Genomic DNA, 54395 nt, shown 5'->3' with positions numbered 1-54395 from the left:
TCACGGACAAGATCTACATCAAGAACCACCGCCAGCTCGTCAGCCAGTTGGACGCGAACTTCCCGAAGGGCGCGTTCAGCGGCGCGACCCTCGACGTGCTCTTCGGCGGCGGGAACTTCGACCAACTCAACGACGCGACCGCCGAGCGCGTCCTCGAGTTCTCGAAGGACTTCCTCGATTGCGACTGCCAGGCGAACCCCTACTGCGGGCACCCCGAGCGCAAGTTCATCGCGTACCTCCTCGACCTGCGCGCGCAGGGCCTCGACCCGGAGGCGATGGTGGACGTGATGACGGACGACTACATGGTCTACGCGTACCCGGGCGACCTCTACGGCTTCCTCGACAACGCCGTCCGCACGCTGGAGGCGACGGAGGACCTCGCGAACGTGGACGGCCGCGAGGAGCAGGCGCGGCGCGCCGCGAACGCCCGCGCGGAACTCGAGGGCCACTAGGCGAACGCGGCGGAAAGACGGACGCTTTTGAGCCTGCGGCCCCGACTAGGGGCCAATGGAGTACGTGGAGGCACGGCGGGACGCCATCGAGGAACACCTGCGAGAGGTGCTTGGGCGGGTGGAGCCGCCGGCGCTCCGCGAGAAGCTCGAGCAGTCGACGCTCGCGGGCGGGAAGCGCGTTCGCCCGACGCTCGCGGTGCTCTGCTGTGAGGCCGCGGGCGGCGAGGGCGAGGCCGCCCTCGATTACGCGGTCGGCGTCGAGCTCGTGCACAACGCGTCGCTCGTCGTCGACGACATCATCGACCGCTCGGAGCTGCGTCGCGGCGAGCCGTCGGCGTGGGCGGCGCACGGCTACGGGCCCGCCATCGTCGCCTCGGACGGGTTGCTCGGCGAGGCGTTCGCGCTCTTCAGCGACGACGCGCGCGCCCTCGAGACGGCGGCGGACTCGCTCGTGGAACTCGGGCAGGGCGAGGCCACCGAGCTCGTCGACCGGCCCTCCAACGAGGCCGAGTACATGGAGCTCGCGCGACGTAAGACGGGCGCGCTCTTCCGCGCGTCCGCCGAACTCGGCGCGATCGCGGCGGACGCCGACCCCGACACCGTCGATGCCTTCGGCGAGTACGCCGAGCGCGTCGGCGTCGCGTTCCAACTCCGCGACGACGTCCTCGACGTCACGGCGGAGACGGACGCGCTCGGGAAGCCCGCGGGGACGGACGAGGAGATGGACCGCCCCTCGGTCCTGCGCGTCACCGACCGCTCCGTCGAGGAGGTGAACGCGCTCGCGGACGCGGAGTCGGACGCGGCGCTCGCGGCGCTCGACGACGCGGCCCTCGAGGACGGGCAGGCCCGCGAGTACATGGCGCAACTCGCGACGTTCGTGGTCGAACGCGAGCGGTAGCCTCGGTCTCGGGTCGCGCGAACGCGAGCGATAGCGTCGTGGCCGCTGGCGCGGTCGTCCGCTCAGGCGGCTCGCACGTCGCCGTCCTCGCTCTCCTCGCGCCCCTCGATGATGGCGAACGCGAGCGTACTGAGGACGCTCATGAGCGTGCCGCCGGTGAGGACGGCGGCGAGCGTCGGGAGCGACACCGTCTGGAGGAAGAACCCGCTGAGCGCGTAGAGCACGGCGGCGATGGCGAGCACGTAGAAGGGGGCGTTGAGATACTGCCACTCGAACTGGTCGTGGAGGTACTCGTCGGTGATCTGGCCGACGCTGGAGGTGAGGCCGGCGGCGGCGAACCAGGTGGCGGCGCCGTTGACGAGGGCGGCGACGACGGACGTGACGGGGAGCGACCCGCCGGCGGTCTGGCGGTACTCGGCGAGTCGGTTGACGCCCTCGACGCCGCCGATGAGGAGGAGGGCGGCGGCGACGACGTACGTGATGAGCGTCACGCGACCCGTGTAGAGGCTGTCGCGAGCGCGCTCCACGAGGTCGTCGACGACGTCGGCGAGCCCCAACCCACGAAAGAGCGCGTAGAGGCCGAGCGCGGCCGACGAGAGCCCCAGTACCGCCCCGGGGAGCCCGAGGAAGGACGCGAGGACCGCCAGCGGATAGATGAGCAGGAGGACGCCGAGCGGAACGAGGATGGTCCCTCGGGTCTCCGGGTCGTTCAGCACCTGCTTGATCGTGTAGTACATCGACTCGAGGTCCTGCGCTTGGCGGACGACGACGCGCCGGACGCTGTCGATGCGGACGCGCGAGCGGATGACGGGGAGGACGGACTCGTCCTGCGCGCCGTCGGTGACGACGACGGCGCGCACCTCCTCGCCGGTCTGGAGGCCGGCGAGCACCTCGTCGACCTCCTCGCCGACCGCGCGGTTCGCCTGCACGTCGCTCCCTTCGAGGCCGGTGACGGCGGCGACTTCGACGGTCTCCTCGGGTGCGAGATCGTCGTAGAGGTGGACGCCCTCGAAGAGGACGTTGACGTCGCTGTCCTCGGGGTCGGCGGTGGCGAGCGCGACGGCGCCGGCCTCGACGGCGTCCCGGCCGACGGCGGGCGTTTCGAGGCCCGTCTTCCGGCCGAGGTCGTCGTCGAGATCGACGCAGAGGACCAACAGCATCACCGCCCCGTACGCCGTCGACGGTTATTGAGGTTTGGGAGCGCTCGCGACCTTTGGCCGATGCCGCCCGGCGCGTGTGGTCGTCGCGCACGGGCGAGCGAACCCGTGCGGTTTTTGAGTCCTGACGCGCTACAACGGTGATACCGAATGATTTCGAAGGGCTGCGAGCAGTGCGCGCAAGGGGGCAAGATGGTCCTCTTCGTCTATGGGTATTGCGACCAGCGCGACTGTTTCTACTGCCCGCTGGGTGAGAACCGGAAGAACGTCACGCAGGTCTACGCCAACGAGCGCCCGGTCGAGAGCGACGAGGACGTCGTCGCGGAGGCGAAGAAGATGGACGCCCTCGGCACCTCCATCACGGGCGGCGAACCGCAGGAGGCGATGGAGCGCACGACCCGCTACCTCCGCCTCCTCAAGGAGGAGTTCGGCGAGGACCACCACACCCACCTCTACACCGGGATCACGGGTGGCCGCGAGAACATGCGCCGCCTCAGCGAGGCGGGCCTCGACGAGATCCGGTTCCACCCGCCCTACGAACTCTGGGGCGACCTCCACGGAACCGAGTGGGAAGAAATCCTCTACATCGCCCGCGAGGAAGGCCTCACGCCGGCCTTCGAGATCCCGGGTATCCGCGCCGAACCGGAGTTCCTCGAGTTCCTCGACGAGGGCGCCGCCGACTTCTGCAACGTCAACGAGTTCGAGATGAGCGACGGGAACTACGAGCGGATGCAGGAGGCCGGCTACGAGCTTCAGGACGGCCACATGAGCGCCGTCGAGGGCTCGAAGGACGCCATCCTCGAGGAGATGGCCCACCACGAGAAGGTCTACTTCTGCACGAGCGTCTTCAAGGACGCCGCCCAGCACCGCAGTCGTCTGAAGCGCATGGCGAAGAACGTCCGCCGCGAGTTCGACGAAGTCACCGAGGACGGCACGCTCGTCTACGGGAAGACGTGGATATCGCCGGCGGAACTCGACGCCCTCGGCGTCCCCGAGGAGTTCTACACAGTCAAGTCCGAGCACGTCGAGGTCGCGTGGTGGCTCCTCGAGGAGATGGTCGAGGAGGGCGACATCACCGAGGGCGAAATCGTCGAGCAGTACCCGACGTACGACGGCCAGGTCGTCGAGCGAACGCCCCTCGCGTAGGTGCTTGCCGCGCCCTGCGGCGCCTCTTTTCGATGCAGATTGTTACGACGAGCACCACCGGCGCTCCGCGTCGGGGACCGGTGCACGCGTCGGTCGCCGAGCGAACGTCCGAGTTCACTCGGGTGCTCCGCACGCCGCTCAGGCGCGCGGACAGTCCGCTCGGACCGCCTCGCAGGCGGCGTCGGCGTCGACCTCGTATATCGTGACGGCGTCGTTCTCGAACGCCACCTCGACGCCAGGGTGGTCGAACGAGCGGACGTCGTAGCGCTCGCGCTCGTTCGGACCGACGTAGACGTAGGTGACGTCGTACTTGTCGAGGAGGAGGGCGGCGCTCGCCCAGCGCGCACTGTATATCGCACCGACGTCGCGGGTGCGCGTCTGCCACGCCTCGGGGCCGCGATAGCCCTGCTCGTGGTGCCAACCGACGACGCTCGGGAGGCCGCTGAGGCTGCTGGCCTCGCTGCGGAACTGGTACATCGGCGTCCCCGGGGCCTCGACGAGGTGCGGGGAGCCCTCGCGGGCGTCGAGCCAGTCGATGGCGGCGGCCTCCCCGGAGTGGCGCTCCTCGACGTACTCGGTGGCGTCGAGCGTCGGGTCGGCGCCGTGGGTGGCGACGTAGCCGACGCGGTCGCTGACGGCGAGCGCGGGGAAGGCGAGGCCGGCGCCGAGCACGAGCACGACGGTGGCGACGCGGGCGATCTGCCCGGCCGAGACGTCGATTTCGCGGGGGCGAGCGAGCGCGCGGAGGCGCGGGCGGACGTTCGGGAGCACACCCGCGAGCGCGGCGCCGGCACCGGCGCCCCAGAGCACCCACGCCTGCATCGAGACCTTGTAGACGGTGTTCCAGCGGGGCGCGTTCGGGTCGTGGGGCCAGACTTTCGCGTAGGTGAACTCCACGGCGAGGAGGAGGCCGGCGCCGGCGACGAGGAGCAGGAGGTCGAAGCCGGCGTCGCGGCGTCGACGGAGGTACCAGCCGGCGGCGATGCACGCGAGCAGGAGGGCGGCGGTGCCGAGCGACGCGAGCGTGGCGAGCGCGATGCCGGTGGTGAGGAGGCCGAACGCGGTGAGCGTCTGCCGTGTGACGGTCGCGTCGCCTGCGACGCGGAGGCCGAACGCGGCGAGCGGGACGCCGGCGGCGAGCAGGAAGGGGACGACGGGCGTGCGCGGCGGGAGGACGCCGACGCCGCCGTTGACGGGCGTGTGGAAGAGGAGGAACGGGCTCGCGAGCGCGGCGCCGCCGAGCGCGACGGCGAGCGCGCCCGCGACGGCGACGACGAGACGGCCGAGTTCGTCGCGGAGCGCGTCGTCGGAACGCAGGCGCGCGCCGTGGCGTCCGAGCAGCCGCGCGGGATGCCGGTCGGCGAGCGCGAGCGCGAGGCCGGTGAGGCCGACGGCGCTCGGGTAGCTCCACGTGGAGACGAGCGCGAGGAGGCCGGCGACGCCCCCCATCCCGCAGAGGAGCGCGAGCGCGCGACGCGCTTCGTCGACCCGCGAGAGCGCGAACGCGAGGGCGGCGGCGACGAGGAGGAAGGGCGTAGCGAGCATGTGCGCGTGGAGGTCGCCGTTCGTGTACTCCCACGCGGGCGTGACGTGGAGGGTGCCGGGGGCGACGTAGCGCCCGAGCCACGGCGTCCACTCGCCGAGGCTGTGGTAGTGCGCGTAGGCGTCCGCCGCATCCATGCGGATGCCGGCGAAGGCGACGTCGAACGCGGGGAGCGCGACGTCCTCGGGGAGCAGGCCGACGACGACGCGGACGGGGGTCGCGAGGTGGCCGGTGACGGCGACGAGGCACGCGCCGAACGCGCCACCCGCCACGGGGCTGTCGCCGTTCGCATCCGCGACGGCGGCGGCGACGGCGTACGCCGCGCTCGCGAGCGTCGCGTAGAACGTCGCGAGCCCGAGGTTGTAGGCGTAGCGGACGGGAACGCCCGACAGCTCGGTGATGCTCGCGACGGCGAGGAGGCCGCCGTAGTAGTAGCGCACGGGGCGGCCGGCGAACCAGACGTCCTGTGGCGGGAGGGCGCTCGCACGCGACAGTGATTTCAGGAGCCCGTAGTCGAGGAACTTCTCGCCGCCTGCGGGATAGACGCCCGGGAACACCGACCGATAGGCGAGGAGGCCGCAGAACGCGAGGGCGAACGCGAGGACCGGTCCGAGGGGTACCGGCGGGAGGCCGTCGCGGCGCGCGACGAAGAGGGCGAGGCCGAGCGCGACGAGCGCCGCGACGGCGGCGGTCGCGCGGCCCCACGCGAGGTGGCCGAGCCAGTACGCGGGGAGCGTGACGGCGGCGAGCCCGATGGCCGGCGCGAGGCCGGCGGCGTGGTCGTCGGGGAGGACGCGGGCGGCGAGCGGGAGGCCGGCCGCCGCGACGACGAGGAGGGCGGCGAGCCAGCCGAGGGCGTGGAGGGCGCTCACGACCTATCGGTGTCGTTCTGTCCGGTATGTGTCTTGTGCTCTGTCCGGCGACCGAATCCAAAGCGTGAAGTATTCCGTAGCTGTCACGGTGTAGACGTCCGCATGCCCTCCATCAGACGTGTCGCCGCCGCCCTCCTCCAACCCGCGCGCGCCGGCCAGTTCCTCGCCGTCGGCGCGCTCGGCGCGCTTCTCGATAACGCCGCGCTCGTCGTCCTCCACGACGTCCTCGCGTTCGGGCTCCTCCCCGCGAAACTCGTCGCTGCGGAAGCCAGCATCATCCTGATGTTCGCCGTGAACGAGCGCTGGACGTTCGACTCGTGGGGCGCGCGTGGCGTCCGCGCGCTCGCGAGACGCCTCCTCACGTCGAACGCCGTCCGCGCCGTCGGCCTCGCCACCGGCATCGCCGTCCTCTTCGCGCTCACTCGCGCTGGCGTCTGGTATCTCGCCGCGAACGTCGTCGGCCTCGGCGTCGGCTTCGTCGTGAACTACTGCTTCGAGAACGTCCTCACGTGGCGCGTCCTCGCCGGTTAGCCGAGCCGGAAGGACTCCTCGTCCTCGCCCTCGAGGTCGTCGAGGTGGATGACGTCCTCGACGTCCTCCGCGTCGTCGAGTTCGTCGCGGAGGGCGTTGATGTACGCCTTGTGCTCCTCCAGTTGCTCGCGGAGGTGCTCGGCCTCGAGTTCGAGGCGTTCGTGCTCGCGGACGAAGCTCTTGGGCACCTCGACCTTCGGCGGGAACTCCGCGTCCTCGACGTCCTCGCCGACGTCGTCCGTCGGGACGACGCGCACGCGGCCGTCGTTCGCGACGAGCGCGTCGACGTAGTCCCGGAAGACGGCGGACAACGAGAGGTCGCGCTCCTCCGCGATGTCGCGGAGGGCGTCGAAGGTGTCCTCGTTCACGCGGAACGAGACGGTCTTGTTCTTGTTGCCCATGCTCGAAAAAACGGGGTCTCGGGCCTTAGTTCTTCGTCAGACGCCGCGTCTCAGGCGGCTTCGGCGACTTCCTCGTCGTCGGTCTCGTCGAGCGACTCGAGGGCGTCGATGGCGGCCTGCTTGTAGCGCCGCAGCGGGAGGTCGTACTCCTCCTCGGCGCGCCGGGCGTACTCGTTGCCCTCGTCGTCGAAGGCGTCGATGCGCTCGAGGGTGCGCTCGGCCGTCTCGACGACCCAGCGGTCGCGCGTCGCCGTCTCGACTTCGGTGATGGACTCGGGGCGCACGGAGACGTTGACGGTCCCGTCTTCGGTCTCGTAGGCGCGGGGCTTCCCGACGATGGCGACGTACGTCGGCGTCTCGAGGTCGCGCAGCGCGCTCGCGGCGTCCGGCTGGTACTGGCCGGCGTAGACGAAGAACGTCCCGGTCGGGTCGACGACGCGGCCGCGCCAGTACTCGGAGTCCTCGCCGACGTCCTCCGTCTCGGTGAGGGTGCCGACGAGGAAGACGCGGTTCGCCTTCTCCCCGGTGGGGAGGAGGCTGTAGAGCGGCGCGCGCTCGTCGTCGGATTCCTTGAAGGTGAACGTGGCGTCGTTGAACTCGTCGGCGAAGACGCGTCGGGCGACCTCGCGCGTGGGGGTGGACTGGTTGCTGGACATCTACATCGACCTCGCTTTGATGAGGACGGATTCGGCGTCGGTGGGTTCGGAGAGCGCTTCGACGTCGTTCGCGAGCACGTAGCGCCCGAGCGTCGGGCCCGTGACGCGGTAGTACTGGCCGAGGAGCATCTCGCGCATCTCGTCGGCGACGACGGTCGTGTCGAGGGCGTCCATCGCCTGCTGTTTCGCCTCCTCGAGACCGATCCCGGTGAGGTCGGTCGTCGCTTCCTCGTTCAGGATGATCTCGTGGACGTCCTCACCGTCGTCGAGGACGCCCTTGATGCGGAGGTCGAACTCGCCCTCGACCTCGCCGTGCTCGGAGCAGCGGCCGTTCTGGAGGACGCGCGTGCAGTCCTCCTCGGGGCAGCGCTTGATGAGGCCGGAGCCGGACTGGATGTCGACGAGCGCCCCCTCGACGCTCGTCTCGTCGTCGCCGACCTCGATGTCCTCGTCCACCTCGGTGATGGTGGTCGTGCGGTTGAGCTTCACCGAGTAGCGGCCCTGGTACTCGTCGGTGACGACGTTCCCGAGGCGGTAGACCTGCCCTTCGTCGAGTTCGTCGAGGTCGGAGGCCGCCCACTTGGTGAACTTGATGGTGCCGGACTCGTCGCCGAGCAGGCCGACCTGCGCGACGCTGTCGCTCCGGGGCTCCCAGAGGTCGACGACCTTCGCGGTGATGTCCACCCATTCGTCGGGCGCGTCGACGTCGGCGGCCTGCACGGTCGGGTTGCCGCCGCGGCCGAGTTCGTCGCGCTCGATGCCCGCCTCGTCGAGGTAGTGGCTCTCGACGGAGCGCCGGGCCTCGTCGAGCGGTATCTTGTACTCCTCGACGTACTGTTCGAGGCGCTCCTCGATCTCCTCGACGTCCACGTCGAGGTGCTCCGAGAACTGGTCGTGTAGCTGCTGCGCGGTCTGCTGTATGTCGCTCATAGTCGGGGTTTCCGTCTCCGCGTGTGTTTCGGGTGGGAGACGGGAACGGATACGGCCTACTGGTCTATAAACTCTCCCTCACCGAAGCGAAAGTGGTGCCGTGCGAGCCACAGGCCTATGTCGACGCGGGCGCTACGCCGACGTATGACCGAGGACGACTCCGGGGTCGTCGACCGCCTCGCCCGGGGCGCGGGCCGCCGATACGCGGAGGCCGTCGCCGCCTATCGCGAGGGCCGAACGAGCGGCGAACTGCCGCGCGACGACGCCGGCCGCGTCCGTATCGTCTGCCGCCGCCACGCCGAGAAGCGCGCCGTCGCGCTCGACGACGGCACGCCCGCGTGCTTCGACGCCGACCACCCCGCCTGCGAGGGCTGTCTCGAGGACGTTCGGGACGGACAGGTGGAGACGTGGTGAGGACCGTCGCTGTCCTCCTCGCCGGCGGGACCGGGACGCGGCTCTACCCGGCGAGTCGCTCGGACCGACCGAAGCAGTTCCAGTCCTTCGGCGCCGATTCGCGCTCGCTCCTCCGGCGCGCGGCCGACCGCGCGGCGTTCGCCGACGACGTGTGCGTTCTCACCCGCGAGGCGTACGCCGACGCCGTCCGCGAGCACGTCCCCGAGGCCGACGTCCTCGTCGAACCCGTCGCGAAGGACACGGGGCCGGCGCTCGCCTACGCGAGCCATCGCGTGCGCGAGGAACACGCCGACGCCGTGCTCTGCGCGCTCCCCGCCGACCACGTCGTCGGCGACGGCTTCGGCGAGGTCGCTCGGCGCGGCTGTCGGGTCGCCGCCGAGCGCGAGAAACTCGTGACGTTCGGCGTCGAACCCGACCGGCCCGCGACCGAGTACGGCTACATCGAGCCCGGCGCCGCTCACGACGGCTACGCCGACGTCGCGTCCTTCCGGGAGAAACCCGACGCCGAGACCGCCGCGCGCCTCCGGGAGGCGGGGTGTCTCTGGAACGCCGGGCTGTTCGCGTGGCGCCCCGAGGTCTTCCTCGCGGAGGCGCGCGACGGCCCGCTCGCGCCGCTCATCGACGCGCTCGATGCCGGCGACCCCGAGCGCGGGTTCGACCGCGTCGACCCCGTGAGCGTCGACTACGCCGTCATGGAGCGGACCGACCGCGCCGCCGTCGTCCCCGCCGACTTCGACTGGGACGACCTCGGGTCGTGGGACGCGCTCGAACGCGTCCTCGACGGTGACGGCGACGGGAACACGCTCGCGAGCGACGCCCTCGCCCTCGACGCGTCCGGGAACGTCATCGCGAGCGACGACAAACACGTCTCCGTCGTCGGCGTGGACGACCTCGTCGTCGCCGCCTACGACGACCGCGTGCTCGTCGTCCCGAAGGCGGACGGTCAGCGGGTCCGCGACGTCGTCGCCGAACTCCGCGGCGACGACCTGTTCTGACTACCCCTGCTGGAGGCGGCCGCCGTCGATGGGGAGCGAGACGCCGTTCACGTACGACGCGCGCTCGCTCGCGAGGAAGGCGACGACGTCACCGAGCTCCTGCGGGGCCCCGACGCGCTCCATCGGGATGTCGACGCCCCAGTCCGCGATGCCGGTCTCGTAGTCGGGATATTCGCCGCGCTCGACGGCCTGCTCGACGAGCTCCTCGATGCGCGGCGTCTCGAACGGCCCCGGGAGGACGGCGTTCGCGCGGACGTCCGGCGCGAGCTCGACCGCGAGCGTCTCCACGAGGCCGATGACGCCGCGTCGCACCGCGTTCGAGAGGACGAGACCGCCGACCGGCGTCTCGACGCTCGTCGAGGTGATGGCGGTGACGGTGCCCGCGTCGCTCTCCGAGAGGTACGGATGGGCCGCCTTCACGGTGCGGACGGCGCTCATCACGAGCAGGTCGTACGCCTCGTACCAGTCGCGCTCCGCCGTGTCGAGGAACGGCCCCGACGGTGGGCCGCCGGCGGAGAGCACGAGGTGGTCGAGACTCCCGAAAGCCTCCACGGTCGCCTCGACGAGCGCCTCCACGTCGTCGGGGTCCGTGATGTCCGCGCTGACGCCCGTGACGTCGCCCGTAGCCGTCTCGCGAACGTCCTCGATCGCGTCGTCGAGGCGCCCCTCGTCGCGCCCGCAGAGCACGACGTTCGCGCCCTCGGCGGCGAGCGCCGTCGCCGACGCCTTCCCGAGGCCGCTCGTACTCGCCGTCACCAGTGCCGTCTCGTCAGTGAGTCCGAGGTCCATACCGCCGTCGTCGAACCCCCTCCACAAAAACCATCCTGTCGGGCGTCCGGGTCCCCGAAACGCTTGAACCGATGGCCCCCCTGGTGACGCACGTGAGAACGACGCCGCGAAGACGGGGCGGGGTGAACGGGACGAGAGGACCGCCCGGTCGATGTCGGCGCTTCGTCGGCGGGAGAGAGGTGTTCTCCCCGTGAACATCGCGTTCGAGGGGTTCGCCGACGGCGTCCGGATTCACGACCGGATCGAGAACGTCACCTACACCGTCGAGACCGGCACCGCCGAGTTCGACGTGGACGACGCCGACGACTTTCACGTCCCCCTGACCCGAGCGATCGTCGTCGAAACCGACACGCTCGTCTTCCCCAACCCCGCCGACGTCTTCGTCCGCCGCGACGGAACGGTCGTCAACGACGTTCCCGCAGGTACCGTCGGGGACGTCGCCCGTGGTACCTACGAGTTCGAAATATCCGGCGCTCCACTGAAGCTCTACGTCGCCGTCGAGAACGCGTCGGCCACCGTTGACTCTCGGTCCGGTTCGACGGCCGTCGAGCTCGACCGGCCTACAGCCGTCTCCTTCGGCGTCCGGTCGTTCCACGACCACCCTGCGGGAACGGTCACGGTCCGGGACGATCCCTGCGACCTGATGCGCGCCGTCTCCACGTTCGGATCCGCGCTGAAGACGACGAGTCCCGAGCGCTCCTTTCCGACGATGCGCGGTCACCCGCCGAAAGTCACACGTGGCGAGGAGTTCGCCGTCCCCGAGAACATCGACCCGCCGTCGACCGGCGTTCGAATCGAGGTCCCCCCGCGATACGACGCCGTTTACAGCGTCGCGACGCTCGCGTACTACCTCGGCGCCGATGTCGTTCCCGGATCGACGCCGCGCCTCGTTGCCGGGGACCGGACATTCGACTTCCCCCACGACGACGTCGCGCGCTCCGCCAACGCCCTCCTCCACCACGTCTTCACCCTCGACTGCGTCGTCCGTACCGAGGGCATCTATCCGGTCGAGCTGGACGAGCGCGACACCGTCCTCGAGCACGCCGACCTCGACCTCGCGACCCTCTACGGTCGCACGCTCGCCGGGCGCACCGCAGCGTATCTGGACGTCCCCTTCTCCGTCACTGAGGACGTCTTCGAATGGCACCTGACCGCGGACGTCGATCCGGGCCCGGAGAACGCCGAGATACTTCCGCACCTCGTCAACGACCTCTCGTTCGTTCGCTCGCCCGCACCGACCGCCGAGACGACGACCCCGACGCCCGAACCCGACGCCGTGGCCGAGTTCTTCCGTTCGGCACCCGATGACACGTTCGTCCGGTCGGCGGGGAGCGACGCGACTGTCCGTGCAGTCGACCGCGACGCCGACGCCAGCGAGCGTATCGTCTCGCCGGTCGAGGCCGAGACGGTCGGACACGCTTGGGTCGGTGAGGACTATCCCGTCGGCGCGTCGAAACCGACCGTCGACTCCTACGAGCGCCGCCTCGACCGTCAGGCCGAACGAGACGCGACCATCGACGTCCACGTCGTCTGCAACGATCCGGACATGCGCGAGGAAGCAGAGAGCCTCTACGGGTTCCGGGACGCCATCGAGTTCGATATCACGACCGACTTCGACCTCGATGCCGAGCAAACGCGGGCGGTCCTGGAGTCTGAGACCGACCTCCTCCACTTTATCGGGCACGTTACCGAGGACGGCATCCAGTGTCGCGACGACGAGTACCTCGACGTCCGCGACGTCGACTCGGTGAACGTCGACGTCTTCATCCTCAACGGCTGTCGGTCCTACGCGCAGGGGATGGAGATCGTCGAACGCGGTGCGCTCGGCGGCGTCGTCACCCTCGATGACGTCTTCAACCACGTCGCGACCGAGGTCGGACGCTCCGTCGCTCGCCTCCTCGACAACGGCTTTGACCTCCACGGCGCTCTCTCGGTCGCGACCGAGAACGTCGCGGCCGGCTACCAGTACTCCATCGTCGGGAGCGGTGGCGTGACGCTCTGTCAGCATCAAGGAGGCTGCCCCAAGATTGGTGTAATCGAAACTGACCAGACGACTGGAGACGACATCCACGTCGTCATCCGTGACTTTTTGACGCGCGACTTCGGTCCGGGGACTATCTCATCGCCACTGTTCACCGAGTCCGCGGAACGATATCTGTCCAGCCCGGCAGACCACGACTATCGGGTTGGCCGGGACATACTGCAGAATATATTCGAATCTGGTCGCTCTCCGATACTACTCGACGGGGATTTACACTGGAGCGATAAGATCGACCTATCGGATATTTAAGGACCGTTGAAGCTCGGAGCGAGGACGGCCGCCGTGTTGCCCGCAGATGCGAGTAGCAGCACGAGCGTGAACAGCGCGCCGATCATGCGGGGGTTTTCGGTGAGGTACGCCGTGATGTCTTTCTCGGACATACTTCAACGAAATACCGATTCGATAGAAAGTCTATCTCATAACTTGTGGAATAAAACTAAGGTAATTTTCGAATCGAATACAATACCGTCGTGTCCAGCGGCACTTCACGACTCCATCCGGGCCGACCGCCCCGCTCGCCGACACTGCTGTCCTGCGGTCGTGCGCTACTGCCCCCAGAAGTTGTCGCGGCTGCCGAGGCGCTCGCGTGACGATCCACCGGAGTCCTCCTCCTTTCCGTCCTCCCCCTCGGCCCCGTCGTCGGCTCCCTCCTCGTCCTCCTCTTCGTCTTCCCCTTCTTCCTCGGGGAGTTTCTCGATCAGATCCGCGCGGGCGTAGTTCGGCTTCACCGTCGTCACCTTCGCCTTCACGCGCGCCGGCGGGAGGACGCCGTCCACCATCACGATGAAGCCCGAGTCCTCCTGTCGGCCGACGCCGGCGCCCGACTCGTGCATGTCGTCGACGTCGAGGACGACCTCCTCGCCGGGGACGACGGGAGCCGTCTTCAGCTCGGAGATCGGCTGGCTGTAGTGCTGACACCAGTCCATTCCCCCGCGATCGCCGAAGTGCTGGCACCCCATGCCCGAAATCTGCTCTTGGAAATTCGGACATTCGTCCGCGAGTGGGCAGTCTGCCATACGGAGTGTTAGCTTCGGCGAACGCAAAACGCTATCGGACGTTTCCGCGCCGACAACGGCCGTCCGACCCGCTTACTCTTCGTCCTCGCCGGGGAGGGTGATGAGGTTCTCCCGGCCGATACGGAGCTTCTCGACCCGGCCTTCCTCGGCCATCGACGTGAGGAGCTGTGAGACCTTCGCGTCCGACCACCGCGTCTCCTCGACGATGTTCGACTGCTTCATCCGGCCGCCGTTCGCTTCGAGCAGTCGCTCGACGCGCTCCTCGTCGCTCAACAGCTCCTCCGCCGGCTCCGACTCGCCGTCACCCGCTTCGCTCGCGGGTGCCTCCCGGGGCGCCGTCGGTGGTTCCGTCGGCCCGTCGCCGTCGGTGCCCGATGGCGGCCCCGGATCTCGCGTGCCCGCGCTCTGGCGGACGTCGAGGCTGCCACGGCCGCCGAAACCGCGCCACACGTACGCGCCGACGACGCCCACGACGAGCGCGCCGAGGACGAGTCCGCCGACGAGCAACCACGGAACCCCGGGGCTCTCGACGAACACGACCGTCGGGCCGCCGCCCGGGAACGACTGCGGGCCGGTCCACGTCAGCGCTCCGTCGGAGAGCTGTGACGGCGGGTCGGCGCTGTCGGGACTGTAGCCGCTCGGCGGATACACGCGAAGCGTCTGCCCGGCGTAGAGGTCGCCGAACCAGCCGCCGGCGAACGTGTCGCCGAGCGTGAGTCGGTCACTGGACGCGTTCGCGAAGTTCGTCCACGTGAACTCGAGCGTGAGGGTGCCGACGTCCCGGCCGTCCGAGCGGTTCGTGACGCCGTGACTCCGAGCGGGGTCGACGATCTGCATCGGGCGGCCGGTCCGCTCGGCGGCGTCGGCGGCGGCCGAGCGGAACGCCGCGAGCGACGGTCCGCCCTGCCCGCGTTCGAAGTCGGAGGCGAGGTCGGCGAACGCCTCCCTATCGTCGGAATCGTTCAGGGGATACGTCACCGATACCGTCCAGCGCGCGTCCCCGTCCGACTGGAGGTGGACGCCGAGCGTCGTGTTCGACGCCGCCGTGGTGGTGTCGGCGGCCGCCGCGACCGAACCGATGGGGAGGGCGAGGACGACAGCGGTGACGGCGAGCACGAGGAGGGCGGCTTGCCGCATGGTCGGTTTCGAGTGGAGTGCCCGGCGGCAAAACGCTTTCCATCACCCGTACGGCGCGCGATTCCCGGAAGACGGCCGCTCGATGCCCGAACACTCCGCATCGTTTTTGTCGGCAGCCGCGCAAATAACGGCTATGTCCAGGCTCCCCGTCCTGCTCGCCGCCCTCCTCCTCCTCGCGGCACCCGTGGCCGCGTTCGGTGGCGCGACCGATGCGGCTCCGTTCACCGGCAGCGCCGAGGCCGCGACGACGGCGCCCGCCGCGAACGCCGCCACGGCGAACACGACGAACGTCCTCCGCCTCGGCGACCCGAACGCCGCCGGGTTCACGACGACCGGCCCGACCGTCACCGTCACCGTGGGCGCCGCGAGCGCCTCCTTCGACGGCCGCTACGCGACGTACGGCTTCGAGTCCCGCTGGGCGGCCGCGTCCACCGACGCCGAACGCCTCGCCGTCATCCGCAACGCCACCGACGCCGCCGCGAACCGGACCGCCGCCATCGCGGCCGACGAGGCGGCCGCACGCGAGGCCTACGTCGAGGGCGAGCTCTCCGCAGCCGCGCTCGTCCACCGCGTCGCCCTCGACAGCGCTCGCGCCGACGCGCTCGCCACGTACATCGCCACGCTCAGAGAGCACGCCGGCGAGCTCTCCGACGAGAACGCCGCCGTCGCTCGCGACCGGCTCACCGCACTCCGTGGTGAACTCGCCGCCTACGGTGTCGGAACCGGCGAGTCGCTCCACGCCGAGCTCGGCGACGCCATCGCCGGCGAGCGCGCCCCGATGCGCGTCTACGTCGCCGCGTCACCGTCCGGTCTCTCGCTCGCCGCGCTCGACGACGACACGTACTACCACACGACGTATCGCGTCGATAACTACGACGCCGTTCCCGCCTCGAACGTCGACCTCGGTGCGTTCCTCGACTCCCTCGAGCGCCTCTACCCGACCACGACGAACCTCTCCTCCTCGAACGGCGGGTTCCGCTCGTTCAGCGCCCCCGCCGACGCCCACCTCTACCGTGCGGTCCTCGGCTACAACCGGGGCTCCGACGCACAGAGCACGCTCGTCGTCTACTTCGACCCGAGCACGGACAGCGTCTACCGCGAGGACAAGCGCCTCGCGACCGCCGACATCGTCACCGGCGCGGCCGTCACCCGCACGCAGGGGCCCGTGACGCTCGCCGTCAATCGGACGTACGCCGGCGGCCCGCTCCGCGTCGCCGTGTACAACGACGCCGGGGACCCGCTCGACGCGACCGTCCGCGTCAACGGAACCACCGTCGGCACCACCGACCCCGACACCGGCGTCGTCTGGGCGCTCGCCCCGTCCGGCGGGTACAACGTGACCGCCGAACACGACGGGACGACCGTCACGCTCGACACCAGCGCCGCCTCGGCCTGAGGCGAACCTTCTTCTCCGATAGCGCGTCCATCGGAGCGCGTGACCCACACCTCGCGCGGCGTCGCGCCCGTCGTCGGCGTCGTCCTCCTCCTCGCGTGCTGCGTCGGCGCCGCGAGCGCCGTCGCCGTCACCGTCACCGACGCCGGATCTACAGCCATCGTGACGCCCGCGACGCCCAGCGTCGTCGACGCACACGCCACGAGCGACGGGACGCTCGCCCTCACCTACCGCGCGGGACCGGCGCTCGACGTCCGCGACCTGCGCGTCGTCGTCGCCGTCGGCGGGACGCCGCTCCGCCAGCAGCCGACCGTGCCGTTCGTCGGTGCTCCGGGATTCGACGGCGCGCCCGGCGGCCCGTTCAACGCCGCCACCGACCCGACGTGGACGGTCGGCGAGCGCGCGACGCTCCGCCTCGCCGGAACCAACACCGCGCTCGATGCGGGCGCACGCGTCACTATACGCCTCTATCGGAACGGGACCCGAATCGCCGTCGTCGAGACGCGCGTCGTTACTGCTCGGGAACGCGCGCGAGCGTCGTGATGGCGACGTCGGGCTTGTAGGACGGCCCCATCGTCCGGTGCTCGATGGCCTCGAAGCCGGCGTCGCGGAACATCCGGTCCGCCTCCGCCTCGTCGTAGAAGAGCATTATCGCGTCCGCGAGCTTCTGGAAGAGCGTCGAGCGCGGGTAGTTCGGGCCGACGACGAGCACCTTTCCCCCGGGCTTCACGACGCGGCGGAACTCACGGAGCGCCGCAACCGGGTTCGGCCAGTACTCGATGGAGCCCGACGACCAGACCGCGTCGAAGCTGTCGTCCGCGAACGGCAGGCGCTCGGCGTCCCCGAACGTGAACCGCACGGGGTCGTGCTTCCCGAGCTTCTCCCACGCCTTCTCCAGTTGGCCCTCGCTCTGGTCGAGCGCGTAGACCTCCTCGGTGTGCTCGAGGAGGCCCTCCGTCCCGAAGCCGGTCCCACAGCCGACGTCGAGGACCCGGTCGCCAGCATCCAGCGCGAGCATTTCGAGGGCTTCGGCCCGCATCGACTCGTTCCAGATGAACGGGTTGACGCGGTCGTACACCTTCGAGAGGTACCGGTAGAAGAGCCGGGCCCGCGCTTTGTCTTCGAGGACTCCCATTGTCGACTCGTAGCGTGGCCTCGGACATAAGTTCCTGTCTTTCAGCCGTCCGTCCGTTCCGCAACTACCTTATACGCGTTCGTTCAATTCCTCCCCGTTAGCCCATGCCGAGGCCAGAGGTTCTAGAACGAATACAGGAGGCCGAGCAGGACGCCGACGACATCGTCGCCGACGCCGAGCAAGAGCGCGAGGAGCGCCTCGCCGAGGCCCGGCAACGGGCCGATGAGATCCGGCAAGAGGCAGAAGAAGAAGCGGCCGAGCTGAAAGAACAGCAACTCGCCGACGCCCGCGAGCAGATCGAGGCCGAGAGCGACCGCATCATCGAAGAGGGCGAAGCGGAGCGCGAGCAGCTCCGCGCGACGGCCGAAGAGAACGCCGACGAGGCCGTCGAGTACGCCCTCGACCAGTTCGAGGAGGCGGTGCATGCTCAGACCTGAGCAGATGAGCAAGGTGTCCGTCACGGGCACCAAGAACGTCATTCAGGACGTCATCGAGGTCACGCACGACCAGCGCGTCGTCCACCTCACCGACTACACGGGCGAGCACGAGGGCTTCGCGTCCGGTAGCCCCCTCGAAGGCGCCGAGGCGGCGTCCGAGAAGCTCGTCACCGTCCGCTCGCTCATCAACATCCTCGGCGTCTCCGAGGAGGACGCGGGTCCCGCGCGCATCGTCACCGACGAGGCGCTCGATGAGGAGTTCGAGTCCGTCCGCCGGCAGGTGAACGAACTCGACGACCGGCGCGACGACCTCGTGGACGACCTCGAGGACCTCGAGGAGGAGATCGCGGCCGCCGAGCCGTTCGTCGAGCTCGGCATCGACCTCGATCTGCTTCAGGGGTACGACAGCCTCGACGTCGTCGTCGGCGAAGGCGACACGGACGCGGTGGGACACGCGCTCGCCGACGCGAGCGCGATCCAGTCCTACGAGGTGTTCAGCGAGGGCGACGTCTTCGCCGCGATCGCGTACCCCGAATCGGGTGCGCCCGCGGACGCGCTCTCCGAGGTCTTCGTCGGCCTCGACGTCGAGCGCTACGGGGTCCCGGACGCCCAGGAATCCCCCGAGGAGTACCTGCAGCGGCTCGAACACCGCAAGCAGCAGCTCGCGTCCGACCTCGAGAGCGTCGAGAGCGACCTCGATAGTCTGCGCCTCGAACACGCCGGCTTCCTCCTCGCCGCCGAGGAGAAGCTCACCATCGAGGTCCAGAAGACCGAAGCGCCGCTGCGCTTCGCGACGACCGAGCACGCCTTCGTCGCGGAGGGCTGGATCCCGACGCCGGACTACGAGTCCTACGCGAGCGCGCTCAAGGACGAACTCGGCGAGCGCGTCGAGGTCGAGGAACTCGAGCGCGCCGAGTACGAGCCGCCCGAGCACGAAATCGGCCACGGCGAGCAGGAAGCCGCGACCGACGGCGGCACCGTCGACCGGCCGCCGGTCGTCCAGAAGAACCCGAAGGTCGCAGAGCCCTTCGAGATGCTCGTCCGGGTCATCAACCGGCCGAACTACTTCGACCTCGACCCGACGATCATCCTCTTCCTGACGTTCCCGGTCTTCTACGGCTTCATGATCGGCGACGTCGGGTACGGTGTCCTCTACACGGCCGCCGGCTGGTGGATGTACACCCGACTCGACAGCGCCGCGCTCGCGTCGCTCGGCGGCGTCGCGGTCATCTCGGGCCTCGCGACGATCGTGTTCGGCGTCCTCTACGGGGAGGTGTTCGGTTTCCACCTCATCAGTGAGTACCTCTGGAGCGGCCATCCGCCGCTTCACAAGGGGCTGATGCCGGCGAACGCGGACTGGGCCCGTCTCTGGCTCATCGTCTCCATCCTCGTCGCGCTCGGTCACCTCACGCTCGGGTACGCCATCGACACCTACAAGCGCCTCCACCACAGCCCGTGGGACGCACTCACGGAGGGCGCGTCGTGGGCGATCCTCATGATCGGCATGTGGGTCTGGGTCTTCAGCCACGCGCTCGACAGCGCCAAACCCCCCATCCTCTTCCAGACCCTCGCCGGGCAGCCGCTCGGCTTCACCGGGTTCTCCGCGACGGTCGGGTGGGCGGCACTCGCCGTCGGCCTCGTCGGCTACGTCCTCCTCATCTACGCTGAGGGCGCGATCGGCGCCGTCGAGGGCGCGCTGAACTCGCTCACGCACGTCCTCTCCTACACGCGGCTCGCGGCGGTCATGCTCGCGAAGGGCGGGATGGCGTTCGTCGTCAACCTGCTCTTCTTCGGCGCGTACCGGTCCGCCGAAGGCGAGTTCCACTTCATGCTCAACCACGATTGGAGCTACGTACAGGCACACCACTCCGGTGCCGAGCTGATGTTCGGCGGCCTCGTTCACGGCCCGATCACGGCCGTACTCGGCGGCCTCGTCATCTTCGTTCTCGGCCACGCCTTAGTGCTTGCCCTCGGGGTTACCAGCGCCGGTCTACAGGCCGTTCGTCTGGAATACGTCGAGTTCTTTGGGAAGTTTTATGAAGGCGGTGGGGAGAAATACGAACCGTTCGGCCACCAGCGAACCTACACCACACAGGACTAATCAGTCATGCTCGAATTCATCGCATTCGTCAACGCTATCGCACCGCTTCTCAACGACGTCCTCCTGCCCGCGGAACTCTCGGGCAACATCCAGATCGGCCTCGCCGCGCTCGGCGTCGGCGTCGCCGCGCTCGGCGCGGGGATCGCGGAAGGCGGCATCGGCGCTGCGGCCGTCGGCGCCATCGCTGAGGACAGCGACTTCTTCGGGATCGGCCTGCTGTTCACCGTCCTCCCGGAGACGCTCGTCATCCTCGCGATCGTCGTGATCTTCCTGGTCCAGTAATCTCACGATGAGTCTCGAAACGGTCGCGGAAGAAATCCGGGAGGAGGCCGAGGAACAGGCCGAGGCCATCCGTCAGGACGCCGAGTCGGAGGCCGAGGAGATCGTCTCCGACGCCGAGTCGGAGGCCGAGGAGATCGTCTCCGACGCCGAAGCCGAGGTCGAGCGGGAGATCGACCAGCTGCGCGAGCAGGAGCTCTCCAGCGCGAAGCTCGAAGCCAAGCACGAGCGGATGAGCGCGCGGCGCGAAGCGCTCGACGACGTCCGCGACCGTGTCGAGTCGCGTATCGCCGACCTCGACGCAGACCAGCGTCGGGAGCTCACCGAGTCGCTCCTCACGAACTCCCTCGGGGAGTTCGCCGAGGACGCGCAGCTCGCCGTCCACTACGCAGCCGGCGACGAGGCGCTCATCGAGGAGCTCCTCGAGGGGCGACAGAACGTCGCTCCGGCCGGCGAAATAGACTGCCTCGGCGGCGTCGTCGTCGAGAGCGAGAGCTCGCGCGTCCGAGTGAAGAACACGTTCGACAGCGTCCTCGCGGACGTCTGGGAGGACGAACTGAAGCAGATCTCCGACCGACTGTTCGACGAGCAATGAACGTCATCAGTCGCGACGCGTCGAACTACTCCTACGTGAACGCCCGTGTGCGTTCGCGCTGGGCGGCCCTCTTCGGTGAGGAGGAGTACGACAAGCTCACCCGCATGGGTCCGAGCGAGATCGCCCGTTTCATGGAGGAGACCGAGTACGGACCCGAGATCAACGCGCTCGGGTCGCGCTACACGGGCGTAGACCTCGTGGAGTACGCGCTCAACCGCAACCTCGCGCGGCACTTCGAGGACCTCCTCGAGTGGTCGCAGGGGACGCTCTACGACCTTATCTCGCGCTACCTCCGGAAGTTCGACGCGTGGAACGCGAAGACGGCGCTTCGTGGCGTCTACTCGGAGACGGAGTCGACCGTCATCGAGGACGACTTCATCCACGCCGGCGAGTTCGGCGAGCGCCTCCTCACGCGCCTACAGGAGTGCGCGGCGGTCGAGGAGGTCGTCGAGACGCTCGAGGGAACGCTCTTCGGCGCGTCCCTGCAGGACGCGCTCGACGACTACGAGGAGACGGGGTCGCTCGTCCCGCTCGAGAACGCCGTCGACCGGACGTTCTACGACAACCTCCTCCGTGGCCTGAACGCCACGACGGAGAGCGGGACGCGGGAGTTCGTGAAGTTCCTGCAGGCGGAGGTCGACTTCCGGAACGTCCGGAACGCGTTCCGAATCGCCCGCAGCGGCGGGGAGATGGACCCGGCGGACTACTACATCGAGGGCGGTCGGCTCTTCGAGGCGAACGAGCTCGCATCGCTCGTCGGCAACCGCGACGAACTCGTCGCCCGCCTGCGCGACAGCCGCTACGGTGACGAGGTCGGCCCGGCCCTCGAAACGCTCGAGTCCACCGAGTCGCTCATCGGCTTCGAGCACGCGCTCGACGCCGCGCTCCTCGGCTACGCCGACCATCTCTCGCACGTCTTCCCGCTGTCGGTCTGTCCCGTCCTCGCGTTCGTTCTCGCGAAGGAGCGGGAGGTCGACAACATCCGCGCGATCGCGCGCGGTCGGGAGGTCGGGCTGAGCCAAGAGGAGATCGAACGGGAACTGGTGATGCTATGAGTCAGGAGATCGCCGTCGTCGGCACTGCCGAGTTCACGACGGGCTTCCGACTCGCGGGCGTCCGCGAGTTCCGGAACGTTCCCGAGGAGGAGAAGGGCGAGGCGCTCGACGACGCCGTCGAGGACGTCTTCGCCACGGAGGACGTCGGCATCATCGTGATGCACGCCGACGACCTCGACTACCTCTCGCGGACCGTCCGGGAGCGCGTGGAGACGAGCGTCGAGCCGACCGTCGTCACCATCGGTGGCGGCGCCGGCGGGAGCAGCGGGATGCGCGACCAGATCAAGCGCGCCATCGGTATCGACCTGATGGCGCAAGACGAAGGTGAGAACGAATGAGTCAGACAGACACCGTAACAGACTCCGGCGAAATCGCGAGCGTGAGCGGTCCGGTCGTGACCGCCACGGGCCTCAACGCCCAGATGAACGACGTCGTCTACGTCGGCGACGAAGGGCTGATGGGCGAGGTCATCGAGATAGAGGGCGACACGACGACGATCCAGGTCTACGAGGAGACGTCCGGCGTCTCCCCGGGTGAGCCCGTCGAGAACACCGGCGAACCCCTGACCGTCGACCTCGGTCCGGGCGTGCTGGACACCATCTACGACGGCGTCCAGCGCCCGCTCGACGTCCTCGAGGACGAGATGGGCGCGTTCCTCGACCGTGGGGTCGACGCCCCCGGTATCGACCTCGAGAAGTCGTGGGACTTCTCCCCGACGGTCTCCGAGGGCGACGTCGTCGAACCCGGCGACCAGGTCGGGACCGTTCCCGAGACGGTCAGCATCGAGCACAAGGTCCTCGTCCCCCCGACCTTCGAGGGCGGCGAGGTCGTCGAGGTCAACGGCGGCGAGCACGTCGTCACCGAGCCGATCGTCGTCCTCGACAACGGCGAGGAAGTGACGATGCACCAGGAGTGGCCGGTCCGACAGGCCCGTCCCTCCGAGGAGAAGTTCACGCCGACCGAGCCCCTCATCACCGGCCAGCGCGTGCAGGACGGCCTCTTCCCCATCGCGAAGGGCGGGACGGCCGCCATCCCGGGTCCGTTCGGTTCCGGGAAGACCGTCACCCAGCAGCAGCTCGCGAAGTGGAGTGACGCGGACATCGTCGTCTACATCGGCTGTGGCGAGCGCGGGAACGAGATGACGGAGGTCATCGAGGACTTCCCCGACCTCACGGACCCGAAGTCCGGCAACCCGCTGATGGCGCGGACGACGCTCATCGCGAACACCTCGAACATGCCGGTCGCGGCCCGCGAGTCCTGCATCTACACGGGTATCACCATCGCGGAGTTCTACCGCGACATGGGCTACGACGTCGCGCTGATGGCCGACTCCACCTCGCGGTGGGCGGAGGCGATGCGCGAGATCTCCTCGCGTCTCGAGGAGATGCCCGGCGAGGAGGGGTACCCCGCGTATCTCGCGGCGCGCCTCGCGCAGTTCTACGAGCGCGCGGGTCGCTTCGAGACGCTGAGCGGGAACGAGGGGTCGGTCTCCGTCGTGGGCGCGGTCAGCCCGCCGGGCGGTGACTTCTCCGAGCCGGTCACGCAGAACACGCTCCGTATCGTGAAGACGTTCTGGGCGCTCGACGCGGACCTCGCGGAGTCCCGGCACTTCCCGTCGATCAACTGGACGGAGTCCTACTCGCTCTACAAGGACCAGCTCGACCCGTGGTTCGAAGACAACGTCGCGGGCGACTGGCCGGAGGAGCGCCAGTGGGCGGTCGACGTCCTCGACGAGGAGGACGAACTGCAGGAAATCGTCCAGCTCGTCGGGCGCGACGCCCTGCCGGACGACCAGCAGCTCACGCTCGACGTCGCGCGCTACCTGCGCGAGGCGTTCCTCCAGCAGGACGCCTTCCACGACGTGGACACCTTCTCGCCGCCGGAGAAGACCTACGAGATCCTCACGGCGATCCACACCTACAACGACGAGGCGTTCGCCGCTCTCGAGGCGGGTGCGCCCGTCGAAGAGATCACGTCCATCGACGCCGCGCCCCGGCTCAACCGGATCGCGACGCAGGAGGACTACGAGGAGTACGTCGAGGAACTCGAAGCAGAGATCACGGAACAGCTCCAGGCCCTCTACTAATGAAAGAGTACCAGACAATCACGGAAGTCAGCGGTCCGCTGGTGTACGTCGAGACCGACGAACCCATCGGCTACGACGAGATCGTCGAGATCGAGACGCCGAGCGGGGAGGTCAAGCGCGGTCAGGTTCTCGAGACCGCAGAAGAGTTCGTCGCGATTCAGGTCTTCGAGGGCACCGAGGGTATCGGGCGGGACGCCTCCGTCCGCTTCCTCGGCGAGACGCTCAAGCTCCCGGTCACCGAGGATCTCCTCGGGCGCGTCCTCGACGGCTCCGGCAACCCCATCGACGGCGGCCCGGACATCGTCCCGGACGAGCGCCGCAACATCGTCGGCGCGGCGATCAACCCGAACGCCCGCGAGTACCCCGAGGAGTTCATCCAGACGGGTATCTCCGCCATCGACGGGATGAACACGCTCGTGCGCGGGCAGAAGCTTCCGATCTTCAGCGCGTCGGGGCTCCCGCACAGCGATCTCGCACTCCAGATCGCTCGCCAGGCGACCGTCCCGGAGGACGTCGCCGAGGAGGGCGAGGAGACGGAGTTCGCCGTCGTCTTCGCCGGCATGGGCATCACGCAGGAGGAGGCCAACGAGTTCATGGACGACTTCGAGCGCACGGGCGCGCTCGAGCGCAGCGTCGTCTTCCTGAACCTCGCGGACGACCCCGCCGTCGAGCGGACGGTCACGCCGCGCATGGCGCTGACGACCGCCGAGTACCTCGCGTTCGAGAAGGACTACCACGTCCTCACGATCCTCACGGACATGACGAACTACTGTGAGGCGCTGCGCGAGATCGGCGCGGCGCGCGAGGAGGTCCCGGGCCGCCGTGGCTACCCGGGCTACATGTACACGGACCTCGCCCAGCTCTACGAGCGCGCCGGGCGCCTCGAGGGCGAGGACGGCTCCGTGACGCAGATCCCGATCCTGACGATGCCGGGCGACGACGACACCCACCCGATCCCCGACCTCACGGGGTACATCACGGAGGGTCAGATCATGCTCGGCCGCGAGCTGAACAGTCAGGGCGTCGAGCCGCCGATCGACGTGCTGCCGTCGCTCTCGCGTCTGATGGACGACGGCATCGGCGAGGGCATCACCCGCGCCGACCACTCCGGGGTCTCCGACCAGCTCTTCGCGTCCTACGCGGAGGGGAAGGACCTGCGCGACCTCGTGAACATCGTCGGGCGCGAAGCGCTCGACGAGCGCGACAACAAGGTCCTCGACTTCGCTGAGGCCTTCGAGCAGGAGTTCGTCGACCAGGGCTTCCACACGGACCGCACCATCGAGGAGACGCTCGATCAGGCGTGGGACGTCCTCTCCATCCTCCCGAAGACGGAGCTCTCGCGGATCGACGAGGAGCACATCGAGGAGTACTACGGCGACGAGCCGTCCGACGCCGAGGAGGCCGAGGGCGGCGATACCGAGGAAGCGGAGGCCTAACGAACGATGGCCGAGGACGTCAAGCCGACGCGGAAGAACCTGATGGAGATCGAGGACCGCATCGACCTCTCCGAGCGGGGCCACGACACGCTCGAGCAGAAGCGTGACGGCCTCATCATGGAGTTCATGGACATCCTCGATCAGGCGCAGGACGTCCGCGCGGACCTCGAGCAGGACTACGAGGACGCCCAGCGCACCATCAACATGGCGCGCGCGATGGAGGGCGACGTCGCGGTACGCGGCGCGGCGGCGGCGCTGAAGGACCACCCGGAGATAACGGTGGAGTCGCACAACATCATGGGCGTCGTCGTCCCGCAGATCGAGGCCTCGCGCGTCCAGAAGAGCCTCGATCAGCGTGGCTACGGCGTCATCGGCACGAGCTCCCGCATCGACGAGGCCGCCGAGGCCTACGAGGAGCTCCTCGAAACCATCGTGCTCGCCGCCGAGGTCGAGACGGCGATGAAGAAGCTCCTCGACGAGATCGAGAGCACGAAGCGCCGCGTGAACGCCCTCGAGTTCACGGTCCTGCCGGACCTCTACGACTCGCAGGACTACATCGAGCAGAAGCTCGAGGAGCAGGAGCGCGAGGAGATCTTCCGCATGAAGAAGGTGAAGAACAAGAAGGAAGAGGAGGAGCGCGCGGCGGCCGCGGAGGCCGAGTCGGCGGCCGAGTCCGCGGACTGACTCCTCGCGCAGCCGGTTTCCTTCCCGTTCTCCCGTTTCCCCGTTCTCTCGTTTCTCGCCGTCTGCTCGTTCTCTCGTCGCCGGAGCTATGTCGTCGGCGCGCCGAGGGCCGGTATGTCCTGTCAGCGCTGTGGCGCCGAGACGGTCGCGTTTCGCGTCCCCGAGGCGTTGGGCGAGTATCTCCCGGACGACCGCCCGGGCGCGGAGCTCTGTACGCGCTGTCTCGCGGTCGCGCCGGTCGACGACCCGCCGGAGGAGAACCCGGATTTCCGGACGGTCAGCGACGCGTTCCCGCCGAACGAGGAGGCGGGCGCGGCGCTCGCGTGCCTGCTCGCGCTCGTGGAGTCGCTCGTCCTCTATCGCGCGGAGATCGAGGCGGTGGCGACGGACGCGGAGACGCGCGGCGCGGACGTGTTGCTCTTCTTCGAGCGTCTCGCGGCCGACGATTCGCTCGAGCCGTTCTTCGACGTCGAGCGCCGGACGCGCCAGCTCGAGCAGTTCCTCTAGTCGTCGGGGGTGGTGCTCCCGCGTTCGGCCATCATGTCGGTGGCGCGTCGCGCCCAGTCGGAGCAGGCGAAGCCGACGACGGCGACGGCGGCCATCCAGACGTACTGGCCGCCGACGGCGACGTAGGCGCCGAGGGGTCCCCAGCCGAGGACGACGCCGAGCGCGTAGGTGCCCCCGACGAGGCCGCCGAAGACGCCGGTGGTGCGCGCGAAGAGCGGGATGCGGGTCTCGGAGGCCCCACCGAGCGCGCCGGAGAGGACGGTGAACGCGGCGACGAACGCGGCGGTGTAGCCGTAGACGCGCGCGAACGAGGTCGCGTAGGGGAGCGCGTCGGGCGAGCCGCCGGCGAGGAGGCGAACGGCGTCGGGGGCGAGGGCGACGAGCACGAGGCCGATGGTGCCGACGGTGCCGACGGCGAGGCCGGTGGTCGCCCAGCCGCGATAGCGCGCTTCGCCGGGGTCGCCGTCGCCGAGCGCGTGGCCGACGAGGACGCCGACGGCGGTTCTGTACCCCCGGGAGAGCGGCCCGGTGACCTGTTGGTAGACGCGTCGGCCGATCTGGAAGCCGGCGTTGACGGGCGTGCCGAAGCCGAGGAGGAGCGCGTTGAAGGGGAATTCGGCGAGCGTGGTGGCGAAGCCTTCGGCGATCTTGGGCGCGGCGACGGCGAGGAGCTGGCGGGCGACGACGAGGTCGCGCGGTCGGACGAGCGCGAGGTCGGCCTTTCGGTAGTGGATGGTGGCGACGAGGAGGGCGGCGGAGAGGACGTTGGAGGCGGCGGTGGCGGCCGCGACGCCGAGGACGCCGTAGGACGCCACGCCGAGGAGGCCGAGACCGAGGACGAGCGACCCGGTGATGTTGGTGAGGTTCGTGACGCCGGTAACGTACATCGGGGTGCGGGTGTCACCGGTGCCTTGGAGGGCGCGCGAGGCGACGAGGGAGACGTGGCGCGCGGGCGCGGTGGCGAGGACGACGCCGAGGTAGGTGGCGCCGAGGGCGACGGTGGCGCCGCTCGCGCCGAAGAGTCGGATGAGCGGTCCGCCGAGGGAGACGCCGCAGAGGGCGATTGGGACGCCGGCGAGGAGGCCCATGGCGAGGGCGCTGGAGACGGCTTCGGCGCGGTTGGCGTCGGCGTCCGCGCCGGTGTCTTGGCTGGCGAGCGCGATGGCGGCGCTCCCGAAGCCGAGGCCGATACGGAGGGGGATGCGCCCGTAGAGATCGGCGAGACCGACGGCGACGACGGCGGCGGGGGAGAACGTCGCGGTGACGAGGACGTCGACGGTCCGCATCAGCGTGCGGAGGGTCTGGGAGGCCATCACGGGCCACGCGAGCGCGAGGACGCGACGCCACGTGGCGACCAGACGTGAGTCCACATCGGCCGTCCGGGCGGGCCGACGAAAGGCCTGCGGGTCGCGGCACCGCCGGCTTCACTTTCACTCCGGTATCCGCGTGCTTATGTGGGTCCGGTACGTGGGTCGAATCGTCACACGCGTCCCCCGTTCTCCGTTGACCCGAACCGCTTAGGGACACCTCCGTCTACTCCCACCATGCTCGAACTGGAGGACGTCCGCGAGGCCGAAGCCGCCGTCCGCGAGGTGGCGCGGCACACGCCGCTCGATCACTCCTACACGTTCTCGTCGATGACCGGTACCGAGGTCCACTTGAAGCTCGAGAACGCCCAGCGCACCGGGTCGTTCAAGGTTCGCGGTGCCGCGAACCGCATCACGCGCCTCACCGACGCGGAGCGCGAGGCGGGCGTCGTCACGGCCTCAGCGGGGAATCACGCGCAGGGCGTCGCGCTCGCGGCGACGCGCGCGGGGGTCGACGCGACCGTGGTGATGCCCGAAACCGCGCCCATCTCGAAGGTGAAGGCCACCCGAAGCTACGGCGCGACCGTCGAGTTGCACGGCGTCGACTACGACGAGGCCGCCGAGCGCGCCCACGACATCGAGGCCGCCGAGGGCCGCACGTACGTCCACGCCTTCGACGACGAGGCGGTGATGGCGGGACAGGGCACCATCGGCGTCGAGATACTGGCGGACCTCCCCGAGGTCGACACGGTCGTCGTCCCCATCGGCGGGGGCGGCCTCATCAGCGGCGTCGCGACGGCCGTGAAGGGCATCGCGCCGAACGTCACCGTTGTCGGCGTCCAAGCCGAGGGCGCTTCGAGCGTCGCGGACAGCCTCCGGAAGGGGAGCGTGCAGAAACTCGAGCACGTCGACACCATCGCGGACGGCATCGCCGTTCGGGGCGTCGGCCAACACACCTTCCCCGTGATCCGCGAGCGCGTCGACGAGGTCGTCACCGTGAGCGACGCCGAGATCGCGAACGCGCTCGTCCTCCTCCTGGAGCGCGGGAAGACGCTCGTCGAGGGCGCGGGCGCCGTCCCGCTCGCCGCGCTCCTCACCGGCAAGTACGTCTACGAGGAGGGAGAGACAATCGTCCCCGTGCTCTCCGGCGGGAACATCGACCTCAACCTGCTCACGACCGTCGTCATGCGCGGCCTCGTCGACCAGGGCCGCTACGTCAAGCTCCGCACCGTCCTGAAGGACCGCCCGGGCGCGCTCGACACCCTCCTCGACGTCCTCACGGACGAGCGCGCGAACATCTACGCCATCCAGCACGACCGGACGAACCGGGACGTCGCGCTCTCGGACGCCGAAGTCGAACTCGACCTCGAAACTCGGGGCGAGGAGCACGTCGAGGGTCTGCTCGAGCGCCTCCGCGCGGAGGGCTACGAGGTCGAACTCCTCGTCTGAGACTCAGGCGTCGCGCTCGGCGTCGTACTCGATGGTGAGGAAGCGCACGCCACGGACCCACATCGTCTGCGTCGCCCGGACGCCGTCCCCGTCCGGGCGGACGGTGAAGCGCTGTTCGAGCGGCAGCGCGAGCGTGCCGAGCGGCGTCACCAGATAGAGGCCGGGGTCGTCGCCGGACAGCGTCGTGAGCGCGACGCCCGTGGCGCCCGCGCCGTCGCCGTCGTGGTGGTCGAGGCGGAGCACCGTCGAGAGGTTCGCCCACGGCAGCGGGACGGCGACCGTGACGTAGCGCTCGCCGTCGCGCTCGTAGCTCCCGTAGAGCGCGACGAACACCGCCTCGCCCGTCTCGCGGTCCGTGCGCACCCACGCCCGGACGTCGTCGCGCGGGTCGGCGTCCGCGCGGACGTCGGCGAAGCGACTCGTCAGCGCGACCGTCGACGCCGCGAACGGGCCGGGGAGGTTCAACTGCTCGACGGCGCTCGTGACGCGCGCGGCGAGCGCCGCGCCCAGCCGAAAGCCGCGGTGCCACGTCACCGTCGCCGTCATCGGGTAGTCGCTCGTCGACTCGTAGAACGCCCGGACGCTCGGGTGGACGCGCTCGGGGTCGAAGCCGTCGCGGGCGTAGTGTGCCATGTCGTCCATCTCGCCCGCGGGCTCCTCGCCCGTGGTGAGGCCGGCGCGCTCCGGGAAGTCGGCCCCGACGCGTGCGCCTGCGGTGACGGGGCTCAGCGGGATACCGGCGGCGCGTCGGCGCGCGCGGCGGAGGCCCGCGACGGCGAGGGTGAGGAGCGAGGCGACGGCCGCGAGGAGGGCGACGCGGAGTCGGCGCATGCGCGTCCGTTGGCGGCCGCGTGCAAAATACCGTGGTGGTCGGCGAAACGCGCCCACAGTTAAGTCCGGGGACGACTACAGTCCGCGCATGAAACGCATCATCGAGACGCCGGACGCGCCCGCCGCCGTCGGCGCGTACAGCCAAGCGACCACCGACGGGAACGTCGTCTACACCGCCGGACAGATCCCGCTCACGCCGGACGGCGAGACCCTCAGCGAGGAGGGCGTCTCGACGCAGACCCGCCAGTGTCTCGAGAACGTGAAGGCCATCCTCGAGGAGGAGGGCCTCACGATGCAGGACGTCCTCAAGACGACGGTCCTCCTCGCGGACATCGACGACTTCGCGGAGATGAACGACGCCTACGGCGAGTACTTCACGGACAACCCGCCCGCCCGGAGCGCGTTCGCGGTCGCCGACCTCCCGAAGGGCGTCGCGGTCGAGATCGAGGCGGTCGCCGCCCAGCGCGACTAGATGCCGGCCGCGCCCACGGCCGCGTGGGGCGCCGTCGCCGCGCTCGCGTTCCTGATACTCGGCCTCGGGTACTACGCGATCGGCGGTCGGCCCGCGCTCCCGGTCCTGCTCGCGGTCGCCGTCGTCGTCGGCGTCGCGGGCGCGGCCGGCGCGCGCGTCGCCCGGCCCTGACTCGAAAAGAAGGGTTTAAACCGACGACCGAGTTACGAGGGAATGCAGGCCGGGATGGCCGAATGGCAAAGCGCACGCCTGGAAAGCGTGTCCCCTTATGGGGTTCTGGGTTCAAATCCCAGTCCCGGCGTCTTCTCTCTGGATTTCCCGCCGACGAGCGCCGCGTCCGCCCGTTCGGTGACCGGACGCGAACGCGCACCGGCCTAGACGACGCCGAGGCCGACCGCGAGCACGCCGACCCCGACGGCGGCGGCGAGCGCGGCGCCGGCGTACGCGTATCGGTAGGCCCCGAACGCATCGACGAGCTCGGACTCGGGCCGGTCGGAGACGATGAACGTCTCGCCCTCGACCGGGGTGACGACGACGCCCTCGGGCTTGAGCGGGTGCGTGGCGCCCTCGGTGGCGCGTGCGTGCCCGAGGACGTAGACGTCGTCGCCGGGCGCGAGGACCCCCTCGTAGTAGCGGCGTTCGCCGTGCGCCGTCCCGAAATCGAGGACGTTCGTGACGGAGTCGCTCTGCCCCGCGAGCCCGGCTTCGCCCCGGACGAAATCGGCGATGCGCTCGGGCGGGTCGGCGTCCGGGGGGACGCTGACGCCGACGGCGAACTCGTCGAGGACGGCGAGAACGTCGTCGGCGGAGACGCCGACGTCGGTGAGGCGGTCGACGTCGATTGGCCCGACCTGTATCTCGTGGATGCCGGTGCCCGAGGAGACGTCGCTGACGTGGTCGCCGACGTCGACGGTGACGCGGCCGGTGCCGTCGTCGAGGGCGAACGGCGTCGCGTAGACGCCTTCGGCGCGCGTCTCCCACATCTCGGAGTTGCCGCGCTCGTCCCACTCCTCGACCTCCCATGCGGCGAGGGCGGCCGGGTGGCCGCGAATCGGGGAGTCGAACGGCTCGGCGGCGCGGACGGTGCCCCGCAACTCGATGCGGCCTTCCTCGCGGACGTCTCGGACGTCGGTCGTCTCGGTGGCCCGGACGAGCGCGCTCCGGCGGTGCTGGCGGCGACCGTAGACGCCGGCGAACGCGGCGACGGCGAGGAGGGCGATGCCGACGGAGACGGGGAGGGCGGACATGAGTCGGAGTTGACGCACGCGGGCGTTAAATGTAGGGGACCGGTCAGTCGCGGCGGGCGCGGAGTCGCTCGCGGAAGCCGGGGTGGCCGTAGACGCCGACCGCGACGGCGGCGAGCGACGCCGCGAGCGCGAGTGTGCTTCCGACCGCGCTCTGGGGTGCGGGTCCGAGCGCGCGAACGAGGGTGTATCCGACGCCGAGCACACCGGCCCCGATCAGGAGCCAGCCGAGCGCGCCCGCGACGAGCCGGGACACGAGGGCGGCGGCGAGACCGGTTCGGGAGTCGGCGCTCTCGGCGAGCGTTCGTGTTCCCATACGTCCGTCGCCGACGGGCAGCGAAAAAAGCCTTCGCGTCCGTCGGCCTCGCGGCGCTCCGTCGTTCGCGCGGCTCTCGCCGTCGTCCGGCCTCGCGGCGGTCCCCCGAGCGCGAAGCCGGGTCCGAACGCCACGACCCACGGTAACGACTATCACGATACTCGGTTCTCAGCCCCTCTCGCGGCCGTCCGGGGAACCAGTTGCAGAAAGTTTTATATAGAAGGACAAACAATCCTTGCGGTGACGATGTCTCAGCGACGTATGCAGGGCCAGCCGATGGTCATCATGGGCGACGACGCGCAGCGAGTAAAGGACAAGGACGCGCAGGAGCACAACATCTCGGCGGCTCGCGCCGTCGCGGACGCCGTGCGCTCCACGCTCGGCCCGAAGGGGATGGACAAGATGCTCGTGGACGACATGGGTGACGTCACGATCACGAACGACGGCGTCACCATCCTCGAGAAGATGGACATCGACAACCCGACGGCCGAGATGATCGTCGAAGTCGCCGAAACCCAGGAGGACGAGGCCGGCGACGGGACGACGACCGCCGTCGCCATCGCGGGTGAACTCCTCAAGAACGCCGAGGGCCTCCTCGAGCAGGACATCCACCCGACCGCCGTCATCAAGGGGTACAACCTCGCGAGCGAGAAGGCCCGCGAGTTCGTCGACGAGGAAGCCGTCGACGTCGACCCCGACGACGAGGACCTCGTGCGCTCCGTCGCCGAGACCTCCATGACCGGCAAGAGCGCCGAGATCGACAAGGAACTCCTCAGCGGCCTCCTCTACGAGGCGCTCCGCGCCGTCTCCGTCGACGCCGACGACGGCTCCACCGTCGTCGACGTCGCGAACATCAACATCGAGACGCAGACCGGGCGCGCCGTCTCCGAGTCCGAGCTCCTCAAGGGCGCGACCGTCTCCAAGGACCCCGTCATCGACTCGATGCCGACCGAGTTCGACGACGCGGACGTCCTCCTCCTCAACGAGGCCATCGAGGTCGAGGAGGCCAACGCCGACACCTCCGTCAGCATCGACAGCCCCGACCAGCTCCAGCAGTTCCTCGACCAGGAGGAGAAGCAGCTCAAGGAGAAGGTTCAGAAGATCGTGGACAGTGGTGCGGACGTCGTCCTCTGCCAGAAGGGCATCGACGACATGGCCCAGCACTACCTCGCGAAGGAGGGCATCCTCGCCGTCCGCCGCGTGAAGAAGTCCGACGTCGAGTTCCTGAAGGAGGTCCTCGGCGCGACCATCGTCTCCGACCTCGATGCCCTCACCGAGGCCGACCTCGGTCGCGGGAGCGTCCGTCGCGACGACGAGGACGAGCTCTTCTACATCGAGGGCACCGGTGAGACCGCCCACGGCGTCACGCTCATCCTCCGCGGCTCCACCGACCACGTCGTCGACGAGCTCGAGCGCGGCGTCACCGACGCGCTCGACGTCGCCGCGCAGACGATCTCGGACGGTCGCGTCCTCCCCGGCGGCGGCGCCATCGAAGTCGAGGTCGCCGACCAGCTCCGCAACTACGCGGACTCCGTCAGCGGCCGCGAGCAGCTCGCCGTCGAGGCGTTCGCGGACTCCCTCGAACTCGTTCCGCGCGTCCTCGCCGAGAACGCCGGCCTCGACCCGATCGACATCCTCGTCGACCTGCGCTCCGCGCACGAGTCCGGCGAGAGCCGCACCGGCCTGAACGTCCTCACGGGCGACCTCGAGAACTCCCTCGACGCCGGTGTCGTCGAGACCGCGCACGCGAAGGAGCAGGCGATCAGTAGCGCCACCGAGGCCGCGAACCTCGTTCTCAAAATCGACGACATCATCTCCGCCGGCGACCTCTCCACCGACAAGGGTGGCGACGAGGGCGGCCCCGGCGGCGCAGGCGGCATGGGCGGCATGGGCGGCATGGGCGGCATGATGTAACTCCGGCTTCCGAAGAAGCCGCGTTTCGCCCCCGAGTCGCTCGCGTATCGCCCGCCGACCGTTCGGCCCATCCGTTCTTCTTTGCCGCTCCGCGCACAGTCGTACCTACGCGTCGCGCTGAAACCGCAGAACGGCGGGGGAGTTACTCGCCGTCGATGTCGAGTTGGAACTGCTGGTTTTCGACAGCGGCGTCGAGGACGACGCTGGTGGCGGACTCGTTGATGTCGGCGTCGCCGAGCAACTCCTTGATGAGGGTATTCATGTCATCGGTGTCGGTGAACTTGCCGACGGCGATGACGTCGTAGTCGCCGGTCACCTCGTAGACCGACACCATCTGCTTGTGCGCGCGCAACCGGTCGGTGAGGTCCGGGAGCGCGCCCCCTTCGACCTTCAACTGCAGGATCGCCGTCACGTCGTACCCCAACTTGTCGTAGTCCACGATCGGCGTGTAGCCCCTGATGACGCCCTCGTCTTCGAGGTCGGAGAGGTGGTTCGACACCGTCGTCACCGACACGTCGAGCTCCTCCGCCAGGCTCCGCAGGCTCGCCCGCCCGTCCCCCAGCAACGCGTTAATCAGCTCGGCGTCGAGGTTCTCGTAGGTCATACAGTCCTAGACGCGTCCGGGGCATTAGAATTTAACGAACGTCCATTTCCCCGGGTGGCGAAAAGATTTGCAAGGACCGGAACCGCTTTAGTATTCCGTGCGTTTGCATCGAACGACGTAACCAATGACGAACGGCAACTACGCTGCAGACGGTGGCCTCAGCGAGACGGAACAGGACGTTCTGGACGAGATCGAGGAGAAGAACGTCGACTTCCTCCGACTCCAGTTCACGGACATTATGGGGACCGTGAAGAACGTCTCCGTGCCGGCCGAGCAGGCTGAGAAGGCGTTCACTGACGGTATCTACTTCGACGGTTCCTCTATCGAGGGTTTCGTCCGCATTCAGGAGTCCGACATGCGCCTGAAGCCGGACCCCGAGACGTTCTCCGTTCTCCCGTGGCGCAAGCGCGAAGACGGCGCATCCGCCCGCCTCATCTGTGACGTCATCAACACGTCCACGGGCGAGCCCTTCGAGGGCGACCCGCGCCGCGTCCTGAAGAACGCGATCGATCGGGCCGAGGAGATGGGCTACGAGGTCAACGCCGCCCCCGAACCCGAGTTCTTCCTCTTCGAGGAGGACGAGGAGGGCCGCGCGACGACCGAACTCTCCGACGTCGGTGGCTACTTCGACCTCGCGCCGAAGGACCTCGCGGCGGACGTCCGGCGCGACATCATCAAGGGCCTCGAGGAGATGGGCTTCGAGATCGAGGCCTCCCACCACGAGGTCGCGGAGTCCCAGCACGAGATCAACTTCGAGTACGACGACGCGCTCACGACGGCCGACAACGTCGGCACCTTCCGCACGGTCGTTCGGGCCATCGCCGCCGAGCACGACCTGCACGCGACGTTCATGCCGAAGCCGATCGCGGAGATCAACGGCTCCGGGATGCACACGCACTTCTCGCTCTTCGAGGACGGCGAGAACGCCTTCCACGACGAGGACGACGAGTTCGACCTCTCCGAGACCGCCCACCAGTTCCTCGCGGGCATCCTCGAGCACGCGCCCGCCATCACGGCCGTCTCGAACCCGACGGTGAACTCCTACAAGCGCCTCGTCCCCGGCTACGAGGCCCCGGTCTACGTCGCGTGGTCCGACCGGAACCGCTCCGCGCTCATCCGCAAGCCCGCCGCGCGCGTCCCGGCCGCCTCCCGCATCGAGGCGCGCTTCCCGGACCCGTCCTGTAACCCGTACCTCGCGTTCGCCGCGCTCATCCACGCGGGTCTTGACGGCATCGAGCAGGGCCTTGAGGCGCCCGACCCGGTGCGCGAGAACATCTACGAGTTCGACGAGGCCAAGCGCGAGGAGTACGGCATCGAGACGCTCCCGGCGAACCTCGGCGAGGCCGTCGACGCCCTCGAGGCGGACGACGTCGTCCAGAACGCGCTCGGCGAGCACATCACCGAGAAGTTCATCGAGGCCAAGCGCGAGGAGCACACCGGCTACCGCATCCAGGTCTCCGACTGGGAGAAGGAGCGCTACCTCGAGAAGTTCTGACTGAGCGACCGGGTCGCCGGGAGCGCGAGGACGCCGGCGCCCGCCACCATACTCGTTATTACGACGCCGTATCCGGGCAGCGGCGCCTTCAGCGCGGCGATGCCGAACCCGCCGAAGACGAGGAGGCCGCAGAGCGCCAGCGGTGCGCTGACGCGCGCGCGCCCGTAGCGCGTCGCGACCGCGTACCCACAGAGCGCGCCGAGCGTGATGCCGACCGAGGCGAGCGCGTCGACCGTCGGCCCGGCGGCGGCGAGCGCACAGACGCCGAGCGCGGCGGCGAAGAGGAAGCCGAGGCTATGGCGGCGACGCGTGAGCGCGAGCACGCACGCGACGACGAGCGCGCCGACGAGCGCGCCCGCGAGCACGTCGGCGAGGTAGTGGACGCCGAGGAGGAGGCGGGTGGCGCTGACGACGGCGACGAAGCCGGCCGCGAGAAGCCAGCGCGTCCGTCGCGCCGGCCGCGCGAAGAGGGCGGCGGCGCCGCCGTAGAGTGCGGCGGCGGCGGTCGCGTGGCCGCTCGGGAAGCCGTGGCCGTCGGTGTGGACGAGCGCGACGCTGGCGGGCGGGCGCGGGAGCGCGAAGACGCCTTTCAGCGCGACGATGGCGCCGAAGGCGGCGAGGCCGACGGCGGCGTAGCGCGTGGCGTCGCGCGCGCTGAGGAGGCCGTAGCGGGGGCCGACCCAGTAGACGGTGGCGACGGCGACCATCACGAACCACGCGTCGCCGAGTTGCGTCAGGAGTTCGAGGACGGGCACGAGCGCGGACGGGAGCGCGTCCGTGAGCGCGCTCGTGACGCCGACGCCTCTCACTGCTTCGAGCGCAGCCAACCCACGGCCTTCCCGGGCACGCCGAGGGCGTTCAGCCCGGCGCCGAAGAGCACCATGAGGACGTAGAGGCCGAGCGTGGAGAGCCAGACGACGACCATGGCGAGAATCGCGAGGCCGTCGCTCTCGAGCCAGTAGAACGCGCCGAGCGTCATCACGGTGCCGTAGAGCAGCACGAGATAGGGGCCCCAGCCGCGGGCGTGGTTGCGCCGAACGCGCGAGCGGACGTACCCCTTCAGGTCGTCCTCGATGGCGTCCCGGTGGAGGGTCTTCTCGTCGAGTTGGCGCTCGAGCGACTCGACGCGGTGCTGGAGCTCCGTGACGTCGGGCGTCGGCTCGGTGCGCCCGCCGTCCGTTTCGACCCGCTTCCCGTCCGGTTCAGCCTCCGTCTCGTCTGTTCGTCCCGCGAGCACGGCGTTGAGTACCGCCCCGACCATGATAACAGTCCCGGAGACGTACAGCCACGTGCTGAGGAGGACGGCGGCGCCGAGCACGCCGTAGACGCGATAGTCGTCGATGTAGGTCGTGTAGAGGCGGAAGGCGTCCGCGAGGAGCGTCCACCCGACGGCCGCGAACGCGGCGCCCGGCCACACTTCTCCCGGGGCGACGTCGGCGTCCGGGAAGACGTAGTAGAGCGGGAGGAAGACGCAGACGAGCACGCAGACGAGCGCGACGGTGCCGAGGGCGTCGCCGAGCGCGCCGCCGAAGGCGTAGGGGACGGCGACGCCGACGGCGGCGGCGCAGAAGACGGCGACGCCGACCGCGCAGAGCACGACGAGGCCGTCGCCGAGCTGCTGGGCGAGCGGCTCGGCCTCCGGCTGGCCGTAGACGCGCGAGAACGCCATGTCGAGGCCTCGGAAGACGCGGAGGGCGGACCACGAGAGCACGAGGACGCCGACGACGGTGGCGCCGCTGCGGCCGGCGGCGTCCGCGATGGCGTCGCGGACGAGCTGCTGGCCGGCGGGCGTGAGGAACGCGCCGGTGGTACCGACGACGTAGCCGGCGACCCGCTCGCCGACGAGCGCGGTGCCGACGGCGAGCGCGAGCAGGAGGAGCGGGACGAGGGAGACGAAGGCGTAGTAGGCGACGGCGGCCGCGAGGAAGGTGATGCCGGCGTCGCTGGACCGGTCGACGACCGCGCGCGCGACGGCGACGGCGTCGGTGAGGCGTTCCATCCCTCAGGGCGCGACGTCGCGTATTTCGGCGACGTCCGCGTCCGTCTTGAACGTCGTGCCGCCGTAGTGGGTCCGCGAGGCGGCGTGGCCGGCGTCGCGGAGCGCGCCGAGGAACTCGTCCATGCCCACGGCGGGCTCGCCCCAGCGCCCGTAGAGCTTGTGCTGGTCGTAGTGCGTCGGCGTGTCGAGCTCCTCTCGGAGGTCGGTGAGCAGGCCGTCGGCGGTCTCCTTCGTCGCCATGTCGTCGCTCAACTGCCCGCGGACGCGCTCGAGGAAGGCGTCCTCGCGGGTGGCCTCGAGCCAGAGCGGGCCGGCGGTGAGGAGGTTCGTGCCGTCGCAGTTCGGGCAGGCGTCCGGGCGGTCGGCGCGCAGGCCATACTCGTGGGTGCGCCAGAGGCACTCGGGGCAGTGATGAACGTGCCCGAGCGCGTCGACGGCGTCGTTCGCGGCGCTCGCGGCGTGCGTGAGGTCGACGTACGTGCGGACGTAGTGGCGCGTCGCGTGCGTGAGGACGGGCGTGATGCCGACGTCGAAGCGCGCCGCCGAGCGCGCCATCGCGGAGAGGAGGACGCGAACGCCGACCTCCGCGTGGTACTCGGTGTTCCGGGGGACGGTCTGATACTTCCGGATACCGGACTTGAGGTGCGCCCCGCAGAGCGGCGCGGTGTCGGTCGCGGTCACGCAGACGAGGTCGCGCGTGTTCGCGAACGCGGCGTCGAGGAAGGGCGCGGGCGTGCCGAAGGGGTCGAGGTCCACGACGTCGAAGGCGCGCTGTGGGTCCCAGAGGACGGCGTTGGCGTCGTCGTGGCGCACGTCGCCCTCGCAGTCGTTGCGCGCGAGGTTCGCCTCCGCGAGCGCGACGGCGTCCGGGTCGCGGTCGACGAGCGTCGCCGTCCAGCCGTCGTTCGCGGCGCGCACACCGCGAATGCCGGAGGCGGCCATCGCGTCGAGGTACGTCTCGGCGCGCGGTTCGCGCTCCCGGTAGGCGCGCAGCGCCGCCACCGTCAGATCCCGGTTGAGTTCCTGCTCGGGGTTGAAGAACACCGCGTCCTCGATGGCCTCCCCGGACTGCTCGGAGACGTCGACCGTCACTGCGCCCTCCGTGACCTCCATGATGGGCGCACTCGGGGCGGCGCGACCCTAAAGGACACGACACGCACCCGTGCGCGGCGAACCACACGCTCTTTACCCGGCCGTCGAATACGTGCGAGCAGTGACGGCCGACGACGCCGACGCCGGCGACGCCGACGGGACGACCGACGAGCGCGGCGACTGGCGAGACGCGCTCGCGGACGCGGGCGAACTCACGCCGGACGTCGTCGCGCGCCTCCTCGCCGCCCACGGCGACCGGGGCCGGCGCGCCGTCGACGCCGTCGGCGAGGGCCGCGTGAAGCAGTACAACGACTTCACCGTCGTCGTCGGCCACGAGGACGAGTACGTCGTCGAGGACGGCGGCTGTACGTGCCGGGACAGCCAGTACAACCTCGACTCCGAGGACCCGAGCCAGCGCTGCTGGCACGTCCTCGCCACGGAGATCGCCGAGCGCGTCGGCGCCGTCGACCACCACGACATGTACTACTCGGAAGTTCGGGAGTTCCTCTGAGCGCGAGCGTCGGGGCTTTCACCGTCCGGCGTCTAGGGGTGGGCGATGACTGCCTTCGCGGACGTGACGGAGGCCGACGTGCGCGCGGCCTTCGACGACCAGGACTACGTCGCCTCCGAGGACGTCGTGACGAGCGCGCTCCTCGCGCTCAGACTCGGGAAGCCGCTGCTCGTCGAGGGCGCGCCCGGCGCGGGGAAGACCGAGCTCGCGAAGACGCTCGCGGCCGGCTTCGACACCGACCTCGTGCGCCTCCAGTGCTACGAGGGGTTGAGCGCCGAGAGCGCGCTCTACGAGTGGAACTACACGAAGCAACTGCTCGCCGTCGAGGGCGCCGAGCGGAGCGTCGAGGGCGACGCCTCCGTCTTCAGCGAGGAGTACCTCCTCGAACGCCCGCTGCTGGCGGCGATCGCGAGCGCGGACGACGGCGAGCGCCCGCCCGTGTTGCTCGTCGACGAAGTGGACCGCGCGGACGAGGCCTTCGAGGCGCTCCTGCTCGAAGTGCTCTCGGACTTCCAGGTCTCCATCCCGGAACTCGGCACCGTCTCGGCGACGCGCCCGCCCGTCGTGATACTCACGTCGAACCGGACGCGCGCGCTCTCGGACGCCCTGAAGCGGCGCTGTCTCTACTGCCACGTCGAGGCGCCGGACGTCGAGCGCGAGCGCGAGATCGTCGCGCGCAAGGTCCCGGCGCTCGACGACGAGACGGCGGCGACCGTCTGCGGCGTCGCGAACGCCCTGCGCGAGCGTCCCCTTCGGAAGCCGCCGGGGGTCGCGGAGACGCTCGACTGGGCGGAGGCGCTCGCCGCGCTCGACTACGATAGCCTCGACGCCGAGGCCGTGCGCGCGACGCTCGGCTGTCTCCTGAAGGACGCCGACGACGTCGAGCAGGTCGACGCGGACGCCATCGAAGCCGTCCTCGCGGACGCCCGCTCCCGGACGTGATCGCCGACCACGTTCGGGCGGAACTGGTGCGTCTCGTCGCCGACCTCCGCGACGCGGGCGTCGCCGTCCCCGCTGACGGCGCGCTCGCCGCCGCCGACGCGCTCGCGGCGCTCGACGACCCCGAGAAGGCAGGGGTTCGTACCGCGCTTCGAGCGACGCTCTGCACGCGCCCCGCGGACGTCGAGGCGCTCGACGCGCGCTTCGAGACGTTCTGGGCGCGCCTCCGCGGGGCGGACGCCGCGTACGGCGACGATGACACCGCCACGCTCGGCACGAGCGCGGAGGGCGCGGCGGACGCGCCCGGCCAGACCGTCAGCGACGTGGACGCCTCGGTCGGCGGTGCGCCCGGGGACGGCCTCGCGGGCGGCGTCGGCACCGGCGACGGCGCGAACGCGGGCGACCAGTACAGCGCGGACGGCGCGAGCGAGCGCGTCAGCCTCGACGGTATCGGCGAGGTGGACGTGTCGCGCGCCGTCGCGGCCCTCACCGACGCCGTCGCCTCCCTTCCCGGCCGGCGTTGGACCGGCGGGGACGGCCGACCCGACGTCCGGCGCGCGCTCCGCGCGAACGCGAGTCGGGGCGGCGTCCCGCTCTCCCTCCCGGAGCGCGAGCGCGAGCGCAGCGCCGCGCGCGGCGTCGTCCTCGTCGACGTCAGCGGCTCCGTCATCGACGCGCTCGACCGGGACGCCCTGCTCGCGTTCTGTCGCGAGGTCCGCGCTCGCTGGCGGCGCACGCCGGTCTTCTTCTTCGACACCGCGCTCCGCGACGTGAGCGCGGCGTTCGACGCCGACTCCCCGGAAGCCGCCGGGCGCGCGCTCGAAGCCGGCGGCGTCGAGTGGGGCGGCGGCACACGCATCGGCGACGCGCTCGCGACGCTCCACGACGAGCGCTCGGCGGCCGTCGGTCGGCGCGACACCGTCGTCGTCGTCAGCGACGGCGTCGAGCGCGGCGATACGTCCCGGTTGCGCGACGAGTTGGCGTGGCTCTCCGGGCGCGCCCGGTGCGTCCTCTGGCTGAACCCGCTCGCCGCCGACCCGCAGTGGCGACCGGTCGCGCCCGGGATTCGCGCCGCGCTCGACTACGTTGACGGCTGCTACGCGTTCGCGGACGCCGACGACCTCGCGGCCCTCGCGGACGACCTCGCGCGCCACGGACCGACGCTGCGCGCGGTCGCGGACGCGCGGCGACAGTCGTTTTGAGGGTGGCGCGCGACGGCCCCGACGTGCATCGACGTTCGTTCCTCGCGACGGCGGGCGCGCTCGCGACCGCCGGCCTCACGACGCTCGCTGGCTGTAGCGCGCCGACGACGGCGGGGCTGGCGAACGGGGGCTTCGAGAGCGGCCTCGCGGGATGGGAGCGCGGGCGCGAGCTCCCGACCGACCCGAACACGGGCGCACCCGTCGCCTCGGCGGTCACGGTTTCGGACGAGCAGGCGAGCGAGGGGTCGCGCGCCGCGTCGTTCTTCATCGACGGTCGGCAGGACGACGGGACGCTCTGGGTGGCACAGACCACCGACCTCTCCGACGCCGACACGCTCGCCGTCGACGTCTGGAGCCCCGAGGAGTCGTTCAACACCATCACGAAGGTGGCCGCGTACGCCGGCCCGGAGCGCCCGCTCACCGAGAGCGCCTTCGACACCACGCGGGCCGTCGAGGACCACGGCGGCTGGCGGACCTACGAGTATCCGGTCGAGTCGGCGACCGACGGCCTCGTCGCCGTCGGTATCTCGGTCGTCTGGGAGGCCGAGGTAAGGAGATACGTCGACGCCGTGCGCCTCCGCTAGGACTCCGCGCAGAGGTCGACGAAGTTCCGGAGGATGCGCAGGCCGGTCTCCCCGGACTTCTCGGGGTGAAACTGGGTGCCGAAGACGGTGCCGTCGTCGTTCGCGACGATGGACGGGAAGTCGGCGCCGTAGTCGGTGGTGGCGACGACGTGGCCGTCGTCGTCGGGGTCGGCGTAGTAGGAGTGGACGAAGTAGGCGTACTCGCCGTCGACGCCCGCGACGAGCGGGTGCTCGCGCTCGACGTGGAGCTCGTTCCACCCCATGTGCGGGACCTTCAGGGCGGGGTCGTCGAAGCGGACGTTCGTCCCCGGAACGAGTCCGAGGCCGTCCACGTCGCCCTGGCCCTCGCGGTCGGCCTCCTCACTCGTGTCGAGGAGCATCTGCATCCCGAGGCAGATGCCGAAGAGCGGCGTCTCCGAGGCCGCGACTTCGTCGAGGGCGTCCCTGAAGGGGCCGGCGTTCTCCATGCCGTCGCCGAACGCGCCGACGCCGGGGAGGACGACGCCGTCCGCGTCGTCGAGGTCGTCGGGGTCGTCCGACACCGCGACGTGCGCGCCGGCGCGCTCGAGGCCGCGCGTCACGCTCCGAAGGTTCCCGAGGCCGTAGTCCACGACGACGACGTCCGCCACCGTCTCGCGGGAGGACTGCGTGCTCATACGGAACGGTGGGGGACGGCGAACCAAGTCGGTTTCCCTGTCGCCGACGCGCCCTCACAAATCCATCCCGAACGTTCAGGAGGAAACGAAACCGATACGACGCCGCCCGACGAGGCCACCGTATGGCGGCGTACTTGTTCGTTCACTTCCGCGAGACGCGGACGCCGGACGGGGAACAGGTGTACTTCGGAGTCAGCGAGGACGGCTTCAACTGGGAGCCGGTGAACGGCGGCGACCCGGTCCTCTGGAGCTATCACGGCGACAAGGGCGTGCGCGACTGCACGATCACGCGGACCGACGACGGCCGCTTCGTCATCATGGGGACGGACCTCAGCCTCTCCTACGGGATGGTGAACCAGTACGACGGCTCGTGGGAGGAGATAACCCGGAACGGGAGCGACGCGCTCGCCCTCTGGGAGTCCGCGGACCTCGTGGCGTGGTCGGAGCAGCGCATGGTCGAACTCGGCGACGGCCGGTTCGGCTGCCTCTGGGCGCCCGACATCACCTACGACCGCGAGAACGGCGACTACGTCGTCCACTGGTCGTCCTCGCACGAAGACGACGACTACGAGGAGATGGCGCTCTACTACGCGCGCACCGAGGACTTCGAGTCGTTCTCCGACCCCGAGCTCCTCTACCGGAACCCGGACGGCGGCGTCATCGACTCCGCGATGTACGAGGAGGACGGCACCTACTACTGCTTCGCGAAGAGCCAGTCGAACCCGACGGGCATCGTCCTCTTGGAGAGCGAGCGCCCGACGGGGCCGTTCACGCGCGTCCCCGCGTTCGACCGGACGATGGCGGGCTTGGACGGCGCGCGCTACGAGGCGCCGACGGCGTTCCGCCTCGACGACGGCCGCTGGTGTCTCTTCCTCGATTACTTCGGCGGCGACCCGGAGACGCAGGGCTACGTACCGTTCGTCGCGGACTCCCTCGACTCGGCGTTCGAGCGCGCCGACGACGAGTTCGCCTTCCCGTACGGCTTCAAGCACGGCACGGTGCTGCGCATCACGCGCGAGGAGTACGAGCGCCTCCGGGCCTACGAGAAGGACCCCGGGGAGCGATAGACCGCCTAGAAGTCGCCGAGGCTGGACTGCCCGCCCTCGGCGCCGACGATGGTGGCGACTTTCTCGATGGCCGACTCGAAGGTGTCCTCCTGCGAGCGGTCGTAGAGCGTCGCGGCGGGATGCACGCAGATGAGGACGTCGAGGCGCGCGTCGCCGACCGCGACCGTCTCTATCGTCCCGGCCTCCTTCGTGACGGCGACGTCGCGGCCGAGGAGGTGCTGGGCGGGCACCTTCCCGAGCGCGACGACGACGTCCGGGGCGACGGCTTCGAGTTCCGCGTCGAGGTACGGCCGGCAGTTCGCGAGCTCCGCGTCCGTGGGGTCGCGGTTCTCGGGCGGCCGACAGCGTACGCAGTTCGTGATGCGGACGTCACCCCTGCTGAGGCCGTGGTCGGCGAGCGCGGCGTTCAGGACGTCGCCGCTGCGCCCGACGAACGGCTCGCCCTGCTCGTCCTCGTTCGCGCCCGGGCCCTCGCCGACGAAGACGACGTCCGCATCGGCGGGGCCGACGCCGTTCACGATTCGGCTCCGGGAGGCGACGAGGTCGGGGCACTCCTCACAGCCCTCGACGCAGAGCCCGGTCGTGTTCTCGCTCTCGCTCATACCCGAGCGTCGGCGTCGCGGACGTTAAGCGTCCGGGGTTCGCCGGTAGTCGTCGGCGGCGCGTGCGGCCTCGCGGGCGACCCGTAGCGGCTCGGGGCGGCCGCCCTCCGGCGTGTACGCGCGGACGACGGCGTCCGGGTCGTCGCAGCCGACCGACCGGACGTAGACCGTGTCGCCGCCGACGTCGAGCGCGTGGCGCTCGGGGAGCGCGCGGTAGGCGGCGAGGCGCGCGTCCCGCGCGTCCCCCGCGAACTCGCGCTCGATGGCCGCTTCGAGGCCGCCGCTCGCCTCGAAGCTCACCGCCACCACGGGGCGCTCGACGGCGTCGTGGAGGCGCCCGAGGTCGAGGACGTTGTACCACGCGAGCGCGACGCCCGCGACGAGGACGTAGCGGACGTCCGGGCGGTCGAGCGACTCCCAGATGTCGATCGCGGCCTCGGTCACGTCGGTTCCGCCGACCGTGGCGGAGCGAAAACAGAAGTCGTCGACGACGCGGTCGGCGCGGACGACGGCGCCCGCGAGCGTGCTGCGCTCGGCGTCCGGGGCGTAGGATTCGGCGACCCCGAGCGCACGGGCACCCGACTTCACCTTACTCGCCCTTGATGTCCTGGAGTTTGTCGAGGAGTTCGTCGTTGCTTGCGTCGATCTCGTATTCGACTTCACCCTCGTGGGCGTTCTGCTCCGTCTCGACGCCTTCCCCGTCGTCGCCGGCGGAGTCGAGTTGCTGACGCTCCTGCTCGGATTCGTCGTAGCTACCAAAGCCCATGACTATCCCTAAGGGTCTCGGCTTCAAAAAGGAACCGCCTATTTAAAATCGGGCCGTGTAGGTGTGCGTATGCGGGTCGAGGAAGTCACAGCGGAGGCCGAATCGTTCACGTGTAACGCCTACCTCGCACTGGGGGAGCGCGACGTCCTCGTCGACGCGGGCGCGATGGCGGGCGTCGCGGACGTCGTCGCCGAGCACACCGAGACGCTCGACGCCGTCGTGCTCACCCACCAGCACGGCGACCACGTCGAGGAACTCGACGCCGTCTGCGAGGCGTTCGACCCCGACGTCCACGCGTACGCCGACCACCCGCGCCGAACCCACGCGCTCGCGGACGGCGATACGGTCGCCATCGGCGACGAGACGTTCGACGCCGTCCACACGCCCGGGCACGCTGACGACCACCTCGCGTTCGTCTCCGAGTCGACGCTCTTCTCCGGGGACGTCGTCGTCCACGACGACGGCGCGTTCGCCTACGGGAGCTTCGGGCGCACCGACATGCCCGGCCAGTCCCGCTCGGACCTCGTCGAGAGCATCGAGCGCCTCCTCGGACGCATGCCCGACGGCGTCGAGCACATGTACGCGGGCCACGGCGACACCTACCACGGCGACGTTCGGGACGTCGTGGAGACGGCGCTCGCGCGCGCCGAGCAGTTCGAGCCGAAGTACCCGGACGAGTAGACGCGCGTTTCTAAAACCTTAACCGCCTGCACGTCGATTTCAGGGGTATGTCCGAGCAATCCATCGAGGACCGGCTTCTCGACAAGCAGGTCTGCATGCGCTGTAACGCGCGCAACCCCAAGGAAGCCGACCACTGCCGCAAGTGCGGCTACAACAACCTCCGCCCGAAGGCCCGCGAACGCCGCGCGACCTGAGGCCGGCACCGCCTTTTCCTCCACGACCACTCTCCCGCTCCACAGCGGCCGCGCTCTACGCGTCCTCGCCCGCGTCGAGGTACTCCTGTTGGACGTCGACGACCGCCGAGGAGTCCGCGCATTCCGCGTACCTTCGGAGGGGCTCCTCGTTCAGCTCGAGGAAGGTGTGCCCCCACGTGAACTTCGAGAGCACGCGCTCGGCGTGCTCGCGCTCGCCGAGGATGCAGAGCGCGCCCGCGAACGCCTCCACCGTGTTGAGCTGGAAGGGCTTCCCGTAGTTCACGGGGTTCGCGGCGACGAGGAAGGGGAGCGCGCGGTGCTCGCCCGCCATCTCGAACATCGCCCGCCCGGCCGTCTCCCACGAGCAGTCGAGCGCGACGAGCGTCTCGTACTCCGCGTCCGCCGGCGAGAGCGCGGTGTCCGCGTGCGGGTTGAGGACGAGCCCGAACGGCGTCGCGCGCGCCGACCGGTGTAGCTCGGCCATGTCGAAGCGCGCGAGCTTCCGCGCCGTGCACTTCTTCGGGTCGTCGTCGCCCTCGTAGCGGACGTGGAGGTCCATTCGCGTTAGCGGAGGGTCCGAGCGGGCAAAAGTCCGACTACTCGGTCGCAGGGGCTCTCGCTCGCGGGTCGATCCTCCCCGCTCGCGTTCCCGCCACGCCTCGCTGCGCTCGTTGCGACGCTACTCCCGCTCGCCGCTCCCGAGCGCGGACTCGCCGACCTTCTCGTGGCCCTCGATGACTTCCTGGCCGCCCATGTAGGGCTGGAGCGCCTCGGGGACGGCGACCGTGCCGTCCTCGTTCTGGTAGTACTCGAGGACGGCGACGACGATGCGCGGGACGGCGAGGCCGCTCCCGTTCAGCGTGTGGAGGTGCTCGGCCGACTCGTGGCGCTCGGGCCGGTAGCGGATGCCGGCGCGCCGGGCCTGGAAGGCCTCGAAGTTCGAGACGGAGGAGACCTCGAGCCAGCGCCCGCCTTCCTCGGGGCCGTCCTCCATGTCGTCACCGGGCGCCCACACCTCGATGTCGTACTTCTTTGCCTGCGTGAAGCCCAGATCGCCCGTACACATCTCGAGGATGCGGTAGGGGAGTTCGAGGCGCTCCAGCACCTCCTCGGCCTCCGCGACGAGGCCCTCGAAGCGCTCTTCGGACTCCTCGGGGCGCACGAAGTTCACCATCTCCACCTTGTTGAACTGGTGGACGCGCACGATGCCGCGCGTCTCGGTGCCGTGCTCGCCGGCCTCCCGGCGGAAGTTCGGCGTGTAAGCCTGATGCTTCAGCGGGAGGTCGTCGTCGAGGAGGATCTCGTCCCGGTACATGTTCGTCACGGGGACTTCGGCGGTCGGGAGCAGCCAGAGGTCGTCGTCCTCGTAGTCCGACTCGTTCACGTCGCCGATGCGGTAGGCGTCCTCGACGAACTTCGGGAACTGGCCGGTGCCCTCCATCGACTTCGAGTTCACGGGAATCGGCGGGAATATATCGGAGTAACCCTGCTCGCGGTGGACGTCGAGCATGAACTGGACGAGGGCGTGTTCGAGTTTCGCGCCGTCGCCCTTCGCGAAGTAGAACCCGCCACCCGAGACTTTCGCGCCGCGCTCGAAGTCGAGGACGTCGAGCTCCTCGCCGAGGTCGTAGTGGGGCGTGACCTCCTCGGGGAGGTCGCGCAGGTCGTCGAAGCCCTCGCGGCGGCGCTCGACGTTCTCCGACTCGTCCGCGCCCACGGGAACGTCGTCGGCGGGGAGCTGCGGGAGCGTCAGGAGGAGGCGTTCGAGTTCGGACTCGAGTTCGTCCGCGCGCTCCTCGACGGCCTCGAGTTCGCTCTTGAGCTCCTGCGAGCGCTCGATGGCCCCCTGGGCCGCCTCCTCCTCGCCCTCCTGTTTGAGGCGGCCGATCTTCGAGGAGACCTCGTTTCGCTGGTGTCGGAGGTCGTCGCCTTTCCGCTTGAGTTCGCGCCACTCCTCGTCCACGTCGAGAATCCGGTCGAGGTCGGCGTCAACGCCCTTCTTCGCGAGGGCGTCGCGGACCTCCTCGGGGTTCTCCCGGACGAACTGCCGGCTGAGCATGTTCGAGGAATCGCGGGCGGCGGGCAAAACGGTGACGGGATGGCGCGAGCGCCCGGCGCTCGGCGTCCCGCGTGGCGTAGGTTTTTCGCCGCCGGCGTGCAACCTCCGCTCATGTCCCCCGGCGACGTCTTCGCGGTCGACTCCTGCACCGACGTCCACTACGTCGACACCGGTATGTACGACACCGCCGCGTACGGCGCGGTCTACGTCGTTGATTCCGAGCGCCCGGCGGTCCTCGACACCGGTATCGGCACCCACCACGAGCGCGTGCTCGCCGCCCTCGATGCGGTCGGCGTCGCGCGCGAGGACCTCGCCGCCATCGTCGTCTCGCACGTCCACCTCGACCACGCGGGCGGCGCGGGCTTCCTCGCGGCGGCCTGCCCGAACGCGGACGTCTACGTCCACGAGTACGGCGCGCGCCACCTCGTCGACCCCGAGCGCCTCGTCGAGGGGACGAAGCGCGCCGTCGGCGACCAGTGGCGCTACTACGTCGAACCGGAACCCGTCCCGGAGGAACGCGTCGTCGAACTCGCGGACGGCGACGAGATCGACCTCGGCGACCGGACGCTCACCGCGCACCACGCACCCGGCCACGCCCCCCATCAGGTCGTCCTCGAAGACGACCGCGACGGCTTCGTCCACACGGCGGACGCCGCCGGCATCTGGGTGCCCGACCTCGGGCGCGTCGTGGAGACGAGTCCGCCGCCGAACTTCGATCTGGAGACCTGCATCGACGACGTGGAGACGATCCGCGTGCTCGACCCCGAGGTGCTCCTCTACCCGCACTTCGGGCCCGGGCCCGGGGACGTCGACGGCGTCCTGAACGAGTACGAGGACGTCCTCACGCGATGGGTGGGCGCCGTCGAGGAGAAACGCGCCGAACTCGACTCCGACGAGGCGGTCGCGGACTACTTCGCCGAACGCACCGACGTTCGTACGGTCTGGCCGGAGCACAAGGCCGAGGAGGAGACGAAGATGAACGTCCGGGGCGCCCTCCGCTACCTCGACGAGGCGTAGGCCGCGCCACGCGCGATTCGAGCGCCGCGCGGAGCACGCGACCCCGACCCTCCGCCCCGCGACGCTCGCGCCGGGTTGAGCGGCACGCGGCCCGACTACCGGAAATAATTGCCTACTCTCGACCGCCCCAATTTATCGTCCTACCCCCCAAAATCCCCTACTGGAACCCGTGTCTGCATCGCCACTCATCACATTCGTCGCGCTCATCCTCGTGCTGGGCGTCGCCGCCCAGCTCGTAGCAGCGCGATTGCGCGTTCCGAGCGTGCTCTTCCTTATCCTCGCGGGTGTCGGCGTCGGGCAAGTGCTCAACGTCCGCGAGCTCTTCGGTGGCGCGCTCGGCGGTATCGTCGGGTTGAGCGTCGCCATCATCGTCTTCGAGGGCGCGTTCCACCTCAAAATAGAGAAGCTCCGGGAAGCACCGCGCGAGACGCTGCGACTCGTCACCGTCGGGGCGGCCGTCGCGCTCCTCGGCACCGCCATGCTCGTGCGCTTCCTGCTCGGCCAGCCGTGGGACGTCGCGTTCCTCATCGGTGCGCTCCTCGTCGCCACGGGGCCGACCGTCATCACCCCCATCCTCGAAGTCGTCCCGGTTCGGGACCGCGTCGGTGCCTCCCTCGAAACCGAGGGCGTCGTCAACGACGTCACCGCCGCCGTCCTCGCGGTCGTCGCCTTCGAGGTCGTGACCGCCGAAGCAGCGACGACGGGCGAAGTCATCACCGCGTTCTCCGCGCGCATCGGTGTCGGCGTCGTCGCCGGTCTCGTCGTCGCGACCGTCGCGTGGGTCGTCCTCCGGAAGATCGACCTCTCGCCCGGTAACGCCGTGCAGAACGCGCGGCTCGTCATCCTCGCCTCCGCGCTCGCCGCGTACGCGCTCGCCGAACTCACCGGCCTCAGCGAGTCCGGCCTCGCCGCCGTCGCGACCGCTGGCATCCTCCTCGGGAACGCCGACCTCCCCTACGAGGACGAGATCGAGACGTTCAAGGGCGACATCACGCTCCTCGTCCTCTCCTTCGTCTTCATCGCGCTCGCCTCCCTCCTCTCGCTTGACGACCTGCTTCGCTTCGGCGTCGCCGGTATCGCCGTCGCCGTCGGCGCCGCCCTCCTCGTCCGGCCGCTCGCCGTCTACCTCTCCACGTTCGGCGACCGCTTCACGTTCGCCGAGCGCGCGTTCGTTAGCTTCGTCGGGCCGCGCGGCATCATCCCGGCCTCCGTCGCGACGCTCTTCGCGGTCGAGCTCCGCGCACACGGGATGGACCCCGCCGCGAACGCCCTCGTCAGCATCGTCTTCCTCACCATCCTCCTCACGGTCGTCTTCGAAGGCGGCCTCGCGAGACACATCGCAGAATACCTCAACGTCATACCAATGCGTGTCATCGTCATCGGCGGCGGCACCGTCGGTCGCGCGCTCGCAGAGCGCCTCGAAGACCGCGGTGAGAACGTCGTCATCGTCGAACAGGACGAATCGGTCGTCGAACTCACCCGCGAACGCGGCTTCACCGTCCACGTCGGCGACGGCACCGACATGGACGTGTTGCGCTCGGCCGGCATCGAGAACGCCAAAATCGTCGTCACCGCGACCGGCGACGACGACGCGAACCTGCTCGCCAGCCAGCTCGTCGACGCGAAGTTCGACCCCGAGACCATCATCGCGCGCGTCAACAACCCCAACAACATCGACGCGTTCAGCGAGCTCGGCGTGAAAGCCGTCTCCTCCTCGCTCGCGACCGCGTGGAGCATCGACAACATCATCGAGCGCCCCGCGCTCTCCAACTGGATGACCGAGATCGGGCGCTCGGGCGACGTCCAGGAAATAGAGGTCACCGCCGAGGACCTCGTCGGGCGCACCATCGGCGAACTCGACGAGCACATCCCGAACGGCTGCATCATCGCGCTCGTCGGCAGGGAGGGCGAGAACTCCGTCCCCAGCGAGGACTTCACCCTCCAGATGGGTGACCACCTCACCTTCCTCGGGCGCAAGGAGGCCGTCCGCGAGGCCATCACGCTCTGCCACCCCAACCAGGACTAACCGCCCATCGGCGGGCTTTTCCGTCTCCTCCCCCGAGAGTGAAGAGACGGCACGGTCGGGTGGCCCCTTTCAGGCTACCGTGGTTTCCACGCGTGGCTTCCGCTGCTCGACCTACCCCGTCGCTCTACACCGACGAGCGACGGCCACGCGATGTCGACGCGTCTCCTAAAGCGTTTTAGGACCAACCGCTCACGTACGGACATGGAACAGCGTCTCCGCCGGTTCCGTCGCCCCCTCCCGGTCCTCCTCGTCGTCACGGCGCTCGCGCTACTCGCCCGCCTCGTCGCGCTCGGTTCGCGCGTCGCCCATCAGGACGAGGGGCGCGTCGCCGACTGGATCCTCCACTACATGACCGTCGGTCAGTGGGAGTACCGCCCCATCATCCACGGCCCCTTCCTGCCCCACGTCAACGGCGTCGTCTTCGACCTCCTCGGCGCCTCCGACTTCAGCGCGCGCCTCGTCGTCGCTCTCATCGGTGGCCTCCTCCCGCTGGCCGCCTACCTCTACCGGGACCACCTCGACGACGTCGAAGTCGTCGCGTTCGGCCTCCTGCTCGCCGCCAGCCCCGCGCTCCTCTACTACTCGCGCTTCATGCGCAACGACCTCATGGTCGCCGCGTGCATGCTCGGCGCGCTCGGCTTCTGGCTCCGCGCGCGCGCCTCGGGGCGAACGCGCCACCTCTACGCGGGCACGTTCGTCTTCGCGCTCGCGTTCACGATGAAGGAGAACGCCCTCCTCTACCCGGTCGCGTGGCTCGGCGCGCTCGCCCTCGTCGTCGACAGGCGCCTCCTGCTCGCCCGCCTCGTCGCGGACGGCCCCGGACGGGTCGCGCTCACGCTCGCCCGCGAGACCGCACGCGGCCTCCGCCCGTGGCTCCTCCCGCTCGGCGTCGCGCTCTGCGAGTGGCTCCTCGTCGTCGTCGCGTTCTACGCGCCCCTCCCCGAGGCGTACGGGATGTTCTCCGGCCTCGATGCGTTCACCGCCGTCCTCCACACCGCCACCGTCGGCACGTGGACGGCGTTCGCGGGCACGTGGGCGCACAGCGGCATGAGCGAGCACTCGACCGTCGCGTTCCTCGGGCGCTTCGCGAAGATGCTGGCGCTCACCGCGACCGTCACCCTCGGCTTCGCCGTCGTCGGCTTCCTCCGCGAACGCTACGGCCGCGACGACCCGCGCGACATCGTGGAGTTCTGCTTCTACTGGGGGGTGGCGAGCGTCCTCGGCTACGCTATCGTCACCGACATCATGGCGGGGTGGCTCGCGACGCACGTCGTCGCGCCGCTCGCGCTCCCCGCCGCCGTCGGCCTCGCGTGGGTCTACCGGGTCGGCAAGCGCGGCCACGCCTCGGGCGACGCCCTCCTGTTCCGCGTCGCCGCCGCCGTCCTCCTCCTCAGCGCCGCCGGCGTCGGCGGCACGGCCGCGTACACGAGCTACGCCGCCCCGCAGGACCGCGCGAACCCGCTCGTCCAGTACGCCCAACCCGGCGGCGACGTGAAGCCGACGCTCGCCGACATCGAGGCCGTCGCCGACGAGCACTCGGGCATCGACGTGCTGTTCTACGGCTCCGAGTTCTACAACGCGAACGACCTCACGCAGGTCCCGACGCTGAACGGCTCCTCGGGGGGCTACGACGGCTGGTTCGCGCGCCTCCCCTACCCGTGGTACTTCGACCAGTACGACGCGCGCGTCGCCAGCACCACGCGCACGGAGACGCTCGCCGAGCAGGACCCGCCGGTCGTCATCGCACTCGACGGTGACGCCGACGAGGTGCGCGAGGCCATCGACGCGAGCCAGTACACCGAACGCACGTACCCGCGCTACCTCCACGGTGACCGGCTCGTCTTCTTCGTCCGCGAGGACGCCCCCTGACCGGCCGGCGGGAGGCGCTCCGGCCCGGCGCTCGTCCGACGGTCTTATGCGGCGCGAGCGTCAAATCCGTGGGTAATGACCGACCGGGCGCTCGACGTGGTGGAGTTCCTGTTGACTGCACGCGTCTACGAGCGCAACACCGACCTCGACGAGAACGACCTCCCGCCGGCCGTCCGCAGTGCGCTCTGGGACGGTGACGGCGTCCCCCGGCCGCCGAAAGCGACCGGCGAGGCCGTCGCGAACGCGACGGGCATCGACGACCCGTGGGACGAGGTGGCGAGCCTGATGTTCACCGAGCAGGACTCCTTCTCGGGGCACATCCGACTCGTCGACGACGACATGGCGATGGAGTGGTACGCGGACCGCGCGACCCCCGACCGGATACAGGCGAACCCCGCGCTCGCGTCCGTCTACGAGGGCGACTTCGAGGGCGTCGACCACGAGGCCGCGCGCGATGCGAACCGGCCCATGCAGGCCGACCCGCAGTGGATCGACGGCCTCCTCGAGGAGATGTTCGACGAGGACGACGAGGAGATGCTCGACCTCGTCGAGGTGCAGGCCCCTGCGGAGATCGAGACGACGCTCGAGGACCTCGTGCTCACCGACGAACAGCAGGCCGAAACCGCGAAGGTCTCGAAGGCCATCGAGCACCGCGACTACCTCGCGAAGGTCGGCCTCGTCGAGGTCGGAAAGCTCCTCTTCGTCGGCCCGCCCGGCACCGGGAAGACCTCGACGGCGAGGGGGCTCGCCCACCGCCTCGACCTCCCGTTCGTCGAGGTGAAGCTCTCGATGATCACGAGCCAGTATCTCGGC

59 protein-coding genes and 1 tRNA gene (2 of these 60 running past the window's edge) are annotated in these 54395 nt (G+C 69.8%); 36 read left to right on the top strand and 24 right to left on the bottom strand.

The features are described from left to right. Together IEY12_RS05340 and IEY12_RS05335 are read left to right on the top strand one after the other, a co-directional pair. Positions 1-452, top strand: the 3' portion of a protein-coding gene (locus IEY12_RS05340) for a DUF5814 domain-containing protein (protein ID WP_188880047.1). Its footprint begins 7 nt before the window's first position; only the last 452 of its 459 coding nucleotides appear in the window; its start codon lies beyond the left edge, outside the window; its stop codon occupies positions 450-452. Positions 453-507: 55 nt separating this feature from the next. Beyond that, positions 508-1350 (top strand): polyprenyl synthetase family protein, encoded by an 843-nt coding sequence (locus tag IEY12_RS05335; protein ID WP_188880043.1) that lies wholly within the window; start codon positions 508-510, stop codon positions 1348-1350. A gap of 62 nt (positions 1351-1412) precedes the next feature. On the opposite strand, the gene IEY12_RS05330 is transcribed toward IEY12_RS05335, so the two are convergent. Beyond that, positions 1413-2510: a DUF373 family protein gene (locus tag IEY12_RS05330; protein WP_188880041.1), complete on the bottom strand. Its 1098-nt coding sequence runs from the start codon at positions 2508-2510 to the stop codon at positions 1413-1415. Between the two features lie 147 nt (positions 2511-2657). Between IEY12_RS05330 and IEY12_RS05325 the strand changes: the two genes are divergently transcribed. Continuing rightward, a complete protein-coding gene (locus IEY12_RS05325; RefSeq protein ID WP_188880036.1) occupies positions 2658-3653 on the top strand; it encodes a radical SAM protein in 996 nt (331 codons plus the stop codon). Positions 3654-3791: 138 nt separating this feature from the next. Here the strand turns inward: IEY12_RS05325 and IEY12_RS05320 are convergent, their stop codons facing one another. Then, the gene (locus IEY12_RS05320) at positions 3792-6068 is read right to left on the bottom strand and encodes a DUF2298 domain-containing protein (protein WP_188880018.1); all 2277 of its coding nucleotides are present in this window, start codon (positions 6066-6068) and stop codon (positions 3792-3794) included. Positions 6069-6170: 102 nt separating this feature from the next. On the opposite strand from IEY12_RS05320, the gene IEY12_RS05315 reads away from it, so the two are divergent. Further along, on the top strand, positions 6171-6599 hold the full coding sequence (locus IEY12_RS05315) for a GtrA family protein (protein ID WP_188880008.1): 429 nt from the start codon (positions 6171-6173) through the stop codon (positions 6597-6599). Here IEY12_RS05315 and IEY12_RS05310 read toward each other — a convergent pair. Genes IEY12_RS05310 through IEY12_RS05300 form a run of 3 tightly spaced genes read right to left on the bottom strand, consistent with a single transcriptional unit; the run spans position 6596 to position 8586 of the window. Further along, positions 6596-7000 (bottom strand): DUF8146 domain-containing protein, encoded by a 405-nt coding sequence (locus IEY12_RS05310; RefSeq protein WP_188880000.1) that lies wholly within the window; start codon positions 6998-7000, stop codon positions 6596-6598. The two genes, IEY12_RS05315 and IEY12_RS05310, sit on opposite strands and share 4 nt — an antisense overlap. Positions 7001-7050: 50 nt before the next feature. Then, a complete protein-coding gene (locus IEY12_RS05305) occupies positions 7051-7656 on the bottom strand; it encodes an RPA family protein (protein WP_123074894.1) in 606 nt (201 codons plus the stop codon). Continuing rightward, positions 7657-8586: a replication factor A gene (locus IEY12_RS05300; RefSeq protein WP_123074896.1), complete on the bottom strand. Its 930-nt coding sequence runs from the start codon at positions 8584-8586 to the stop codon at positions 7657-7659. 144 nt (positions 8587-8730) lie between these two features. Between IEY12_RS05300 and IEY12_RS05295 the strand changes: the two genes are divergently transcribed. Next, entirely contained in the window at positions 8731-9000 is a 270-nt protein-coding gene (locus IEY12_RS05295) for a DUF7091 family protein (protein WP_188879997.1), read from the top strand. Continuing rightward, positions 8994-9995 carry a mannose-1-phosphate guanylyltransferase gene (locus tag IEY12_RS05290; RefSeq protein ID WP_188879995.1) on the top strand — a complete coding sequence of 334 codons (1002 nt, stop codon included), beginning with the start codon at positions 8994-8996 and terminating at the stop codon, positions 9993-9995. Before IEY12_RS05295 ends, IEY12_RS05290 begins: the two co-directional genes overlap by 7 nt. Here the strand turns inward: IEY12_RS05290 and IEY12_RS05285 are convergent, their stop codons facing one another. Next, on the bottom strand, positions 9996-10784 hold the full coding sequence (locus IEY12_RS05285) for an SDR family oxidoreductase (protein WP_188879991.1): 789 nt from the start codon (positions 10782-10784) through the stop codon (positions 9996-9998). Between the two features lie 190 nt (positions 10785-10974). On the opposite strand from IEY12_RS05285, the gene IEY12_RS05280 reads away from it, so the two are divergent. Beyond that, the gene (locus tag IEY12_RS05280; protein WP_188879989.1) at positions 10975-13074 is read left to right on the top strand and encodes a hypothetical protein; all 2100 of its coding nucleotides are present in this window, start codon (positions 10975-10977) and stop codon (positions 13072-13074) included. Here IEY12_RS05280 and IEY12_RS15845 read toward each other — a convergent pair. From IEY12_RS15845 to IEY12_RS05270, 3 genes are all read right to left on the bottom strand, one after another. Continuing rightward, positions 13071-13205 carry a DUF7503 family protein gene (locus tag IEY12_RS15845; protein WP_268245998.1) on the bottom strand — a complete coding sequence of 45 codons (135 nt, stop codon included), beginning with the start codon at positions 13203-13205 and terminating at the stop codon, positions 13071-13073. The two genes, IEY12_RS05280 and IEY12_RS15845, sit on opposite strands and share 4 nt — an antisense overlap. Before the next feature lie 165 nt (positions 13206-13370). Beyond that, entirely contained in the window at positions 13371-13841 is a 471-nt protein-coding gene (locus tag IEY12_RS05275) for a TRAM domain-containing protein (protein WP_188879986.1), read from the bottom strand. 72 nt (positions 13842-13913) lie between these two features. Then, positions 13914-14978: a helix-turn-helix transcriptional regulator gene (locus IEY12_RS05270; protein ID WP_188879984.1), complete on the bottom strand. Its 1065-nt coding sequence runs from the start codon at positions 14976-14978 to the stop codon at positions 13914-13916. A 133-nt stretch (positions 14979-15111) separates the two neighbouring features. Here IEY12_RS05270 and IEY12_RS05265 point away from each other — a divergent pair, with 133 nt between their 5' ends. Beyond that, positions 15112-16374 (top strand): DUF7096 domain-containing protein, encoded by a 1263-nt coding sequence (locus tag IEY12_RS05265; protein ID WP_188879970.1) that lies wholly within the window; start codon positions 15112-15114, stop codon positions 16372-16374. Positions 16375-16413: 39 nt separating this feature from the next. Next, entirely contained in the window at positions 16414-16914 is a 501-nt protein-coding gene (locus IEY12_RS05260) for a type IV pilin N-terminal domain-containing protein (protein ID WP_188879968.1), read from the top strand. Here the strand turns inward: IEY12_RS05260 and IEY12_RS05255 are convergent. After that, entirely contained in the window at positions 16883-17506 is a 624-nt protein-coding gene (locus tag IEY12_RS05255; RefSeq protein WP_188879962.1) for a methyltransferase domain-containing protein, read from the bottom strand. The two genes, IEY12_RS05260 and IEY12_RS05255, sit on opposite strands and share 32 nt — an antisense overlap. A gap of 104 nt (positions 17507-17610) precedes the next feature. Between IEY12_RS05255 and ahaH the strand changes: the two genes are divergently transcribed. From ahaH to IEY12_RS05205, 10 genes are all read left to right on the top strand, one after another. Beyond that, positions 17611-17943 (top strand): ATP synthase archaeal subunit H, encoded by a 333-nt coding sequence (gene ahaH / locus IEY12_RS05250; protein WP_188879960.1) that lies wholly within the window; start codon positions 17611-17613, stop codon positions 17941-17943. Then, positions 17930-20044: a V-type ATP synthase subunit I gene (locus IEY12_RS05245; protein WP_188879958.1), complete on the top strand. Its 2115-nt coding sequence runs from the start codon at positions 17930-17932 to the stop codon at positions 20042-20044. Before ahaH ends, IEY12_RS05245 begins: the two co-directional genes overlap by 14 nt. Before the next feature lie 6 nt (positions 20045-20050). Next, a complete protein-coding gene (locus IEY12_RS05240) occupies positions 20051-20326 on the top strand; it encodes a F0F1 ATP synthase subunit C (RefSeq protein ID WP_123074920.1) in 276 nt (91 codons plus the stop codon). Between the two features lie 7 nt (positions 20327-20333). Then, entirely contained in the window at positions 20334-20918 is a 585-nt protein-coding gene (locus IEY12_RS05235) for a V-type ATP synthase subunit E (protein WP_188879948.1), read from the top strand. Then, positions 20915-21973 carry a V-type ATP synthase subunit C gene (locus tag IEY12_RS05230; RefSeq protein ID WP_188879943.1) on the top strand — a complete coding sequence of 353 codons (1059 nt, stop codon included), beginning with the start codon at positions 20915-20917 and terminating at the stop codon, positions 21971-21973. The genes IEY12_RS05235 and IEY12_RS05230 overlap by 4 nt, the downstream gene beginning before the upstream one ends. Next, positions 21970-22311 (top strand): V-type ATP synthase subunit F, encoded by a 342-nt coding sequence (locus IEY12_RS05225; protein ID WP_188879939.1) that lies wholly within the window; start codon positions 21970-21972, stop codon positions 22309-22311. The genes IEY12_RS05230 and IEY12_RS05225 overlap by 4 nt, the downstream gene beginning before the upstream one ends. Next, positions 22308-24059, top strand: a complete 1752-nt coding sequence (locus IEY12_RS05220; RefSeq protein WP_188879937.1) for an ATP synthase subunit A — start codon at positions 22308-22310, stop codon at positions 24057-24059. Before IEY12_RS05225 ends, IEY12_RS05220 begins: the two co-directional genes overlap by 4 nt. Next, positions 24059-25495, top strand: coding sequence for a V-type ATP synthase subunit B (locus IEY12_RS05215; protein WP_188879935.1), 1437 nt, complete (start codon positions 24059-24061; stop codon positions 25493-25495). The genes IEY12_RS05220 and IEY12_RS05215 overlap by 1 nt, the downstream gene beginning before the upstream one ends. Positions 25496-25501: 6 nt before the next feature. After that, the gene (locus IEY12_RS05210; RefSeq protein ID WP_188879933.1) at positions 25502-26179 is read left to right on the top strand and encodes a V-type ATP synthase subunit D; all 678 of its coding nucleotides are present in this window, start codon (positions 25502-25504) and stop codon (positions 26177-26179) included. 114 nt (positions 26180-26293) lie between these two features. Continuing rightward, the gene (locus IEY12_RS05205; protein ID WP_188879931.1) at positions 26294-26686 is read left to right on the top strand and encodes a DUF6276 family protein; all 393 of its coding nucleotides are present in this window, start codon (positions 26294-26296) and stop codon (positions 26684-26686) included. Here the strand turns inward: IEY12_RS05205 and IEY12_RS05200 are convergent. Continuing rightward, positions 26683-27999 (bottom strand): MATE family efflux transporter, encoded by a 1317-nt coding sequence (locus tag IEY12_RS05200; protein ID WP_188880362.1) that lies wholly within the window; start codon positions 27997-27999, stop codon positions 26683-26685. The genes IEY12_RS05205 and IEY12_RS05200 overlap by 4 nt on opposite strands. Positions 28000-28230: 231 nt before the next feature. On the opposite strand from IEY12_RS05200, the gene ilvA reads away from it, so the two are divergent. Further along, positions 28231-29442 (top strand): threonine ammonia-lyase, encoded by a 1212-nt coding sequence (ilvA, locus tag IEY12_RS05195; protein ID WP_188879928.1) that lies wholly within the window; start codon positions 28231-28233, stop codon positions 29440-29442. A 3-nt stretch (positions 29443-29445) separates the two neighbouring features. Here the strand turns inward: ilvA and IEY12_RS05190 are convergent, their stop codons facing one another. Next, positions 29446-30273 carry a hypothetical protein gene (locus IEY12_RS05190; RefSeq protein WP_188879923.1) on the bottom strand — a complete coding sequence of 276 codons (828 nt, stop codon included), beginning with the start codon at positions 30271-30273 and terminating at the stop codon, positions 29446-29448. A gap of 88 nt (positions 30274-30361) precedes the next feature. On the opposite strand from IEY12_RS05190, the gene IEY12_RS05185 reads away from it, so the two are divergent. The 3 genes from IEY12_RS05185 to IEY12_RS05175 all read left to right on the top strand — a co-directional run bounded on the left by IEY12_RS05185 (position 30362) and on the right by IEY12_RS05175 (position 31046). Then, positions 30362-30745, top strand: a complete 384-nt coding sequence (locus IEY12_RS05185) for a RidA family protein (protein ID WP_188879911.1) — start codon at positions 30362-30364, stop codon at positions 30743-30745. Then, entirely contained in the window at positions 30746-30916 is a 171-nt protein-coding gene (locus IEY12_RS05180) for a DUF7981 family protein (protein WP_188879908.1), read from the top strand. Positions 30917-30964: 48 nt separating this feature from the next. After that, positions 30965-31046 (top strand) — tRNA-Ser (locus tag IEY12_RS05175). 73 nt (positions 31047-31119) lie between these two features. Here the strand turns inward: IEY12_RS05175 and IEY12_RS05170 are convergent. Next, positions 31120-31992, bottom strand: coding sequence for a hypothetical protein (locus tag IEY12_RS05170; protein WP_188879906.1), 873 nt, complete (start codon positions 31990-31992; stop codon positions 31120-31122). Positions 31993-32035: 43 nt separating this feature from the next. After that, entirely contained in the window at positions 32036-32305 is a 270-nt protein-coding gene (locus tag IEY12_RS05165; protein ID WP_188879904.1) for a hypothetical protein, read from the bottom strand. Positions 32306-32551: 246 nt separating this feature from the next. Between IEY12_RS05165 and thsB the strand changes: the two genes are divergently transcribed. Next, complete coding sequence (thsB, locus tag IEY12_RS05160; protein WP_188879902.1) at positions 32552-34219, top strand: thermosome subunit beta; 1668 nt, start codon at positions 32552-32554, stop codon at positions 34217-34219. Between the two features lie 142 nt (positions 34220-34361). Here thsB and lrp read toward each other — a convergent pair whose 3' ends face one another. Beyond that, positions 34362-34823, bottom strand: a complete 462-nt coding sequence (lrp, locus tag IEY12_RS05155) for an HTH-type transcriptional regulator Lrp (RefSeq protein WP_188879900.1) — start codon at positions 34821-34823, stop codon at positions 34362-34364. A 124-nt stretch (positions 34824-34947) separates the two neighbouring features. Between lrp and glnA the strand changes: the two genes are divergently transcribed. Next, on the top strand, positions 34948-36318 hold the full coding sequence (gene glnA, locus IEY12_RS05150) for a type I glutamate--ammonia ligase (protein ID WP_188879898.1): 1371 nt from the start codon (positions 34948-34950) through the stop codon (positions 36316-36318). Here glnA and IEY12_RS05145 read toward each other — a convergent pair. The 3 genes from IEY12_RS05145 to IEY12_RS05135 are packed head-to-tail and all read right to left on the bottom strand — an operon-like array spanning position 36300 to position 39430. Further along, positions 36300-37127: a phosphatase PAP2 family protein gene (locus IEY12_RS05145; protein ID WP_229870944.1), complete on the bottom strand. Its 828-nt coding sequence runs from the start codon at positions 37125-37127 to the stop codon at positions 36300-36302. The two genes, glnA and IEY12_RS05145, sit on opposite strands and share 19 nt — an antisense overlap. Beyond that, on the bottom strand, positions 37124-38317 hold the full coding sequence (locus tag IEY12_RS05140; RefSeq protein WP_188879894.1) for a YihY/virulence factor BrkB family protein: 1194 nt from the start codon (positions 38315-38317) through the stop codon (positions 37124-37126). The genes IEY12_RS05145 and IEY12_RS05140 overlap by 4 nt, the downstream gene beginning before the upstream one ends. Before the next feature lie 3 nt (positions 38318-38320). After that, positions 38321-39430, bottom strand: a complete 1110-nt coding sequence (locus IEY12_RS05135; protein ID WP_188879892.1) for a tRNA (guanine(26)-N(2))-dimethyltransferase — start codon at positions 39428-39430, stop codon at positions 38321-38323. Between the two features lie 100 nt (positions 39431-39530). On the opposite strand from IEY12_RS05135, the gene IEY12_RS05130 reads away from it, so the two are divergent. From IEY12_RS05130 to IEY12_RS05115, 4 genes are read left to right on the top strand one after another with little or no spacing between them, the layout of a single operon-like run. Beyond that, on the top strand, positions 39531-39920 hold the full coding sequence (locus IEY12_RS05130) for a hypothetical protein (RefSeq protein ID WP_123074955.1): 390 nt from the start codon (positions 39531-39533) through the stop codon (positions 39918-39920). A gap of 45 nt (positions 39921-39965) precedes the next feature. Next, entirely contained in the window at positions 39966-40862 is an 897-nt protein-coding gene (locus tag IEY12_RS05125; RefSeq protein WP_188879890.1) for an AAA family ATPase, read from the top strand. Further along, positions 40859-42061 (top strand): VWA domain-containing protein, encoded by a 1203-nt coding sequence (locus IEY12_RS05120; RefSeq protein WP_188879888.1) that lies wholly within the window; start codon positions 40859-40861, stop codon positions 42059-42061. The genes IEY12_RS05125 and IEY12_RS05120 overlap by 4 nt, the downstream gene beginning before the upstream one ends. A gap of 23 nt (positions 42062-42084) precedes the next feature. Next, complete coding sequence (locus IEY12_RS05115; protein ID WP_188879886.1) at positions 42085-42645, top strand: hypothetical protein; 561 nt, start codon at positions 42085-42087, stop codon at positions 42643-42645. Here IEY12_RS05115 and hisH read toward each other — a convergent pair. Beyond that, positions 42642-43301, bottom strand: coding sequence for an imidazole glycerol phosphate synthase subunit HisH (gene hisH, locus IEY12_RS05110; RefSeq protein ID WP_188879883.1), 660 nt, complete (start codon positions 43299-43301; stop codon positions 42642-42644). The genes IEY12_RS05115 and hisH overlap by 4 nt on opposite strands. A gap of 122 nt (positions 43302-43423) precedes the next feature. Between hisH and IEY12_RS05105 the strand changes: the two genes are divergently transcribed. Beyond that, positions 43424-44368, top strand: a complete 945-nt coding sequence (locus tag IEY12_RS05105; RefSeq protein WP_188879881.1) for a glycoside hydrolase family 43 protein — start codon at positions 43424-43426, stop codon at positions 44366-44368. A 5-nt stretch (positions 44369-44373) separates the two neighbouring features. Here IEY12_RS05105 and IEY12_RS05100 read toward each other — a convergent pair whose 3' ends face one another. From IEY12_RS05100 to IEY12_RS05090, 3 genes are read right to left on the bottom strand one after another with little or no spacing between them, the layout of a single operon-like run. Then, on the bottom strand, positions 44374-44970 hold the full coding sequence (locus tag IEY12_RS05100) for a uracil-DNA glycosylase (protein ID WP_188879879.1): 597 nt from the start codon (positions 44968-44970) through the stop codon (positions 44374-44376). A gap of 24 nt (positions 44971-44994) precedes the next feature. Next, positions 44995-45558, bottom strand: a complete 564-nt coding sequence (locus IEY12_RS05095; protein WP_188879874.1) for an endonuclease dU — start codon at positions 45556-45558, stop codon at positions 44995-44997. 1 nt (position 45559) lies between these two features. Continuing rightward, the gene (locus IEY12_RS05090; protein ID WP_188879871.1) at positions 45560-45736 is read right to left on the bottom strand and encodes a DUF5786 family protein; all 177 of its coding nucleotides are present in this window, start codon (positions 45734-45736) and stop codon (positions 45560-45562) included. Positions 45737-45805: 69 nt separating this feature from the next. On the opposite strand from IEY12_RS05090, the gene IEY12_RS05085 reads away from it, so the two are divergent. Continuing rightward, on the top strand, positions 45806-46417 hold the full coding sequence (locus IEY12_RS05085) for an MBL fold metallo-hydrolase (protein ID WP_188879869.1): 612 nt from the start codon (positions 45806-45808) through the stop codon (positions 46415-46417). 47 nt (positions 46418-46464) lie between these two features. Next, positions 46465-46611, top strand: coding sequence for a 50S ribosomal protein L40e (locus IEY12_RS05080; protein WP_123074975.1), 147 nt, complete (start codon positions 46465-46467; stop codon positions 46609-46611). Between the two features lie 55 nt (positions 46612-46666). On the opposite strand, the gene IEY12_RS05075 is transcribed toward IEY12_RS05080, so the two are convergent. Then, on the bottom strand, positions 46667-47170 hold the full coding sequence (locus IEY12_RS05075) for a DUF367 family protein (RefSeq protein ID WP_188879866.1): 504 nt from the start codon (positions 47168-47170) through the stop codon (positions 46667-46669). Between the two features lie 120 nt (positions 47171-47290). Beyond that, positions 47291-48670, bottom strand: a complete 1380-nt coding sequence (serS, locus tag IEY12_RS05070; RefSeq protein WP_188879864.1) for a serine--tRNA ligase — start codon at positions 48668-48670, stop codon at positions 47291-47293. A 111-nt stretch (positions 48671-48781) separates the two neighbouring features. Here serS and IEY12_RS05065 point away from each other — a divergent pair, with 111 nt between their 5' ends. From IEY12_RS05065 to IEY12_RS05050, 4 genes are all read left to right on the top strand, one after another. Continuing rightward, positions 48782-49687 (top strand): MBL fold metallo-hydrolase, encoded by a 906-nt coding sequence (locus IEY12_RS05065; RefSeq protein WP_188879862.1) that lies wholly within the window; start codon positions 48782-48784, stop codon positions 49685-49687. Between the two features lie 160 nt (positions 49688-49847). After that, positions 49848-51713, top strand: coding sequence for a cation:proton antiporter domain-containing protein (locus IEY12_RS05060; RefSeq protein WP_425433162.1), 1866 nt, complete (start codon positions 49848-49850; stop codon positions 51711-51713). A 201-nt stretch (positions 51714-51914) separates the two neighbouring features. Next, a complete protein-coding gene (locus IEY12_RS05055; RefSeq protein ID WP_188879854.1) occupies positions 51915-53582 on the top strand; it encodes a flippase activity-associated protein Agl23 in 1668 nt (555 codons plus the stop codon). 75 nt (positions 53583-53657) lie between these two features. Then, a protein-coding gene (locus IEY12_RS05050) for an ATP-binding protein (protein WP_188879852.1) crosses the window boundary here: on the top strand, positions 53658-54395 show its 5' portion. 576 nt of this gene lie beyond the right edge of the window; only the first 738 of its 1314 coding nucleotides appear in the window; it begins with the start codon at positions 53658-53660; the stop codon falls past the right edge of the window.

Source organism: Halarchaeum grantii (genome assembly GCF_014647455.2).
Classification (GTDB): domain Archaea; phylum Halobacteriota; class Halobacteria; order Halobacteriales; family Halobacteriaceae; genus Halarchaeum; species Halarchaeum grantii.
The sequence above is the reverse complement of the archived record's forward strand: the minus strand, read 5'-3'. Positions and strand labels throughout refer to the sequence as shown.

What these genes read in the sequence shown, in the direction of transcription:
- IEY12_RS05335 (WP_188880043.1), top strand. Translation starts at nt 508, where the DNA reads ATGGAGTACGTGGAGGCACGGCGGGACGCCATCGAGGAACACCTGCGA.
- IEY12_RS05330 (WP_188880041.1), bottom strand. Translation starts at nt 2,510, where the DNA reads ATGCTGTTGGTCCTCTGCGTCGATCTCGACGACGACCTCGGCCGGAAG.
- IEY12_RS05325 (WP_188880036.1), top strand. Translation starts at nt 2,658, where the DNA reads ATGATTTCGAAGGGCTGCGAGCAGTGCGCGCAAGGGGGCAAGATGGTC.
- IEY12_RS05315 (WP_188880008.1), top strand. Translation starts at nt 6,171, where the DNA reads ATGCCCTCCATCAGACGTGTCGCCGCCGCCCTCCTCCAACCCGCGCGC.
- IEY12_RS05310 (WP_188880000.1), bottom strand. Translation starts at nt 7,000, where the DNA reads ATGGGCAACAAGAACAAGACCGTCTCGTTCCGCGTGAACGAGGACACC.
- IEY12_RS05305 (WP_123074894.1), bottom strand. Translation starts at nt 7,656, where the DNA reads ATGTCCAGCAACCAGTCCACCCCCACGCGCGAGGTCGCCCGACGCGTC.
- IEY12_RS05300 (WP_123074896.1), bottom strand. Translation starts at nt 8,586, where the DNA reads ATGAGCGACATACAGCAGACCGCGCAGCAGCTACACGACCAGTTCTCG.
- IEY12_RS05295 (WP_188879997.1), top strand. Translation starts at nt 8,731, where the DNA reads ATGACCGAGGACGACTCCGGGGTCGTCGACCGCCTCGCCCGGGGCGCG.
- IEY12_RS05285 (WP_188879991.1), bottom strand. Translation starts at nt 10,784, where the DNA reads ATGGACCTCGGACTCACTGACGAGACGGCACTGGTGACGGCGAGTACG.
- IEY12_RS15845 (WP_268245998.1), bottom strand. Translation starts at nt 13,205, where the DNA reads ATGTCCGAGAAAGACATCACGGCGTACCTCACCGAAAACCCCCGCATG.
- IEY12_RS05275 (WP_188879986.1), bottom strand. Translation starts at nt 13,841, where the DNA reads ATGGCAGACTGCCCACTCGCGGACGAATGTCCGAATTTCCAAGAGCAG.
- IEY12_RS05270 (WP_188879984.1), bottom strand. Translation starts at nt 14,978, where the DNA reads ATGCGGCAAGCCGCCCTCCTCGTGCTCGCCGTCACCGCTGTCGTCCTC.
- IEY12_RS05265 (WP_188879970.1), top strand. Translation starts at nt 15,112, where the DNA reads ATGTCCAGGCTCCCCGTCCTGCTCGCCGCCCTCCTCCTCCTCGCGGCA.
- IEY12_RS05255 (WP_188879962.1), bottom strand. Translation starts at nt 17,506, where the DNA reads ATGGGAGTCCTCGAAGACAAAGCGCGGGCCCGGCTCTTCTACCGGTAC.
- ahaH (WP_188879960.1), top strand. Translation starts at nt 17,611, where the DNA reads ATGCCGAGGCCAGAGGTTCTAGAACGAATACAGGAGGCCGAGCAGGAC.
- IEY12_RS05245 (WP_188879958.1), top strand. Translation starts at nt 17,930, where the DNA reads ATGCTCAGACCTGAGCAGATGAGCAAGGTGTCCGTCACGGGCACCAAG.
- IEY12_RS05240 (WP_123074920.1), top strand. Translation starts at nt 20,051, where the DNA reads ATGCTCGAATTCATCGCATTCGTCAACGCTATCGCACCGCTTCTCAAC.
- IEY12_RS05235 (WP_188879948.1), top strand. Translation starts at nt 20,334, where the DNA reads ATGAGTCTCGAAACGGTCGCGGAAGAAATCCGGGAGGAGGCCGAGGAA.
- IEY12_RS05230 (WP_188879943.1), top strand. Translation starts at nt 20,915, where the DNA reads ATGAACGTCATCAGTCGCGACGCGTCGAACTACTCCTACGTGAACGCC.
- IEY12_RS05225 (WP_188879939.1), top strand. Translation starts at nt 21,970, where the DNA reads ATGAGTCAGGAGATCGCCGTCGTCGGCACTGCCGAGTTCACGACGGGC.
- IEY12_RS05220 (WP_188879937.1), top strand. Translation starts at nt 22,308, where the DNA reads ATGAGTCAGACAGACACCGTAACAGACTCCGGCGAAATCGCGAGCGTG.
- IEY12_RS05215 (WP_188879935.1), top strand. Translation starts at nt 24,059, where the DNA reads ATGAAAGAGTACCAGACAATCACGGAAGTCAGCGGTCCGCTGGTGTAC.
- IEY12_RS05210 (WP_188879933.1), top strand. Translation starts at nt 25,502, where the DNA reads ATGGCCGAGGACGTCAAGCCGACGCGGAAGAACCTGATGGAGATCGAG.
- IEY12_RS05205 (WP_188879931.1), top strand. Translation starts at nt 26,294, where the DNA reads ATGTCCTGTCAGCGCTGTGGCGCCGAGACGGTCGCGTTTCGCGTCCCC.
- IEY12_RS05200 (WP_188880362.1), bottom strand. Translation starts at nt 27,999, where the DNA reads ATGGCCTCCCAGACCCTCCGCACGCTGATGCGGACCGTCGACGTCCTC.
- ilvA (WP_188879928.1), top strand. Translation starts at nt 28,231, where the DNA reads ATGCTCGAACTGGAGGACGTCCGCGAGGCCGAAGCCGCCGTCCGCGAG.
- IEY12_RS05190 (WP_188879923.1), bottom strand. Translation starts at nt 30,273, where the DNA reads ATGCGCCGACTCCGCGTCGCCCTCCTCGCGGCCGTCGCCTCGCTCCTC.
- IEY12_RS05185 (WP_188879911.1), top strand. Translation starts at nt 30,362, where the DNA reads ATGAAACGCATCATCGAGACGCCGGACGCGCCCGCCGCCGTCGGCGCG.
- IEY12_RS05180 (WP_188879908.1), top strand. Translation starts at nt 30,746, where the DNA reads ATGCCGGCCGCGCCCACGGCCGCGTGGGGCGCCGTCGCCGCGCTCGCG.
- IEY12_RS05170 (WP_188879906.1), bottom strand. Translation starts at nt 31,992, where the DNA reads ATGTCCGCCCTCCCCGTCTCCGTCGGCATCGCCCTCCTCGCCGTCGCC.
- IEY12_RS05165 (WP_188879904.1), bottom strand. Translation starts at nt 32,305, where the DNA reads ATGGGAACACGAACGCTCGCCGAGAGCGCCGACTCCCGAACCGGTCTC.
- thsB (WP_188879902.1), top strand. Translation starts at nt 32,552, where the DNA reads ATGTCTCAGCGACGTATGCAGGGCCAGCCGATGGTCATCATGGGCGAC.
- lrp (WP_188879900.1), bottom strand. Translation starts at nt 34,823, where the DNA reads ATGACCTACGAGAACCTCGACGCCGAGCTGATTAACGCGTTGCTGGGG.
- glnA (WP_188879898.1), top strand. Translation starts at nt 34,948, where the DNA reads ATGACGAACGGCAACTACGCTGCAGACGGTGGCCTCAGCGAGACGGAA.
- IEY12_RS05140 (WP_188879894.1), bottom strand. Translation starts at nt 38,317, where the DNA reads ATGGAACGCCTCACCGACGCCGTCGCCGTCGCGCGCGCGGTCGTCGAC.
- IEY12_RS05135 (WP_188879892.1), bottom strand. Translation starts at nt 39,430, where the DNA reads ATGGAGGTCACGGAGGGCGCAGTGACGGTCGACGTCTCCGAGCAGTCC.
- IEY12_RS05125 (WP_188879890.1), top strand. Translation starts at nt 39,966, where the DNA reads ATGACTGCCTTCGCGGACGTGACGGAGGCCGACGTGCGCGCGGCCTTC.
- hisH (WP_188879883.1), bottom strand. Translation starts at nt 43,301, where the DNA reads ATGAGCACGCAGTCCTCCCGCGAGACGGTGGCGGACGTCGTCGTCGTG.
- IEY12_RS05105 (WP_188879881.1), top strand. Translation starts at nt 43,424, where the DNA reads ATGGCGGCGTACTTGTTCGTTCACTTCCGCGAGACGCGGACGCCGGAC.
- IEY12_RS05100 (WP_188879879.1), bottom strand. Translation starts at nt 44,970, where the DNA reads ATGAGCGAGAGCGAGAACACGACCGGGCTCTGCGTCGAGGGCTGTGAG.
- IEY12_RS05090 (WP_188879871.1), bottom strand. Translation starts at nt 45,736, where the DNA reads ATGGGCTTTGGTAGCTACGACGAATCCGAGCAGGAGCGTCAGCAACTC.
- IEY12_RS05085 (WP_188879869.1), top strand. Translation starts at nt 45,806, where the DNA reads ATGCGGGTCGAGGAAGTCACAGCGGAGGCCGAATCGTTCACGTGTAAC.
- IEY12_RS05080 (WP_123074975.1), top strand. Translation starts at nt 46,465, where the DNA reads ATGTCCGAGCAATCCATCGAGGACCGGCTTCTCGACAAGCAGGTCTGC.
- IEY12_RS05075 (WP_188879866.1), bottom strand. Translation starts at nt 47,170, where the DNA reads ATGGACCTCCACGTCCGCTACGAGGGCGACGACGACCCGAAGAAGTGC.
- serS (WP_188879864.1), bottom strand. Translation starts at nt 48,670, where the DNA reads ATGCTCAGCCGGCAGTTCGTCCGGGAGAACCCCGAGGAGGTCCGCGAC.
- IEY12_RS05065 (WP_188879862.1), top strand. Translation starts at nt 48,782, where the DNA reads ATGTCCCCCGGCGACGTCTTCGCGGTCGACTCCTGCACCGACGTCCAC.
- IEY12_RS05055 (WP_188879854.1), top strand. Translation starts at nt 51,915, where the DNA reads ATGGAACAGCGTCTCCGCCGGTTCCGTCGCCCCCTCCCGGTCCTCCTC.